Origin of the sequence: Paenibacillus nanchangensis, assembly GCF_046543445.1 — a bacterium.
Lineage (GTDB): Bacteria > Bacillota > Bacilli > Paenibacillales > Paenibacillaceae > Paenibacillus_AQ > Paenibacillus_AQ nanchangensis.
In genome coordinates, this window is sequence record NZ_JBHOFD010000015.1 from 1 (window position 1) to 57,671 (window position 57,671).

50 protein-coding genes, 1 pseudogene and 1 riboswitch (1 of these 52 running past the window's edge) are annotated in these 57,671 nt (G+C 55.0%); of the genes and pseudogenes, 18 read left to right on the forward strand and 33 right to left on the reverse strand.

The features are described from left to right. Positions 1 to 77: 77 nt before the first annotated feature. Together ACE6ED_RS13590 and ACE6ED_RS13595 are read right to left on the reverse strand one after the other, a co-directional pair. A complete protein-coding gene (locus tag ACE6ED_RS13590; RefSeq protein WP_410827715.1) occupies positions 78 to 2,075 on the reverse strand; it encodes a methyl-accepting chemotaxis protein in 1,998 nt (665 codons plus the stop codon). A gap of 500 nt (positions 2,076 to 2,575) precedes the next feature. Next, entirely contained in the window at positions 2,576 to 2,788 is a 213-nt protein-coding gene (locus tag ACE6ED_RS13595; protein ID WP_410827844.1) for a transposase, read from the reverse strand. A 274-nt stretch (positions 2,789 to 3,062) separates the two neighbouring features. Here ACE6ED_RS13595 and ACE6ED_RS13605 point away from each other — a divergent pair. Then, positions 3,063 to 4,240, forward strand: a pseudogene (locus ACE6ED_RS13605) (IS3 family transposase). A gap of 289 nt (positions 4,241 to 4,529) precedes the next feature. Here ACE6ED_RS13605 and ACE6ED_RS13610 read toward each other — a convergent pair. The 27 genes from ACE6ED_RS13610 to ACE6ED_RS13740 form a co-directional block, all read right to left on the reverse strand. Continuing rightward, entirely contained in the window at positions 4,530 to 5,414 is an 885-nt protein-coding gene (locus ACE6ED_RS13610; protein ID WP_410827717.1) for a carbohydrate ABC transporter permease, read from the reverse strand. A 34-nt stretch (positions 5,415 to 5,448) separates the two neighbouring features. Then, positions 5,449 to 6,330 (reverse strand): carbohydrate ABC transporter permease, encoded by an 882-nt coding sequence (locus tag ACE6ED_RS13615; RefSeq protein ID WP_410827718.1) that lies wholly within the window; start codon positions 6,328 to 6,330, stop codon positions 5,449 to 5,451. Positions 6,331 to 6,442: 112 nt separating this feature from the next. Next, on the reverse strand, positions 6,443 to 7,804 hold the full coding sequence (locus ACE6ED_RS13620; protein WP_410827719.1) for an extracellular solute-binding protein: 1,362 nt from the start codon (positions 7,802 to 7,804) through the stop codon (positions 6,443 to 6,445). A 143-nt stretch (positions 7,805 to 7,947) separates the two neighbouring features. Further along, entirely contained in the window at positions 7,948 to 8,751 is an 804-nt protein-coding gene (locus tag ACE6ED_RS13625) for a response regulator transcription factor (RefSeq protein ID WP_410827720.1), read from the reverse strand. Further along, positions 8,717 to 10,507: a sensor histidine kinase gene (locus tag ACE6ED_RS13630; RefSeq protein WP_410827721.1), complete on the reverse strand. Its 1,791-nt coding sequence runs from the start codon at positions 10,505 to 10,507 to the stop codon at positions 8,717 to 8,719. Before ACE6ED_RS13630 ends, ACE6ED_RS13625 begins: the two co-directional genes overlap by 35 nt. Before the next feature lie 186 nt (positions 10,508 to 10,693). Further along, on the reverse strand, positions 10,694 to 10,972 hold the full coding sequence (locus ACE6ED_RS13635) for a hypothetical protein (protein WP_410827722.1): 279 nt from the start codon (positions 10,970 to 10,972) through the stop codon (positions 10,694 to 10,696). A 50-nt stretch (positions 10,973 to 11,022) separates the two neighbouring features. After that, positions 11,023 to 12,123 carry an MBL fold metallo-hydrolase gene (locus tag ACE6ED_RS13640; protein WP_410827723.1) on the reverse strand — a complete coding sequence of 367 codons (1,101 nt, stop codon included), beginning with the start codon at positions 12,121 to 12,123 and terminating at the stop codon, positions 11,023 to 11,025. 175 nt (positions 12,124 to 12,298) lie between these two features. Further along, positions 12,299 to 13,651, reverse strand: a complete 1,353-nt coding sequence (locus ACE6ED_RS13645; protein ID WP_410827724.1) for a sodium-dependent transporter — start codon at positions 13,649 to 13,651, stop codon at positions 12,299 to 12,301. Between the two features lie 176 nt (positions 13,652 to 13,827). After that, positions 13,828 to 14,367 (reverse strand): YcxB family protein, encoded by a 540-nt coding sequence (locus tag ACE6ED_RS13650; protein WP_410827725.1) that lies wholly within the window; start codon positions 14,365 to 14,367, stop codon positions 13,828 to 13,830. A 215-nt stretch (positions 14,368 to 14,582) separates the two neighbouring features. Next, on the reverse strand, positions 14,583 to 16,097 hold the full coding sequence (locus ACE6ED_RS13655) for a stalk domain-containing protein (RefSeq protein WP_410827726.1): 1,515 nt from the start codon (positions 16,095 to 16,097) through the stop codon (positions 14,583 to 14,585). A gap of 697 nt (positions 16,098 to 16,794) precedes the next feature. Beyond that, positions 16,795 to 17,211 (reverse strand): organic hydroperoxide resistance protein, encoded by a 417-nt coding sequence (locus ACE6ED_RS13660; RefSeq protein ID WP_410827727.1) that lies wholly within the window; start codon positions 17,209 to 17,211, stop codon positions 16,795 to 16,797. A 94-nt stretch (positions 17,212 to 17,305) separates the two neighbouring features. Next, entirely contained in the window at positions 17,306 to 17,893 is a 588-nt protein-coding gene (locus ACE6ED_RS13665) for a GyrI-like domain-containing protein (RefSeq protein WP_410827728.1), read from the reverse strand. A gap of 357 nt (positions 17,894 to 18,250) precedes the next feature. Beyond that, positions 18,251 to 19,105 (reverse strand): GGDEF domain-containing protein, encoded by an 855-nt coding sequence (locus tag ACE6ED_RS13670; RefSeq protein ID WP_410827729.1) that lies wholly within the window; start codon positions 19,103 to 19,105, stop codon positions 18,251 to 18,253. Next, positions 19,095 to 21,185 carry a cellulose biosynthesis cyclic di-GMP-binding regulatory protein BcsB gene (locus ACE6ED_RS13675; protein WP_410827730.1) on the reverse strand — a complete coding sequence of 697 codons (2,091 nt, stop codon included), beginning with the start codon at positions 21,183 to 21,185 and terminating at the stop codon, positions 19,095 to 19,097. Before ACE6ED_RS13675 ends, ACE6ED_RS13670 begins: the two co-directional genes overlap by 11 nt. A gap of 55 nt (positions 21,186 to 21,240) precedes the next feature. Then, the gene (locus ACE6ED_RS13680) at positions 21,241 to 22,491 is read right to left on the reverse strand and encodes a glycosyltransferase family 2 protein (RefSeq protein ID WP_410827731.1); all 1,251 of its coding nucleotides are present in this window, start codon (positions 22,489 to 22,491) and stop codon (positions 21,241 to 21,243) included. A 27-nt stretch (positions 22,492 to 22,518) separates the two neighbouring features. Continuing rightward, positions 22,519 to 23,913 carry a hypothetical protein gene (locus ACE6ED_RS13685; protein WP_410827732.1) on the reverse strand — a complete coding sequence of 465 codons (1,395 nt, stop codon included), beginning with the start codon at positions 23,911 to 23,913 and terminating at the stop codon, positions 22,519 to 22,521. Beyond that, positions 23,910 to 25,457, reverse strand: a complete 1,548-nt coding sequence (wsfD, locus tag ACE6ED_RS13690; protein WP_410827733.1) for a glycan biosynthesis hexose transferase WsfD — start codon at positions 25,455 to 25,457, stop codon at positions 23,910 to 23,912. The genes ACE6ED_RS13685 and wsfD overlap by 4 nt, the downstream gene beginning before the upstream one ends. Before the next feature lie 21 nt (positions 25,458 to 25,478). Continuing rightward, positions 25,479 to 26,681: a hypothetical protein gene (locus ACE6ED_RS13695; protein ID WP_410827734.1), complete on the reverse strand. Its 1,203-nt coding sequence runs from the start codon at positions 26,679 to 26,681 to the stop codon at positions 25,479 to 25,481. A gap of 243 nt (positions 26,682 to 26,924) precedes the next feature. Continuing rightward, on the reverse strand, positions 26,925 to 27,941 hold the full coding sequence (locus ACE6ED_RS13700; RefSeq protein WP_410827735.1) for a potassium channel family protein: 1,017 nt from the start codon (positions 27,939 to 27,941) through the stop codon (positions 26,925 to 26,927). 21 nt (positions 27,942 to 27,962) lie between these two features. Continuing rightward, the gene (locus ACE6ED_RS13705; protein WP_410827736.1) at positions 27,963 to 28,355 is read right to left on the reverse strand and encodes a DUF350 domain-containing protein; all 393 of its coding nucleotides are present in this window, start codon (positions 28,353 to 28,355) and stop codon (positions 27,963 to 27,965) included. Further along, complete coding sequence (locus ACE6ED_RS13710; protein WP_410827737.1) at positions 28,352 to 29,041, reverse strand: signal peptide protein; 690 nt, start codon at positions 29,039 to 29,041, stop codon at positions 28,352 to 28,354. Before ACE6ED_RS13710 ends, ACE6ED_RS13705 begins: the two co-directional genes overlap by 4 nt. Beyond that, positions 29,042 to 30,238 (reverse strand): glutathionylspermidine synthase family protein, encoded by a 1,197-nt coding sequence (locus tag ACE6ED_RS13715; protein WP_410827738.1) that lies wholly within the window; start codon positions 30,236 to 30,238, stop codon positions 29,042 to 29,044. After that, a complete protein-coding gene (locus ACE6ED_RS13720) occupies positions 30,235 to 30,903 on the reverse strand; it encodes a hypothetical protein (RefSeq protein WP_410827846.1) in 669 nt (222 codons plus the stop codon). Before ACE6ED_RS13720 ends, ACE6ED_RS13715 begins: the two co-directional genes overlap by 4 nt. 69 nt (positions 30,904 to 30,972) lie before the next feature. Further along, the gene (locus ACE6ED_RS13725) at positions 30,973 to 31,176 is read right to left on the reverse strand and encodes a hypothetical protein (RefSeq protein WP_410827847.1); all 204 of its coding nucleotides are present in this window, start codon (positions 31,174 to 31,176) and stop codon (positions 30,973 to 30,975) included. A gap of 205 nt (positions 31,177 to 31,381) precedes the next feature. Next, positions 31,382 to 32,707, reverse strand: a complete 1,326-nt coding sequence (locus ACE6ED_RS13730) for an MFS transporter (protein ID WP_410827739.1) — start codon at positions 32,705 to 32,707, stop codon at positions 31,382 to 31,384. Between the two features lie 166 nt (positions 32,708 to 32,873). After that, positions 32,874 to 33,989, reverse strand: coding sequence for a response regulator (locus ACE6ED_RS13735; RefSeq protein ID WP_410827740.1), 1,116 nt, complete (start codon positions 33,987 to 33,989; stop codon positions 32,874 to 32,876). A 30-nt stretch (positions 33,990 to 34,019) separates the two neighbouring features. Further along, positions 34,020 to 37,244: a hybrid sensor histidine kinase/response regulator gene (locus ACE6ED_RS13740; protein WP_410827741.1), complete on the reverse strand. Its 3,225-nt coding sequence runs from the start codon at positions 37,242 to 37,244 to the stop codon at positions 34,020 to 34,022. Positions 37,245 to 37,398: 154 nt separating this feature from the next. On the opposite strand from ACE6ED_RS13740, the gene ACE6ED_RS13745 reads away from it, so the two are divergent. Continuing rightward, positions 37,399 to 39,705: a hypothetical protein gene (locus ACE6ED_RS13745; protein WP_410827742.1), complete on the forward strand. Its 2,307-nt coding sequence runs from the start codon at positions 37,399 to 37,401 to the stop codon at positions 39,703 to 39,705. 168 nt (positions 39,706 to 39,873) lie between these two features. On the opposite strand, the gene ACE6ED_RS13750 is transcribed toward ACE6ED_RS13745, so the two are convergent. The 3 genes from ACE6ED_RS13750 to ACE6ED_RS13760 all read right to left on the reverse strand — a co-directional run bounded on the left by ACE6ED_RS13750 (position 39,874) and on the right by ACE6ED_RS13760 (position 43,176). Next, positions 39,874 to 41,187 carry a nucleobase:cation symporter-2 family protein gene (locus ACE6ED_RS13750; RefSeq protein ID WP_410827743.1) on the reverse strand — a complete coding sequence of 438 codons (1,314 nt, stop codon included), beginning with the start codon at positions 41,185 to 41,187 and terminating at the stop codon, positions 39,874 to 39,876. After that, complete coding sequence (locus ACE6ED_RS13755; RefSeq protein WP_410827744.1) at positions 41,181 to 41,789, reverse strand: xanthine phosphoribosyltransferase; 609 nt, start codon at positions 41,787 to 41,789, stop codon at positions 41,181 to 41,183. The genes ACE6ED_RS13750 and ACE6ED_RS13755 overlap by 7 nt, the downstream gene beginning before the upstream one ends. A gap of 194 nt (positions 41,790 to 41,983) precedes the next feature. Beyond that, a riboswitch (purine riboswitch) is annotated at positions 41,984 to 42,087 on the reverse strand. Positions 42,088 to 42,252: 165 nt separating this feature from the next. Next, positions 42,253 to 43,176, reverse strand: a complete 924-nt coding sequence (locus ACE6ED_RS13760) for an AEC family transporter (RefSeq protein ID WP_410827848.1) — start codon at positions 43,174 to 43,176, stop codon at positions 42,253 to 42,255. Between the two features lie 188 nt (positions 43,177 to 43,364). Between ACE6ED_RS13760 and ACE6ED_RS13765 the strand changes: the two genes are divergently transcribed. Continuing rightward, on the forward strand, positions 43,365 to 44,831 hold the full coding sequence (locus tag ACE6ED_RS13765) for a sensor histidine kinase (protein WP_410827745.1): 1,467 nt from the start codon (positions 43,365 to 43,367) through the stop codon (positions 44,829 to 44,831). Here the strand turns inward: ACE6ED_RS13765 and ACE6ED_RS13770 are convergent. Continuing rightward, on the reverse strand, positions 44,818 to 45,405 hold the full coding sequence (locus ACE6ED_RS13770) for a response regulator transcription factor (RefSeq protein ID WP_410827746.1): 588 nt from the start codon (positions 45,403 to 45,405) through the stop codon (positions 44,818 to 44,820). The two genes, ACE6ED_RS13765 and ACE6ED_RS13770, sit on opposite strands and share 14 nt — an antisense overlap. 258 nt (positions 45,406 to 45,663) lie before the next feature. Here ACE6ED_RS13770 and ACE6ED_RS13775 point away from each other — a divergent pair, with 258 nt between their 5' ends. The 15 genes from ACE6ED_RS13775 to ACE6ED_RS13845 all read left to right on the forward strand — a co-directional run. Next, positions 45,664 to 46,107 carry a hypothetical protein gene (locus tag ACE6ED_RS13775; RefSeq protein ID WP_410827747.1) on the forward strand — a complete coding sequence of 148 codons (444 nt, stop codon included), beginning with the start codon at positions 45,664 to 45,666 and terminating at the stop codon, positions 46,105 to 46,107. A gap of 18 nt (positions 46,108 to 46,125) precedes the next feature. After that, on the forward strand, positions 46,126 to 47,190 hold the full coding sequence (locus ACE6ED_RS13780) for a phage tail sheath subtilisin-like domain-containing protein (RefSeq protein WP_410827748.1): 1,065 nt from the start codon (positions 46,126 to 46,128) through the stop codon (positions 47,188 to 47,190). Positions 47,191 to 47,226: 36 nt separating this feature from the next. After that, entirely contained in the window at positions 47,227 to 47,661 is a 435-nt protein-coding gene (locus ACE6ED_RS13785) for a phage tail tube protein (protein ID WP_410827749.1), read from the forward strand. A gap of 112 nt (positions 47,662 to 47,773) precedes the next feature. Next, a complete protein-coding gene (locus ACE6ED_RS13790; RefSeq protein ID WP_410827750.1) occupies positions 47,774 to 48,166 on the forward strand; it encodes a phage tail assembly chaperone in 393 nt (130 codons plus the stop codon). A 217-nt stretch (positions 48,167 to 48,383) separates the two neighbouring features. Continuing rightward, on the forward strand, positions 48,384 to 50,258 hold the full coding sequence (locus ACE6ED_RS13795) for a phage tail tape measure protein (protein ID WP_410827751.1): 1,875 nt from the start codon (positions 48,384 to 48,386) through the stop codon (positions 50,256 to 50,258). Continuing rightward, the gene (locus tag ACE6ED_RS13800) at positions 50,258 to 50,917 is read left to right on the forward strand and encodes a LysM peptidoglycan-binding domain-containing protein (RefSeq protein WP_410827752.1); all 660 of its coding nucleotides are present in this window, start codon (positions 50,258 to 50,260) and stop codon (positions 50,915 to 50,917) included. The genes ACE6ED_RS13795 and ACE6ED_RS13800 overlap by 1 nt, the downstream gene beginning before the upstream one ends. Beyond that, the gene (locus ACE6ED_RS13805) at positions 50,914 to 51,921 is read left to right on the forward strand and encodes an XkdQ/YqbQ family protein (protein WP_410827753.1); all 1,008 of its coding nucleotides are present in this window, start codon (positions 50,914 to 50,916) and stop codon (positions 51,919 to 51,921) included. Before ACE6ED_RS13800 ends, ACE6ED_RS13805 begins: the two co-directional genes overlap by 4 nt. Positions 51,922 to 51,925: 4 nt before the next feature. Next, positions 51,926 to 52,375, forward strand: coding sequence for a DUF2577 family protein (locus tag ACE6ED_RS13810; protein WP_410827754.1), 450 nt, complete (start codon positions 51,926 to 51,928; stop codon positions 52,373 to 52,375). Continuing rightward, complete coding sequence (locus ACE6ED_RS13815) at positions 52,375 to 52,788, forward strand: DUF2634 domain-containing protein (RefSeq protein WP_410827755.1); 414 nt, start codon at positions 52,375 to 52,377, stop codon at positions 52,786 to 52,788. The genes ACE6ED_RS13810 and ACE6ED_RS13815 overlap by 1 nt, the downstream gene beginning before the upstream one ends. Before the next feature lie 2 nt (positions 52,789 to 52,790). Next, complete coding sequence (locus ACE6ED_RS13820; protein WP_410827756.1) at positions 52,791 to 53,864, forward strand: baseplate J/gp47 family protein; 1,074 nt, start codon at positions 52,791 to 52,793, stop codon at positions 53,862 to 53,864. After that, complete coding sequence (locus ACE6ED_RS13825) at positions 53,851 to 54,438, forward strand: putative phage tail protein (RefSeq protein ID WP_410827757.1); 588 nt, start codon at positions 53,851 to 53,853, stop codon at positions 54,436 to 54,438. Before ACE6ED_RS13820 ends, ACE6ED_RS13825 begins: the two co-directional genes overlap by 14 nt. Before the next feature lie 3 nt (positions 54,439 to 54,441). Beyond that, positions 54,442 to 55,791: a discoidin domain-containing protein gene (locus tag ACE6ED_RS13830; RefSeq protein ID WP_410827758.1), complete on the forward strand. Its 1,350-nt coding sequence runs from the start codon at positions 54,442 to 54,444 to the stop codon at positions 55,789 to 55,791. Next, positions 55,784 to 56,239, forward strand: a complete 456-nt coding sequence (locus ACE6ED_RS13835) for an Ig-like domain-containing protein (protein ID WP_410827759.1) — start codon at positions 55,784 to 55,786, stop codon at positions 56,237 to 56,239. The genes ACE6ED_RS13830 and ACE6ED_RS13835 overlap by 8 nt, the downstream gene beginning before the upstream one ends. Continuing rightward, positions 56,214 to 56,432 carry a hypothetical protein gene (locus ACE6ED_RS13840; RefSeq protein ID WP_410827760.1) on the forward strand — a complete coding sequence of 73 codons (219 nt, stop codon included), beginning with the start codon at positions 56,214 to 56,216 and terminating at the stop codon, positions 56,430 to 56,432. The genes ACE6ED_RS13835 and ACE6ED_RS13840 overlap by 26 nt, the downstream gene beginning before the upstream one ends. Before the next feature lie 169 nt (positions 56,433 to 56,601). Next, positions 56,602 to 57,671, forward strand: partial view of a DUF2252 domain-containing protein gene (locus ACE6ED_RS13845; RefSeq protein ID WP_410827761.1) — the 5' portion only. Its footprint extends 331 nt past the window's final position; the window shows 1,070 of its 1,401 coding nt (coding positions 1-1,070); it begins with the start codon at positions 56,602 to 56,604; its stop codon lies off the right edge, out of view.

The following is a 57,671-nucleotide window of genomic DNA, read 5'->3' on the forward strand; positions in this document are numbered from 1 at the left end:
CGCTAGGAAAAGGCGCGTCCCGCCAGGGGACGCGCCTTTTTTTTTCGTGCTGCGCTTTATATCGCGTTTTTCCTTGGTTACACTTTGAAGACGTCGATTGTCTGTTTGAGCTCCAGCATCATTTCATTCAGCTGTCGGGTGGACAACGAGATTTCATCCATCAGCGCATTTTGCTGATGGGCGGATGCCGACACTGACTCGGCATGAGATGACGATTCTTTGGCGACGGTGAACATTTCTTCCACTGAGGCGGTGATTTCCTCCGCTCCGGCGGACAGCTGCTGGGTCGTGGCGGATACATCCTGCATCTGCGTCGACACCTCCCGGATCAAAGTGCGCAGCTGCTGGAACGACATGCCGACGCTCTCCATCCGCGAAATACCTTTGCCGATTTCCGCGATGCTGTTCTGCATCGAGTCCGAAGTGCTGGCCGTTGATTCCTGAATGAAGCCGATGATTTCCTTGATGTTATTAGCCAGTTCATCGGTGTGGGCAGCCAGCTTCTTCACTTCGCTCGCCACAACGGAGAAGCCGCGTCCGTGCTCGCCAGCCCGGGCCGCTTCAATCGACGCGTTCAGGGACAGCAGCGACGTCTGGTTAGCCATATCCGAAATAAGCGCGACAATTTCGCCGATCTCATCCGAACGGCCCGCCAGCTCCGTCACCCGCTCTGCCGTCACATTGGCGGCAGAAGCAATTACGTTCATCTGCTCGATTGCGGATTCGATTTCCCGGTTCCCGTTTTCAACCTCGCTGGCTGCCCCCTCCGACTGGTCGGATACATTGGCGGCCGACTCGGAAATCCGCTGCACGCCGACGGCCATCTCCTCGGTCGCCCGGGAGGACTGCTCCGCGCCCTGAGCCTGCACCTTCGCTCCTGCGGCCACGCCAGTAATCGCAGCGGCAATCGCCCCCGATGCCTGGGCCGATTCGCCGGCGGCGCCCAGCAGCTCGGCGGAGGCGTCCGATACGCGGCTGACCGTACGTTCGATCTTCTGGATAATGTCTGCAAACGAACCCAGCATTGTGTTGATGTCGTGGCTCATTTGTCCGATCTCGTCGCGGGACCGGGTCTGAATCCGCTGCGTCAAATCACCCGCCGCCGCCAGGTTCATGGTATGGGATACCGCGATCAGCGGTTTGGAGACCATCCGTGTCAGGAAAACGGAGACGGCAGCCACCAGCACAACGACCACGCCTACAATGATCATGGAAAAAAGCATCGCCTGATCGACCGTAGCGGTAATTTCGCTTTCCGGCACGGAGATGACCAGCTTCCAGCCCGTATTCGGTACGGTCTGATAGTAGTTCACGATATTCTGTCCATTTTCCCGGTAGGTGACCGACCCGCTGTCGTTAGCCAGCATTTTGTCAAAAGCCTTGGTCATCTCCGGAGTAGAAGCGAAGTCCTTCATGTTTTTTCCGATACGCTCCGGATCGCTGGAGGTGTAATAGGTCCCGTCGGCAGACACCAAATAGCCGTACCCGGTGTCCTGCAGCTTGATCGTCTTGGCCATTTCACCAAGCACATCCGGCGTCAGGGAGAAGGCAATGCCCCCGGCAAATTTTCCGCTGTCATCCTGTACCGGAACAATGATGGGGATGATGTATTTCTTGAGCGGCTCCAGATACGACATGGATGAAATCGAGAAGGCGTTTGTCTCTTTGGCCTTCAAAAAATAATCCGCTTTGCTCATATCCGCCGTCATCTTCATCATGTTCAGCAGCTGCCCTTTTTTGTCAATCAAGCTGTAGCCTTCGGATTGGCTATCGCTGTCGTCCAAAATTTGCAGCACCGGGAAAAGCGTCTCCGGTTTCAGCGCAGCCAGTTCCTTATGGGTGGCAACGAGACCTGCTACGGCGCCAGCCTTCTGCTGCACCCACTCCTCGATTCTGTCCACATTCATTTGCAGGGTTTGCCCGGCGATTTGTTCATTATCATCGCGGATGACATCCCCCAGATACTGGGTAAGAAAGAGGGTAGAGCCGAGTAAAGGCACAATGCACAGGAGCAGCAGCACTATTGTCCACTTTACTCTGATGGAATTAAATCGCGAGTTCTTAGATCTCATCATGATTCCCCCATATGTACTATATATTGGAACACCTCATTGTTATCGGATTTGTGAACGCATTCACTTTGTCGAAATTTGGTAACGTTCTATGAACATTTCTTGCACAAACACACCAGGTCAGCTTCTCACAGACATAAATGCCGGGGAGATATCTTCCCCGGCTGGTTAAAGAAAATGAAGTAGTAGACTAAAAATCAAGCGTTAGAATGCCTATACTTAATTAAGTTAACTGGCAGATTACGGTATTAATTGATTATGATAAAATTTACTAAAGTCTGTACACAAACTTATTTCAGCCATAACCTCATCCGAAATCAACGCAAAAAAAGCCTTGGACATGCTCGCTGTCTTGTCATAGCGGGTTGCCAAGCGCCGATAACTTTTCATTTTATTAAAAAGCATTCGATTAAAGGCCGTTCCTTATAAGCATCCTTGTCGTAAGCTCGTTTCTTTCGCCAGTTTCGCTTGCTCGGAATGACGGGGGGTTGCGTTTCGTCCCTTTAACAAGCAAGGCAATAATTGCACTGGTATCGTGTATCGTAAGCCCGATCGGCCAACACTTCTCGATTCTGTAGATCCAGGGTTGAAAGCATTTCGTGACCTATCACGGAATCGTTTGACTGTCCAGGTGTGAATGCATAGCGTAGCGGGTTTCCCAGTGCGTCGACTACGGCATGAATCTGGGTCGGTAATCCGCCCCGGGAACGTCCGATCGCTTACTTACTTGCTTGCTCGCTTGCCTGCTTGCTTTGCCCCTTTTTGCGCCGGCCCCATGCTGATGGACTTGGACTATGGTGGTATCCATCATCATCTGCTCAAAGTCGGGTTCAATGGTAACATGCTTCAGGATCATCCCAGATTCCCGCCTTTTGTAGCCGCCAGAGAAAGTATGGGTACAAGTTTGCGGACTCAGTGAATTAGACTAGTAAGTAGACACGGTAAATCTAACCCATGATAATAGAATAAAATCTAGAAGAGGTGGTAACCGTGGCAGAACGAAAGCGATACAACAAAGAGTTCAAAGAAGAAACGGTGAAGTATATTCAAGAACAACGGAAGTCAATGGATGAGATTGCTCTGGAACTTGACATACCCAAGGGAACACTCAAGAATTGGATGATGACTTACCGGCAGTTCCCAGATGAACCGTTTGTGGGAAGTGGCAAGTTGCGCTCACAAGAACAGCAGATTGTAGAACTAGAGCAAAAAAATAGAGATTTGGAAGAGGAAGTTGCCATCCTAAAAAAGGCAATGCACATCTTCAGCAAAGACCGGAGCTAAAGTTTCAGTTTATTGAGCAGCACCGCTCAACATTCCGGATTGAGAAGATGTGCAGCGTACTTGGTGTATCCCGAAGTGGGTATTACAAATGGCGAAGCACCCCTCCCAGTGACCGAAAAAAGCGCCGGGAGCAGCTGGTAGAGCGTATTGAATACCACTTTCATGACAATGATTCGATCTATGGCAGTCCTAAGATCACTAAAAAATTGCATGAAGAAGGGTTTACCGTGGGTGAAAAAACGGTAGGCCGACTCATGCGGGCACGGAATCTTCGCTCGCAAGCAATGGGGAAATTTAAAGTCCAAACGACGGATTCGAACCATGACTTCCCGATTGCACCAAATTGGTTAAACCAACACTTCGATATCTGCACAAAGCCAAACCAAGTCTGGGTCACCGATATTACCTACATTCGTACACGTCAAGGCACGGTTTATTTAGCGAGCGTTCTCGATTTATTCACGCGCAAGATTGTCGGCTGGCAGTTGGGAAACCGGATGAAAGTAGAGTTAATTTCTGACGCTCTAGACAAGGCTTATGAGGCCCAGAAGCCGGACAAGGGAGTCATCCACCATTCGGACCGGGGAAGTCAGTATGCCTCTGTAGAGTACCGTAAGAAGTTAAAAGAGTACCATATGATTCGCAGCATGAGCCGCCGGGGAAACTGCTACGATAATGCGTGCATTGAATCGTTCCATAGCATCCTCAAGCGAGAACTAATCCACCGTAGACCTCGCTTCCAGACTCAGAAGGAGGCTGAAAGCCATCTGTTCCGGTATATTGAGTTCTTTTACAACCGGAAACGAATACACAGTAAGCTAGGCTATCTCTCACCGGATCGCTTTGAGTCACAGTATTATAACAAGCTTAAACGTGCAAATTGACCTTTTTATCGTGTCCACTCTATTGACTTAAGCACATTGAGTCCGCAAAGGCATACCAAAGCCCAAGAATCTCAGAAATAACGTCCTCTGGGTCCGCAAAGACCTCTGTATCGCGTTCTGTGATAACCCGCTGGCGGATGTGCAGTCTAACGCAAACCGATATTTCCATAAAACAGCGGCAGTCAGGGACTTTACTTCTTATCCTTGGCTGCCGCTGTTTCAAACCTTATTTTTACTGAAAGCGCCCCTGCTTGCTTCCATCGCTTCTAAATCCAGCACAGCCCGCCGCTCACCCTTTAACCGACCCGGCCGCAATGCCTTCCACAATCCGGTCGCTCATTACCAGGAACACCAATAGAATCGGCAGAATGCTGATCATCAGGGTAGCGCCGATGGCGCCCCAGTCGGTCGTGTACTGCCCGATAAAGTTCTGTACGCCTACCGTCAGCGTCTTATACCGGTCCGAGCTGATGAACGTGTTCACGAAGATGAATTCATTCCAGTTATAAATCATGTTAATAATCGCTGTGGTCGCCATCACCGACGAAGTCATCGGCAGAACAATCCGGAAAAACATCGTATTCACCGAACAGCCGTCAATAACCGCCGCTTCTTCCACTTCCTTCGGCAGCGCATAATAAAACCCGAGCAAAATCATAATGGTCGTTGGCAGATTAAAAGCAATATAAGAAATAATGATCGAGACCGGATTGTCAGTCAAACCCAGCTTCAGGAACATGCTGAACAGCGGAATCAGTGTGGAATGCACCGGAATCATCAGCCCAACCATGAACAGCCCCAGCACAAAAGAGCTGCCCTTCCACCGCATCCGGGTAACCGCAAAGGTAACAAAACTCGCGAGCAGCACCGTCAGCGCCAATGCCGAAGCGGTCATCCAGACGCTGTTGAAGAAATACTGTCCGATATTGCCGTTCGTCCATACGTTAACATAGTTTTCCCAATGCAGTTTGGACGGCAGTGCAAACGGAGGCAGGTTAAATACTTCCTGGTTATTCTTCAGGGAAAAAATCAGCAGCCACACCAGCGGCAGCACCTGCACCGCCGCCAGAATGGCGAGCAGCGCATACATTAAGGCGTAACCTGCTCCGCGCCATCTTGAACGGCCGCCCGTCAGCGTGTGGGGCGGATAGCCTCTTACAGCTTCGGCTCTCATCGTTTATCCTCCTTCGCTATCCACTTTGCGTAATTTACGAGTATTGAATCGTGTCTTTGGTCGCCGTCGCTTTTCGGATCAGATAAGTAACGACAAGACAGATCAGCAGCAGGAAAAAACCGACGGCGCTGCCGTACCCGAAATCAAAGCTGCGGAAAGCTTTGTGATACATGTAGGAGGCCATCACTTCGCTTGCGCCGTTGGGCCCTCCGTCCGTCATGACGTAGATCAGATCGAAATACTTCAGCGACCCGACCACAGCGAGCACCACAGTTACTTTAATCACTTCGCTGATAAGCGGAAGCTTGATGCGAAGTGCGATTTGCCAGGCGTTTGCACCGTCAATCCGCGCCGCTTCGGTCAGGGACTCCGGTACGTTTTTGAGCGCGGCATAGTATATCAGGATATAGAATCCGGCGTACTGCCAAATAATCGGGATAAACAGCGCCCCCAGCACAATCGCCGGATCAGCCAGCCAGGAAGGCGGATTTTCCACCCCAAGCGTATGCAAAAAGCTGTTCAGCATGCCGTTTGTCGGATGGTAAATTTTCAGCCACAGCTGGGCAATCGCCACCGAAGACAGCAGCATCGGAATCAGGTAGATTTTGCGGAGCAGGTTGGCTCCTTTGATCTTGCCGGCCAGCACCATTGCGACCGCCAGATACCCGATCAGGCTGATCCCTGAAAATGCCGCAAGCAGCAGCGAATGCAGCGCACTCTGCCAGAACGCGGAGTCCTTCACCAGCGCCGAATAGTTGTCCAGCCCGATAAACTGCAGGGCTCCAATGCCGTCCCACTGATTCAAACCGTAATATCCCGTCATGACGATCGGAACATAAATTACCCCCAGAATCAGCAGCAGCGACGGCAGCACATAGCCGGCAATCACCCATTTGTTGGACATGACCTTGTCCATGGTCGCTTTCCTCCTTTCACACTCCAGGCCCGAAGGGAGAAGAGCAGGTGTCCCGCGGCTGCGAAAGACGAACCTGCTCTTCCTTTAACCGGACTTCGTTCGTTAACCGGATCTAGTTCCCCTGTTCGACCGCTTCTTTATGCTTGGCTGCGAACTCTTCGGGTGTAGCCGCATCGCCAAACAACGCCTGGATCATGTTCAAGTGGGTTTGTGCGGCATTTGGTTTCATCTGAACGTCAGCGAACAGCGTGATGCTGCTGGCATTATTCAGTTCGTTGAGCAGATCAATGTACAGCTGCGGAAGATTGCCGGAGGAAGTATCGACCTTCGTCGCCGGAATAACACCCGCCGTTGTAACCGACTCCTCGCCCCATTTGGCAACAAAATATTCGACAAACGCTTTGGCTTCCTCTTTCACTTTGGAGTTTTCAGCCACGAACAGACCGACGCCCGGACCGCCAACCCAGCTGTCGATACTGCCTTTGCCGCCTTCAACCGTCGGGAATTTAAAGAAACCAACCTCATCCTTAAAATCCTGCGGGATATCCGGGTTCGTTGTAAAGTTCGGCAATTCCCATGTTCCCATCAGATACATCGCCGCTTTGCGGTTCATGAATTCCGATTTGCCTTCGTCATTGGACAAGCCGTTAAATCCTTTATTAAAAGCGTTCATCTTCACAAGATTCTGCACTTCCGCCGCCGCCTGGATCAGGCCGGGGTCTTCAAACGATCCCGCGCCGCTGACCGCCTGCTTCAGCGTATCGCTGCCAGCGATGCGGTCGGCAAGGTACATATACCACAGCGAGCCGGTCCAGCGGTCTTTGTTGCCAAGCGCAATGGGAGCCACTCCGTTATCGGCCAGCGTCTTCACCACCTGTTTGAACTCCTCGTAGGTCTTTGGCACTTCGAGGTTGTATTGCTTGAAAATCGCCTTGTTATAATAAATCGGCGAGATATTCAGCTCAATCGGGAGCGCATACGTCTTGCCGTCCACCGCATAAGCTTCGGTCGTTCCCGCAACAAATTTGTCCTTCAGCTGCTCGCCGCCCAGAATGTCGTCCAGCGGAGCGAACAAACCGCCCTTGACGTAAGGCTCCATAAATCCCGCCGCCCAAGTGATGCCGACGTCCGGCAGCTCGTTTGAAGCGGACAGCACCTTCAGTTTGTTTTTATACTGCTCATTCTCCAGCACCTCTTGTTTGATCGTTACGTTCGGGTGCTCTTTCTGGTATTGATCAACGATCTGGGAGACCAGCTTGTTCTGCTGCGCCGACACGCCTGCCGGCCACAGATGCATCATATTCAGGGTAACCTTCTGTCCGCCCGCGCTGGCGGCTGCCCCGTTTGACCCGCTTCCGGCTGAAGCGTCAGCCTCCCCTCCGTTATTTCCTCCGTTCGATCCGCCGCAGCCTGCAAGCGCTAACATGAATGACAAAAGAAGCAGGAAACCGGAAGCTTTTGTTCTCTTACGCATCGTCTTTCCCCCTGACAGATTTTTGTCTTCGCGGCTGTGTAACCGCTCACAACGTAATTGTAGCACCGCTTCCGGCGGCCTATAAGATCACGCTCATTGGCTAAAATTCCACTTTTTTTGGTAAATGAGGAGGGCGATTCCGGTTACTCCCAATCTCCTTCCGCTACGTTTTGGAGCCGCTGGCGGTAGCGGCTGGGGCTGATTCCTTCCTGCTCCTTAAACACTTTGATAAAATATTTGTCCGTCCGGTACCCCACCCGCTCGCCAATTTCGCCAACAGATAGCGACGTTGCCGACAAAAGCTGCTTGGCCCGCTGTACCCGCAATCGCGTCACGTATTCACTGAACGGCATGCCGGTCTTTTCCTTAAACAGCACGCTGAAATAACTGGCGTTCAGATGCAGCTGTGCAGCCACCTCAGCCATGGTCAAGGGTTCTTCGAGCCGTTCCTCCACCAGCCGCTGCGCAACCTTCACCGGTTCGCTCCGCTCTTCCTCCTCCGGCTCCAGGTTCAGCAGCCGCGGATCAACCAGCTTCTCCAGCTTGGCGCGGCGCAGCCGCTCCTCTTCCAGCGCCAGCGCTTCGCCTGCCGTCTGGATCAGCTCCTGCTTATCGAGCGGCTTCAACAAGTAATTAACTGCTCCAAGCCGCAGCGCCTGCTGGACGTATTCAAATTCGGCGTAACCTGAAATGACGATAATCGCCGGCTTCCGTTCCGCTCCGGCCAGCGAGCGGATCAGGTCCAGTCCGCTGACCTCGGGCATACGCACGTCAGTAATCAGCAGATGCACCGGCTCCCTGCGCAGCGTCTCCAGCGCTTCAATCCCATTATCCGCCGTTTCAATCCGGTATTTGCCGGCGGACCAGGCTTCCAGCGTCTGCTTGATGCCCTGCCGTGTTCTCGGTTCATCGTCAACGACCAGAATGGTTCGTGTAATGAGTCCCATCTATTTCGCCCCCATGCTCATTCGGAATGTCAAACGTTACCGTTGTGCCCTTTTGCGGAAGGCTGTCTACTTGAAGGCCCAAAACCAAATCGCTGCGCCCGCTGTAATACAAGCGAAGCCTCCGCTGCACATTGACCAGGCCTACGCCGGTTCCTTTGGAGGAAGCAGCCGGCGCCCCATCCTCCAGGGTTTGCCGCAGAGCGGCAAGGGTGCTTTCGTCCATGCCGGGCCCGCTGTCCTCCACGGTGATCCGCGTCCAGCCCGGCCGGGGAGCGGGTTTTGCCGTTACGGCAATTGTCCCTTTGCCGATCACACTTTCAACGCCGTGCAGGATGGCATTCTCGACCACAGGCTGAATCATCAGCTTCGGAACCGGGACAGCCGCCGTCTCGGCATCCAGGTCGATCCGCCATTCCAGCCGTTCGCCAAGGCGCATTTCCATGATTTGCAGATACCGGCGCACCTGCCCCATTTCTTCGCCGACGGTCACCCATTCGTCCCGGCCGGGACTGCCGATGATATAGCGGAACAGCTTGGAGAGGGACACCATCAGCGCCGCCAGCTCCTCCTCCCCTTTTTCCTCAAGCGACCAGTTAAATGCCTCCAGCGTGTTGAATAAAAAATGCGGGTTGATTTGAGCCTGCAGTGCCTTTAGCTCCGTCCGGCTCTGCAGCACTTCCTTTTCGTATACGACGCGGATCAGGTCATTGATGTTTTTGACCATGGCGTTGTATGTATTATTTAATTCCCTCAGCTCCATGGTGGAGGCCGTCTCGGGGTTTGGCGTCAAGGTCCCCAGCCTTGATCTGCGCATCGCCCGGATCAGATTGATGATCGGGCGTGTAATCATGGTGGACAGCAGGAAGGACATGACAAGAAACAGCATCGTGCCAATCGCGCCGGAAAGCAGCAGCACCGTCCGCAGCACCGACAGCCCTTCGGTGACGTAGCTTACCGGAGTCAGCACCAGGAGTGTCCAGCCCGTCCTGCCGGAATACTGTTTGACCTGGACATACTCCTGTCCCTCAAACGTTACCGTCTGACTGGCGCTGCCCAGCAGGCGGGTGACGTCGGCGAGCCCCTCGCCGCTGCCCAGCTGTCTGCCGTCCTGGCCGGCCAAAAGGATCCGCTCTCCGTTCCTGTCTCCGGACGGGTCGTTCAGCTGGAAGTAGCTGCGCTGGATTTTGGCCATGACATAACCGCCTTTTGAGAACCAGCGGTCCATCAGGCTGACCTGGCGGATCGCTAGCAGCGACTGCTCATCACTCGGATCAATGCCGATCCATACCAGCCGTCCCTTTTGTCTCCCTGCCTCCTGAATGTACCGGGTGTCGATCCGGGACCGCAGACTGCCTTCCTTAATCGGAAACAGCAGCCGGTCATCCGACGTATAAACTTCCAATGAGCCCACACTGGGCATGTAAGCCTGATAGCTGGAAACTACCTGGAGCAGCGACTGGCGCTGATTAAAGGTAACCGGATGCCCGTTCAGCTCCTCCAGCAGCAGCTGCTGAACAGTAGGATGGTTCGCCACCTGGCCCATCAGACTGTCAATTTGCGCGATCAGCGCGTCAAGCCGTCCGCTCGCCTGCACTGCTGTCTGCTGGATATGGCGCTCCGAGTTGTTTTTCAGCTGGACGGACATGTTCTTGTAGATAAACAGCCCGGCTACGCCGATAATGACCAGCATAACCAGCAAAAAACCGACAAAAATTTGATTCCGCAGCGTATTCAGTTCCTTGATTCTGCTCAGCATCCGTTTTGTCCCTCCGGCGGCTTCGATTTTGTCAGCGTTTGCAATCAGTTTTCTCCGAGAACCGGTGTTTTGTCAAGAAGGAACTGATGGGAGCCTGGATTCCTCCAGCGCAAAAACACCCTGCCAGCCGCGGTTATACCGCTGTGACAGGGTGCTGCCGAACGCCTTATTTCAAAGGAAGCGGGGTTAGTCCACGTAACCGGCAAGCCCTTTTTCCATCAGTACATCCATTTCCGCTTCCAGGATCGTTTCCACCGTCAGCTCATCCAGCTTGACGTCGCGGCGTCCGACGATGTAGTCAACCAGGTCATCGCTGTCGATTTCCACCTCGCCCTTGGCGCCCGCTTTGGCATTATCCAAAAACGTCTGCTCATGCTTCAGCACCAGACGGATATGCTGGGGATCGGCCTTCGTCTTGGCAGCAATCGCCTGCACCAGCTCCTGCGAATTTATCGTTTCGGCCATGTTTTTTCCCTCCTTTACGTTAGTTTTAGAGTTCTCTTTCGTTCCCTGGTTTACTCCCACCAGCGCCCGGCGGGATAGGCAGTATTCGTCAACCGTACCGGTTCGCCAGTCCGGGGCGTCGTTACGCGGACTCCCTGCTCCAACGCCGCCTTCAGCACCCGGGTCACCGGATCGGTCCAATCATGGAACGCCAGTGTGAAAGCGCCCCAATGGATCGGGAGCAGCCAGCCGCCCCCTACCTCCCGGTGGGCCTGCACCGTCTGTTCAGGCGTCATATGAATGTCCGCCCATCTGTCGTCATATTGCCCGCACTCCATCATCGTCAGATCAAAGGGGCCAAACTTCTGCCCGATTGCCCGGAAGTGGGGCCCATAGCCGCTGTCCCCGCTAAAAAATAGCTTGCGGCTTCCTTGGATAACCCAAGAACACCAGAGCGTGGCATCGCGGTCCAGCAGGCTGCGCCCCGAAAAATGTCTTGCCGGCGTGCAGGCCAGCTCCAGCCCCTTAAAACTAAACGTATCCCACCAGTCATGCTCCTCAATCCTGTTGGGTTCGACGCCCCACCGCAGCAGATGGCCACCTACGCCAAGCGGCACGATAAACCGTCCCACCTTGGATTTAAGCCTGCGGATTGTATCGTAGTCCAGATGGTCGTAATGATCATGCGACAGCAGTACGGCATCAATTTCGGGAAGGTCTTCGGGCGCGGACGGCAGCTCCTTGCTGTACCTCCGCCCGCCGATCCAGGGAAACGGTGATGGCGCAGGGCCCAACATCGGGTCCAGCAGCAGGGTCACCCCGTCGATCCGCAGCAGAAGCGCCGAGTGGCCAAACCAGACGATCCAGGATTCATCAGCTTTGGACGACAACCACGGAAGATCGCTCCGTTCGGGCACAAGAGGAACGGCAGGACGGGCGTTCGGGTTTCTTTTCAAAAAATCCCTGGCCATAGACAGTCCGCCTTTCAGACTGCTATCCATCGACGCGGGAATTTCATTCACGAATTTCCCTTTGATATAACGCGGCGAGCGGCGTATATCGGACAATATGCCGGCAGGCGCCCGGCCTCCGAACGGGCGGTAGCTTTTCATAACCGCCACTGCGGCGGCGGCCAGGCCTGCGGCACCGGCAACAATCGGAATCAGAATCATAGTTATGCCTTCTTTCCAGCCTGGAATGACGTTTGCCTCTATTATAATTCATTGGATGCTGTAAACTCTAATGTCTCTGACCCGGGTCCACTCCCGTTTTGCCGCTGCCGCCTGCAAAGAAAAATCCCCAAGCCTGCTATAGGCTTGAGGATGCGGGGACGGTACAAAAAACCGTCTAAAATTTGAGGATACCCGCCGAATGCAGGAACACGAGCAGCACCAGAATCGGTGCCACAAAGCGAAGAGCAAACAGCCATACCTTGAACCAGCCTGCCTTCAGCCCAACCTCGTCCGCAACCTTTTTCCAGAAGTAGCCGGCAAACAAGGTAGCAAGCAAACCGCTCAGCGGCAGCAGCACGTTGGAGGCTAGGAAGTCCAGCCAGTCAAAAAAGGCTTTCCCGCCAAAGGTCAGCGATGATACGTTACCCAGCGACAATGCGGACGGCACGCCCAGGATGAAGCACAGCACCGTAAGCACCCATACCGCCCGGGTACGCGACCAGCCCCAGCGTTCCATAACGAAGGCCACCGGAACTTCCAGCAGCGACACCGCAGAGGTCAACGCGGCGATTGCCAGCAGCACAAAAAACAATCCCCCGAACAGCGAGCCGAGCGGCATAGCCGAGAAAGCAGCCGGCAGCGCAACAAAGACAAGTCCCGGACCTTGTGCCTGGTCAATCCCAAACGAAAACGTTGTCGGGAAGATAATGAGGCCCGCAATCAAAGCGTAGAGAAGGTCTCCTCCTCCAATCGCCAGCGTGGCGGCCCCAAGCGACTGGCTCTTGTCCACATACGCGCCATAAGTAATCATGGTGCCCATGCCAAGCGAAAGCGAGAAAAACGCATGCCCCAGTGCAACCAGCGTTGATTCCGGCGTCAGCTTTGAGAAATCCGGATTCAGGAAAAAGGAAACCCCTTCTCCCGCTCCCTGCAGCGTCAGCGCACGGACCATCAAAACGATCAGCAGCACCAGCAGGCCGGGAATCAGCACTTTGTTGAATTTTTCAATCCCGCCCGAAATGCCTCTGGCGACAATCCAGCCGGTAATCAGCAGAACAATAACCTGCCATACGATCGGCATGTAACCCGACATAAATCCGTTAAATTGTCCGGCAAAATCCGTATTTACAAACAGCTGTCCGGAAAATGCTTTGACCGCGTAATGCAGAGTCCAGCCTGCTACAATCGCATAAAACGACAGAATCATAAACGGCCCGATTACAGGCAGCATTCCCATACGGCCCCAGGCCCGGCCGCCGCCCAGCTTGACAAACGAACTGGATGCGCTGCCCCGGCCGCCTCTTCCTATAGCAAGCTCTGCCAGCAGCACAGGCAGCCCCACCGCAACAAGACAGACGACGAACAGCAGGAAAAATGCCGCTCCGCCATACTGTCCGGTGATATACGGAAACTTCCACATATTCCCGAGTCCGACCGCACTGCCGATAGCCGCCAGAATAAACCCGTTGTTGGAGAACTGGTCCTTATTGGGACTCAATTTGCTCCCTTGTGTTGATTTTGAACTCACGTTCTGTCCCCCTATTTCTGTCTTTGCTTAGTCTTCATTCAGAGGACGATATTCGCTCTGTGAAATGACTGTTCCTAGTATATAACCCCGGCCCGAGTTCGCCTAGCAAAAAATCATCATTTTACAGCATAAAAGCGTTAATGTAACGGATTTGTTACATTCACGTCAGAAAAACGCTAAATTTTGGAGGGTTCACGCAGCTTGACCCGGCCCTGGTCCATGTGCTCGCGCACGAGCTGCCGGAAGCGGACTTCCTCCGCGCCAAAAACCCGCTTGGGCAGGATTAACGCCTGATTGGATGAGATGAAAAAAAGAAACAGATTGGGGCTCTCCGCAATCTTTTGAATCTCCGCCCACTGCACTTTGCCTTCCCCGCCTTCGGACCGGTGTTCGATCCCCTCTTCCGTCAGACGGTACGTCTGGACCTGCCGGGCGGCCGGGTCACTCTGAAACGCGCTTTTGGACTTGCGCAAAATACCCGACCGGGTCGTATACCACAAAATCACGGTAATCAAGGCGCTGCCGCCCGCGATTAACGCCAGCCTTCCTGCACTGCGGTCATCCGACACCGCATACAGCACGGCGAACAACAGAACGAAACTGACCGCCGACAGCAGCAGCCGGCTGCCGCGGCTGAACCATACGTTGAACTCCTGGAAATCGCCCGCTTCCAAAGCAACCTCCAACCGAATTTCCTTTGCTTCGTTGCCCGTCATCTTATCCTCCCCAGCTCAATATGATTTATTGCAGTGTTACCGCCAGTTGATCCCATTGTAACATAACCGCTGCTTCGTCTAGCGGGGCCTGCCGAGGGGCACAGGGGCACGAGGCCGGACCTCCCCGGGAATGGGCACCCATCGTCCGTCATGCTTGCCAAACAAACGAAACAGCGGCTTGCCTGGGGCAAACCGCTGCTGGTATTTGGTGCTTTTTATTTCATCGTAATCTCAATCGTCTGCGTGTCCGGCTGCCAAACCACTTGAGCTCCAAGCTTCTCGCTGATAAAGCGCAGCGGCAGGTACATCGTGCCGTTCAAGTTAAACGGGTTGTTCGGCAGCTTCACCTCTTGGCCGTTTATGGTAGTTGCTCCTGTTTTTGCGCTGACCCCGATGTTGATTGCAGGTTTGCCTTCCGCTGCCCCGCGTGTGATGGCGATCATTTTGTTGGCGCTCTTCTCTTCATAAGTAATTTTGGCGCCCAATTTCTCGAAGACCGAACGCAGCGGCACAAAGTTCTGTCCATCCTTTGTGACGACTCCGGTGTTCATCGCGATGTTTTCCCCGTTAAGGGACACGGAAATCGGCTTCTGCATCGGAACCGGCGTTTTTTCCATAAATTCATATTCGCCGTTGCCAAGACTGCCGTCTTTATTTACGCCCCAGCCCCAAAGCGAGCCGTCGTTTTTCTGCATAATCAAATGACGCGGGCCGCTCTTCACGGTTTTAACGTCCGAGGCAAGCAGCGAAAACGATGCATTGGCCGGCAGCTTTTCCCGGAACAGTGAAGTGCTGTACAGCTGTCCGGAGGACGTTAACGCAAACAGGGTTTTCTCCGCCACAAAAGCTTCTTTAACGTTTTTGACCCCGGTTAACAGGATCGGGCGCTCCTGAGTATGCGTAACTGCACTGTCGGAGTAACCGGTGAGCGTGTTCCCCCAGAACCACAGTCTGGATTGGCTGTCTACGGCAAGGTAGGTATTACCCTCGAATTTTACGGACTGGATGCCGGACAGTTCCTTGATTTGCTTGGCGGTCAGGGGCTGAGATGCTTTATTAGAGCTCTGCACAAGTTCCCACACCGTGCCATCGTTCTTCAAAGCGATATCTCCGGAGATATCCTTCACACCGGTGAGACCGGGCACCTGATGAAATGCCGCCAGATTATCCGTACTGCTCCAGACCGTACCGTCTGATTTCAGGAACAAATAAACCGGGGTTGCGCCCTGCTGCCAATATTTAGAGTAGCCATCGATATCCTTTACTTCTCCTATGCCGGATAAAAGGGTAAACCGGGTGGTGTCCAGTGTCCCGTTTTCCCGTGCGGCCTTATACACCTTGCCGGATGTATCCAGTGCAAGCTCTTCCGCTGTATATGAAAATGCGGCCGGGTTCGTAATCCCTTCGACCTTTTCGGCCTTAAGGGAGGTCATTAAATTGTCGGGCTGGAGGCGTCTTACGCTTCCGTCCTCCAGAACCACCATCCGGTCATCGCCGGGAACGGTCTTCGCCCCCTTCAGCTCGGGGATTTGGGTAGGAACGGACTGCAGTCTTGTAAGGCCCCAGGTCCAGAAGCTGCCGTCACTTTTCAGCAGTGTATTGGGACTGTACGAGGTGATGGCTCCTGCGGACGCACTGCCGCCGCCCTCAGCGGCGAAAGCGCCAGCCTGCGGGGTAAACGCAATTGCAGCGGCGAGGCCAAATGCTCCGATTGTTTTTTTGAAGTTCATGGTGTACTCCTCCTATTCAGCGAAAGTCTAGTCTCCCAGCGTATCAGCCATGGGAATATATTCATAATTTGTACAATGTATATAGACGCCGAAAATTCGAGAAGGTTGCAGTCCGCGGAAATAGCCATGCTTGTTCTCAAAGCAATACAAAAAAGAGACTGTCCCATAAGTGATTTATGTAAGTAAGAATGCATCCAAGTTACACGAATTGCTAATAAAGAAAGCCGCACCGTAGAGGAGGAGGGGGAGGTTCCTCGTACGGTCCGGCTATTTTTTATGGTGGAACCATCGTATTATAACATTCAAAGGGTGATGATCCGGCAGAAGGGTCTCAAGCGCATAAAGGACAATCCACCCGATCGCTGCTGTACCGGCTGGTTTGTACGAAAAATCGTACAAAATTCCCACGTTCGCCGCTTCACCGGGCCACTTTGTACGAAAACTCGTACAAAATCGACCTGATCACCGGCACGGGGCTGCTACTGACCTACAGTGTCAATTATTCACACTAAGCAGCTCTGGATCACACATACAGCCTGAATAGATACTGGATAGATACGTAAGCGTAGACTCCAATGAAGTGAGCCAGATATATTACGATTACGAAGCAAGGGCTGTCACCCGTCATACTGCGACTTAGGGGACAGCCCCTTGGCTGTGAACTTTTATATAATGTGTCTGTCTTCGGTTTGGAGCACTAGAGCATGTTCAGTTCAACAGGAATATTACCTTCAACCGCTTTGGAGTAGGGGCAGGTTTCATGGGCCGCACCGATCAGCTCCCGGGCCTGTGCCTCGTCAACGCCTTTCAGCAGCACGTCGAGCTTCACTTCCAGCCCATAACCTCCGTCCGCTTCCTTGCCGATTGTGACATGGGCAGTTACCTCCGTGCCTTCCCAGGACACATTTTTCATCCGGCACACCATATTCAGCGCGCTTTCGAAGCAGGCCGCATAACCCGCCGCAAACAGCTGCTCCGGATTCGTTGCGGCTCCGCCCTGTCCTCCCAATTCTTTGGGCATCACCGTCGTCAGATTTAATACATTATCGCTGGAGACAAGCCGGCCTTCTCTCCCCCCGGTCGCTTTGACCGAGGCCGTGTACAGCCTTTCCATCCTCTGATTCCTCCGTTCGCTCTCAAACTTTGCGGTGTTTCCGCTTTGAGTATGCCTCGGAGGCGCAGGTTTGATACCAAAAACAAAGGGCGGTCTACCGGATGCCGATATAAACCTCCACTTCGGCCGCTTCCGGCCGGAAGCCTTCCATCGTGTAGCGTTCAAAGTCCGCTTTGTAGGTTCTGATCAGCTCCGAATCCGCAAAAAAGGCCCAGATTTCCCGCCATACCTCGGCGACCACCTCAAACACGGGGCCCTTCCGGCTCTTGAACACCAGGTAGGTTCCAGCTGGAATAACCGAATGGCCGGTTTCTGCTCCGGTTTCTGCTCCGGTTTCTGCTCCGATTCCTGTTCCGGTTCCTAATCCGTTTCCGTTTCCTTCCCCGGCTTCAGCACCAGCTCCTACTTCCGGCCCTTCCCCGGCTTCTTTCCCGTCCTGTTCCGCCCGGTTCGGGGTTTCGGTCCCGATGCGCAGCGTGTAGGCTCCATTCACATCGCTTTCGTAATCGCAGTAAACAGCGTACAAGTACGCTGAAGAGGCTGCACGGCTCATAGCGCCGGACTGCATAAAGCTCTGCCACAGTCCGGGAATCCGGCCCTCCGGCCCGCCTTCTCTTTCGTTGGTTGTTGTCACGCCCATCCCTTCAATCCGGATCGGCTGCGTCAGCTGTTCTTTCCGCATATTCTTCCACTCCCTGTCCTGTTTGCGTTAAGTGTAGCAAGAGGAAGTGGACAACTGCATGTCAGGATTAAGCGGTGTTTATATATTTTGTTCTACATAGACTGAACTAAAGAAGGACAGAGGAGCGGAGCTGCCGCTGCGGCCAATTTGGGACTTCCGGTTGCTGTTATTTTCGGAGTTCTTGAATGAATCTCTCAGATAGCGGTAGAACTCCGAAAATAAAGCAAGAAAACTGAAACATAAGGAGGGAGGCAATCGCGTTCGCTCCTCCATCTCCAAATTGCCTCCGTGACATCTCCTTTTCCTGTCATTTAATCATTCAGTCTATATAATCGGGCAGATTCCGGCTCTAAACAACTAAACATCGTATTCCAATTGTTTTTTGGCCTGCACAATAAAATCCAGCGGCGATTCAATCTGCTCGGGATGATATTGGACCGCGCCGATTTTAAGGCCCAGATTCACTTTGTATTTGGCGGAAATTTCGCCTGTATTAAACTCCGCCAGCTTCAGCTTGATCCGTTCAATGACGATCCTGGAGCCTTCCTTGTCCGTAAACAGCAGCAAGCCCCAGGTCGCGTCCTCCTTGTCGAGCAGATACAAAGCGTCGTTCGTCCGGATGCTGGACTGGCTGATTTTCGAAATGTCGTAGATCGCTTCGGCCAGCTGTTCCGCGGGAATCAGCCGCTGGATCTCCTTCCAGTACTTAACCTTAACGACCAGCAGCGTCAGCGGAATGTCGTACCGCATGGAAATGCCGGTGAACAGCAGCGCGTCCTTTTGAAAAGCGACACTGTTTTTGAGATCCGTATTTTCATCCAGCGTCGCCAGGTTCGCCGTCTGTTTCCGCAGCTGCTCATTTTCAGTCTGCAGCCGGCGGTTCGACTGGGTGAACAAGGTCATCGCCGTCGTCAGAAGCGGCGTCATAAGCAGCCAGAAATACGTGCCGAGCGAAATCGTTTCCCCTTGCGTCACAGCGTTGACCATTACATAGAACCCATAACCGAAGATAAACAGAAGGTTCAAAACAAGGCCGGCCGTTAACGTTGTAAAATACGTAATGATTGCAAACAGTACCGCACAGTTCAGCAGGATCAGATTCTGCACGTATTCGTCGGGGCGGCCGGCAATAAACACGATGCAAATATAACTCAGCAGGATAAACGCCAGAAAGGCAATATCCGAAATCAGGTTGCTGCGGTTACGTTTCACGCTTGCCACCCCGTTTCTTCATATGTTTGCGGATCAGCAGGAACAGGGAAAGCAGCACGGTCACCATTACAAGCACAGCCGCGGTTGTAAAAGCGAGCACATCGGGGCGTCTCAGGGCTTCTTCCAGCACAGAGGCCTGTTCCGGAGCTGCATCCTTTTTGAAGCGGTAAGCAAACACATTGCCGTCTTTGTCTGCCGCAACGCCGTCTCCGTACACCTTCCATTTGGTCTGCTCGGTTGCCACGAGCTTCGAGGCCAGATAGTAATACTCCGATCCTGCCCCTGTTACAGCCAGCAGACCGCCTCCTTCACGGTAAGGCGACTCGATCAGTTGGAGGGTGCCAAGCTTCGCCCCGTACTGTTCGTCGATGCTCATTTTCTCATTGGGCATAAACCGGCTGCCGCTGTCGTCATAGCGGAAATACAGCTTGTCGTTAACGTCACGGATCACGCCGTTGGTCTTGTAGGTACCGAAGGCGATCACATTCCGGTCCTTCAATTCGTCAGCTGAGGCATTCCCCAGAAAAAATTTAACTTCGCCCATGTTGCTCTGCGCATATTTCCCCATCAAATTTAGCACATTGGATAGGCTCATATAGGTATAGTCGTCAAGCTGATCCGGCAGCACCACGGCCACTTTGTTGTAAGCTCCGTCCCGCAGAAACGGATACGGGTAGTTGTCGAGCAGCAGCTCCGTCCGGTCCTTCGTGTTGATCTGCAGCTGGGAGCCAGGGTCAATGTAAGCCCATGGCGTCTGCCCCTGATTAGGCGTACACAGCAGGCTTTCAATCTCAAGATCGAAGGCGACAGTCACAGAGAAGTTCCCTGATACACGAACGGATTTCGGGATGGAAAAGGTGGCTTTGTCCCCGCCCGCCAGCTCCGCGCTCAGCCGTTTGCTTCCAATCGGCGTATCGTTAATCCGCACCGTTACAAGCGAACGGTTAAAATCAAGATTTTCCGCATAGCGGAAGTTCAAGCTGATTTTGCCGGCATCTGCGATCGCCCGTCCCGCGGGAAGCGGGATAAAATACGTACGCTCCTGATGATACGGACCTGTGATCTGCTCCCCTGTCTCGGTCAGCGGCATAATGGACCGGTAATCCACAGCCGGCGTCGCGACGTTAGTCTCGGCGTCCACCGTTTTGGACGGCTGGCTGAGCTGGGCGGTCAGCTCCGGATTCGCCAGCAGGCGCCCGGCCTGGACCAGCAGATCGTCGCTGTTTGAGGTAACGACCAGCAGCGGCTGCGTCTCCGGGTGGAGCACCTGCAGCAGCGCTTTTTGATCCAGCCCCGCCCCGTCCACCTCCGACTTGACCGATTCGGGCAGCCGGTCGTAGCGGGAAATCAGCACGATGGCGTCTCTGCCTTCCAGATTGCCGGGCAGATAAGCCAGCATGGGAATGCTGCCCGTAGCCGAAGCATTCATCCGGGACAGCCCGGTCATGGCTTGCGCGGCGGCTTCCAGCTCCGCCGGCACAGCCTCGGAAGGAACGGTAACCGCGCTGTCTCCTGCTTCTACCAGATCCATGCCTGTCATCCGTTCCAGAAAGGCATCAATCGTTCCCGGATGCTCTTTGAACCGGTAATTGACGTCGATGCTCGAAGTATTGTACAGATGCAGCCAGTTGTCCGGGGTGACGTCAACCGAGCACTCCACCTTCCGGTCTTCGGTTGTACGGATATGGCCTCGAACCTCCAGCAGGTTGGCTCCTTCTTTGAGCCAGGCTTTAGGGGCGGAGATCGTCAGCCGTTGGTGCCCGTTGTTCGCGGCCGACGGTCTGAAGGTATGGAAAGGGTTGCCGTTCAAAGCCAGCGTAATGCTGGAGGATTGCTCCCGCGTCAGCTGGGAAACTTGGAAATCAAGCCGGATTACCACCGAACCGACGTTCCAATAGTCCGGCACCTGAAAATATTCCTGGCGCACCGGCTCCGCGCCGGACATGGGCTCGGTCTGCGCGAAGGGTGTACGGTACACCCTGCCGTCCGCGCCGGTCGTAACCGCCGCTTGCGCCGGGAGCGCCGGGAGGACAAGGAGGGTGAATACCACCAGATACAGTATCAATTTCTTACGAATCATATAAGCAGCTCCCGTTGTTCAAATTGGACTTTTGCCTCAGCGGAGGCGGGCGGGTTTAATAACGTTCGGTCTTGTACCATTTGACCTCCCGTTTAAAGATCAGGTCTTTGATATAGTTGTACAGCCCGTAAGCGGCGACGACCATCCACATCTGGCAGTACGAAACGTACATCAGCAAAATGATCCACAGGTTGGAGAGACTCATCTCCCCTTTTTCCGTCGTCAGCGTGATGAAGGTCCCCACCACAAATAATATAACGGCCAGCGCCCACAAAAACGTGCTTAATCCCGCAATCGTCGTATGCACATACCCCAGCGCGTGCAGGATCAGCAGAACATCCGAGGTCACCAGGGAGGTCAGCAGCAGAAAATAGATCGACAGGAAATACAGAATATCAAACCGGATTCTCCGGGCCGACCGTTGGAACAGCAGCGGCACATTTTTTACAATGACATAGATGTTCCCTTTGGCCCATCGTGTTCTTTGCTTAAACCATACCTTCACCGTCTGCGGCTCCTGCTCCCAGGTGACCGCTTTGGGTTGAAATTTGATCCGGTAGCCCATCATATAAATGCGGAAGCTGATTTCGGTATCCTCGGCAATGGCCTTCACATCCCAACCGCCAATCGCCTCCACAATACTGCGCCGCATAATAAAATTGGTGCCCGGAATCGTGCAGAGCTTGAACAGCTTCCATCTTCCCGCCTGAGCCATCCACTGGAACGACAGCGTTTCGATATTAATGAAGCGGGTGAGCAGTCCGGCGTCCCGGTTGCGGGTGCGGAATTTCCCGATTACGGCGCCAAGCGAAGGATCGTTAGTAATCTCGGCGACCAGAAGCCGAAGCGCGCCGCGTTCAGGCGTATTATCGGCATCGTAAATCGCGATGAGCTCGCCCCTGCTGCGGGTGAATCCGATGTTGAGGGCATTGGATTTTCCTTTGCCGCCGGTGATTTTGTCCGTGTTGATGACCGTCAGGTTCCGCCCCGGGTAACGTTCCTGAACCCCCGCCAGCAGCGAAGCGCTGTTATCGGAGGAGTTATCGTTAATGACAATAATTTCGTACCGGTCATGAGGATAATCAAAAGCCAGCAGCGATTCCACCGTCTGGGTAATCACTTTGCCTTCGTTGTGCGCCGGCACCATTATCGTTACAAACGGATAATCCCCTTTAATCTCCGGCACCGGTTCATTCTCAATCCGGATATAATACAGATAACCCGCCACAATCAGCGCCACATTCACCAGCAGCAGCGACCAGATGCAGATTACCGCGATCACCATTAAAATATCCGCAGCCGTCATACCGTTCCCCCAATGTCGTCCCCGAGTTTATTTCAAATATTTTTTTCGATACAGCCGGTAGCCTATAATCATCAGCCCGCCGAACACAACCAGCGAAACTGCGATCACGATGATAAAAAACTGGTTTTGGGCCTTGAACAAATGCGCAAAGCTCTTCTGAACCTCCGCCTCGTAAGCAAAATCGGTGTCCGGCACTTTGGAGACATAACCGGGGTTCTGCGGTTCTCCGTCCAGGTACAGAAGACCGGCCGACGAACCAGCCGTTCGTCCGCCCGCGCGGACTTCATGCGCCGACTGTTTGTAATCGGCATAGTCAAGCCAATAGGAATGAATACGTTCCAGTACCGCATCCAGCTGGCTTTCATCCTGCACAAAATCCAGCGTAACTGCGGTATCCATCGGAAACTCCAGCAGCCTGTCCCCGCCGCCGGGCAGCTCGTCCAGCTCATCCGGCGTGATGCTGTAGAGAGAGGAACGAAAAACCGCGGAGACATCCACCGGCTGCATCGGCATCGGCTTTTCGTCCGGAAACAGCACGGCCGAGTCGAAGTACTGCAGGCCAGGCCCGGCGTAGTGGGCGTCATACGTCCAGTACATCTCGGCCCCAACCCCTAACGGAATAATCCCCTCCTGCTCCAGCAGCAAAGTGAACTGCTCCATCTTCGGTCCCAGCGACTGGTCCTGCGAATTGATGGACGGCATAACAACAGGCACGTTAACCAAAATGGAGCCGTTTCGGGACTGCACATACGCCAGCGCGTCCAGATAACGCTGCATCGCCGGAAAATCGGTATTGGTAAACACCGGCCGGATGCTGACGAGAAACGGGGTGCCCGAATCGTACAGCCTGTCCGCAAGTTTTTTCAGCAGCTCCAGATCGGAGAACGGATAAACCTCTTTGAACAGCAGGTAGGCCTCTCCGCGCCGATCGATGCCAAGCCACTCCCGGAGCGTCTCGCCTGCTGCCAATGCGGATGCCGGGTCCAAGGGGAGCCCGGCGAGACGCGTGACGCCCGCTTCTGTCCCCGCATCCGCTTTAGTTCCCCTGGCCGCTGGGGAACCGCCTATCTCCAGCATCGAACCCCGGTATTCCTTTGCATCGGTCTCGTAAGCCGGATGATCTGTCTGCAGCTCCGGCAGATTGGTCACATGGATGACCCGGGTATACTGGTCCAGCATTCCCGGTTCATACGCGTCCAGCGAACGCCGGGTGACGCTGGCGCCGTAAGCGGCCAGCAGCCGCTCCAGGGCCGCCAGTCCGCCCTCATTCGCCGTACCGATGCCTTTGCTGTCGTACAGCAGCAGCACTTGCGGTGGCCCGGTCCGGTCCGCAGTCTCCGCCTGTACGGATGTAAGCGGCAGCAGCAGGAGAAGGAAGACCAGGGAAGCTAATACACATAAACGCTGACTGTGCCTGTTCACGCGCTCATCCCCTTTTGGCTCTCCGCTACTTCAGGCGCTGTAAATATCTGCGGGACCGGATTCGCTTTCGTCCGGAAGCTGACCGTCCGGCCGATCAGCTGGCCTGCCGTCATAAAGGTCACCAAATCGAACGCCAAGGTGAACAAAAATTCGTGTTTGGCCAGGTCGGCATCGCCCGCTCCGATAATCGAAACGAAGATGCCCGAAAGTCCAATCAATATGGCCGCAAGCAGCAGCACCATCCGCTGCATTTCGCGCGCATTCCGCGCTTTTACCGCCTGGAGGAAGGAAGGGGCGTGCAGCCCGAGAATCACGACCGCCCACAGCACGATAAATCCGAATGTTTTTGGCGCAAGCGTCCGTTTTAACAGACTGTATAATGTGAAAAACCCGGTATGCGCCCCGTCCGGCTTGCCGGCTGACGGCTCATAGTTGCCCATGGCGTTTGGCCGGATGCTGAACGCGTCTTTGGCCGCGACATTCAGAATCGACGTCAGCTGATCGGGGTGCGTAACATAGTAGCGCAGGATTGAGCCAAAACCGTATTTACTGTAGAAGTTCTCTTCCAGGATTTTTGAGTCCACGTCCACCGGTCCATACTGCTCGTAATAAATCGTCTCCCGCAAAATCGCGTACTGCTTGTCAATGCCAAACGACTTCAGCGCCGCTTCAGGATCGGCAGACTCCTTTAATACCCCGCGCGTCATCGCATGGTACTGGTTGATATTGACGAACTCCTTCGGGATAAGCACATACGTGGCGATCCCTGCCGCCGCCAGCAGCGCAAGCGTCCCCGCCGCCAGCACACGGAACAGCTTGTCCCGGCGGACAAACAGCAGTGCCGCCCCCAATACGGCGAGTACAATGCCCACAGGCGCATTTTGCTGCTTGGAGGTCGTCAGCAGAATTCCGCTCACCGCAAACACCGCAAGCATCACATGATCGTTGTAGCGGTGCCGGTAGATCAGCAGCCAGGAGGCGAATACCAGCATCATCATAATCAGAACGATACTTTCACTGTAAAAGGAGTTGAAGTAGGCGGTGTACCCCGTATCACCAAAAATAAACACCGCAAGCACCGACACAATCAGTCCTTGTCTGCGGGTCAGCTTCCAGGTAATCGCCTCGACCAGCAAGTACACGGCTGCAACATACAGAACCGTAAAGATCGCTCCCTGGAACCGGATGTCAAACACCTCTCCGCTGTAAAGGAGCTGATTCACCGCCATGGCGATCCGGATAAACAGGGACTGCGAGGACATCATCGTTGTGCCGTTTTCGTTGTAATACTGCAGGATGCCATAATGCTTGATAAAATGGTCAAAATAATGGCTGTCATAATCCGGGCCCAGGAAATAAAGCCCGTTGCTGTAGGCGACCCGGAAATAATCCCCGTTGTCGGCCATGCCAATGTAAGGTTTGGTGAACAGGGCGATCACCGTAATCAGGAGGACGCCAAAGGCGCTGATGGCCGCGGGTGTGAACCAATGCGGCAGCCCTGTGTGAAGACGGCTCTCCGGCCGTTTGATGCTGGTTTCGATCATGTGTAACCTTCTCCTCCGCAATTAGCTCTTCAAGGGATACGCATACGCCAACAGAGCCATCAAATTGTCAAAGGAGTAAGCTTGACCCGACCCCGTATCGCCAAAGCCGCCATACAGCGGGCTTGAGGGATCGTTAATCCGGTAGGCATTCATTCTGCCGATACTGTCCTTATACAATTTTTTGTCTCCCACTTCCGCGCCGATCATGGCCGCTATCGCATAGATAGCGGTAGACTGAATATCGTTCAGCGGCTTTCCCTCCATGCTGTATTCCCCATACAGCGCGCCGCCTTCTATCTGCTGCTTGAGATAATCAATACTGCTCTGCTTCTCCTTCCCCGCCTCGGCAAGGGACAAAATACTGAGCAGCGACTCCACGGTATAGATATGCTCCGAGGCATAAGCGCCGGTCTCATAGTTGTATCTGGCCTGATAAAACGGAAAGGTGTCGCTGATATATCCGTTCTGCAGGAGGTCTTCCATATTTTTTGCCATTTTATTATATGAAACGTCAACACTCGACAATTTTTGCAACATCGTCAAATCAATATAACACAAGGTCACGAATTTATTGGTGAGCTTCAGCTGATCGTCATAAAAATCGTACAGCCGCTCCCCGTCCGTGTTGTGTTCCAAAAACCGCCGCCCAAAACCGTCCGCCTCCCGTGTGTAGCTGTCGTCACTGAACGCTTCCCCCGCTTCATACAGCGCGCGGATCATCCGCAGGTCGTCCACTGCCGCATTCACCGGATAACGCCGGTCCTGTTTGGGGCTGTAGCGGTAACTGAAGCCGCCCTGCTGGTCGAATACCGCCTTCGCCCGGCTCCATTCGGCGTCGAACAGCTCCCTTTGGCCGGTGAACACCGCATAACGCATCAGGAGCGAAGCCGACTCGCTCAGCACTTCGTGGCCCGTGGCCGCGGTTCCCGCCTGATCGGTGTCGATTAGGTTTGTGTAGACGCCGTACGGTCCCGACAGCTTGCCGTCGACAAACCGGTACAAGGCTTCCCGCATATCGGCTTCAGTTTGACCGCCGGATGCCGGTGCCGGGGCTGCCGAAGCGGGTACGCCATCGGCGGACGTTCCGTCCGGCTGGCCGGATACATTCCCGCCGGTTGAAGCTCCTTGATTGGCGGCTTGTCCCGCCGGATCGCCGCCAAAACATCCCGTACACAGGAGCAGGAGTACCACCGCGGTTCCTCCCCAAGCAATTCGTTTGTCCACTTCATCACTTCCCCAACACATTTCGTCAAACCTAATCATACACTCTTTATTATGTATAACGGTAACAATTCCTTTTTAATTTACCTTTTTACAGGAAAAAAAGGGCAAAAAATGTGCAGCTGCGCAGGACTTCGATCCCAAATAAAAGAAAGCGGCTCCAAAGGAGCATCCTCCTCTGGAACCGCTTTTCCGTTTATTCGGGTACGTCCGTGCAAATTCGCCCGCGACGTTTGGCCCGCGGCGTCATTTCCCGGCAATCCGCCGGTACGTCTCCTCATCGGAGACGATATACAATCTGGCGCCCTGCGGGATGGGCTGGTTCAGCTTCCGGTTGATGCCGAGATCGCTGTGATCGGCCAGCAGCGTCGCCCCTTGGCGCAGCAAATCCTGAAAGGCATCCCCGTATGTCCGCCATGACGGCTGGACCGGAACCTCGTAGATATCGTCGCCGTGGCGGCGGCTGAGCAGCTGGCTGATCAGGTCGGGGTTCCCTTCCTGCAGAGCGGAGCGGACAGCCAGCCTGGAAATGGCGTCGTGCGACAGCACGAAATCATTGACCTGGACATGCTTGAAGTTCTGAATGTTTTTCTCAAGCATAATTTCCACCGTCGTATGCACTTCGGGAGCAAGACGCTCAATGCTGGACACAATCAGCAGCGATTTGCCGTCTATAAGCGACGATTCATCGATTCGCGTATCCGCGAAGATAATAGCCGCCCGCGCCCCCTTTAGACCGGCCTTGATCAGCACTTCATCCGAAGTGGGGTCCCCGCTGACAAAATGCACATGGTCGAGGTCCGCTGCCGGATGCCGGTCCGACTCGTCGATAATGACGATTTGGCCGTCCGGCAGATAACTTATGATTTCATCCAGCGCCGAACGCGCTTTTTTGCCCCAGTTAATCAGAATCACGTGGTCTCTGCCGCGAAAATCCAACTTGCCCGCCCCTCTCTTGCGCTGTATCTCCGCAAACGAATCAATGACCTTGCCGATGACGAGGCTGAGCAGCCCGATCCCGAAGATATAAAGAAAAATCGTAAATACCTTGCCGGCAGCGGTATGCGCAAAATAATCGCCGTAACCGACCGTCGCCATGGTCGTCAGCACCCAATAAAACGCGGTAAACCAGGTGCCGAAGGTAGCGGGCTCCAGCAAATAGGCGATTGTCGCGCTTACCGTAACAAAAACCAGAATCAGCAGTCCGATTTTGCGTTTGCTGAACCGCATCAGCCTGTTCGACAACCGGATGATAAAATGCATGGAGTCCGCTCCTTCCCCTGATCAGACAATCAGGCTGCTTACCGCAAATGCCGTACCGATAAACACCATGCACAGCATCGTTCCCACCGCTACATTTCCCTGCCGCAGCTGTTCCGAAATCCGGAAGCCGGGCGTCACCAGCTCAAAAATCCAGTAAGCGGCTATCAGACACACATACCCGACGGCAAACCACAGCATCATAAACCAGATGGACGTATTGGTGTAAGCCGCTACGCCAAGCACAATCGCCGTGGCCAGAAACTTGCCGCCCATGGCCAGCGCCGCGGCGGTGTTGCCTTTCTTGATTTCTTCCATGTCCTTATACGGCGTCATCCAGCTGAACACAACCATGCCAAGCAGTTGAAGCACGATGATGACGATCACGCTTACGACCAAATTTACTACTAACGTCAATTAGCCCACCCCCGAAATTTAGCATAGGCCGAATCGTAGTCGGCAAAATCATGCACTTCCTCCAGAACCACCGAAGCGGTCTTGGCTTTCTCCAGTTCCTTGTAGCGGGCATCGTCGATCGGCTGCTTCACCCGGTTGCCCGAAGGCAGCTCCAGAACGGCAAAATTTCTTGTTTTGTCCTTGTACTTGGTCTTGTAAACCCCGACCAGATCCAGGTCGGTGGTGACCGTCACTTTCAGATTGGCCAAATCGTCTTTGGCCGTTTTTTCGTCCGGATAGGATTTGATCGCCGTCCAGGAGGACAGGCGGATATCGTTCCGCTGATTTTCATCGGTGACCAGCTCGGCGTCCATGTACTGCAGCGTCCAAACCTTGTCGCCCGTTGCATAGTTGCCGTCATTCGGCAGCAGCTCATTGTCCGGTAAAATCGTCATATCGCTGCCGATCAGGTCGCCGACCGTACCCTCCACGATCCGGTAATCCCACGGAACCCGGGCCACATCGGCCGTCGTTTCCGTGCCGGTATGAAACACGCTGTTCTGATTGGAAGAGCAGGCGGCCAGCGCCAGCATCAGCATTCCCAGCATGACAAGCAGGCCTGCCCGCTTCCGTATGCCGGCCGCCGCTGCAGTCCCTGCTGCTCCTGCCGCACCTGCGCCGCGTAAGCTTTTTTGCTTCCTAGGCATTTAGTTCACTCCCATCGGAATAAAATGACTGGTATTGCCCGTAATCGGCCCGCCGGCCCGGCCCAGCAGCCCGCACGGAACGCCGTTTATGACAAACAACCCCGTCAGCAGGTGGAACTCGCCTTCCGCCGTCTCCACCTTGGCCAGCTCGGCCCGTTTTTGATAGACGCTTGGAAACAGCTCGCTGCTGTCGTAGCCGTCTTCGTCTTCAATCTCCAGCGACCCGTCGGAACCAAACATGCGAACCGAACCGCCCTCGCGCCCGAACATCGACTTCGAGACGAAGCTGCCGGAGAAAACCGGTTTGTTGTAGGTTGGCAGCATGTACTTCCAGATCGCCTCGCGTTCCTGCTCATTAAACAGCAGGCCCAGTTCGTACATTCCCCATACGGCCGCCATCAGGCCTTTCGACTGCAGCAGAATGCTGTGCGGGGAATTAAACAGCGTCAGACGGCCCGTTTCGATCGCATACGCCAAGGCCTCCCCGCCTTCGTCCACCGCCATCCACTCTTTGGGATAAAGCGCAAACAGCCGCTCAATGACCCGGCCTTTCCCATCCTTCAGGTAGCCTTCGTCTACCCAAAGCTCCAGGCAGTCAACGCAGTCCATCTCTCTGCCACTGTGGCGCACAAGCGCTTCAATCGTGCCCGAATCCTCCATGTGGGTTCCGTAATCAACGCAGGCCGCCGTGTCCGGCTGTTCCTCGCTCCAGGCCGCGGCAAGCAGCTCCGCCATCCTGCTGTTTGGACTGTCCACTCCCGCTTCCTGGCACAGCCAGGGCGTCGCAATTGACGCCTCCACATAACCCGTCGGGGTATCTGCATTAAGCTCCAGCAGCTTGATCGTTCCGTCTTCAGCCACCGCAAAATCAAACCGGGCGTACCGGCTGATCCGCTCCTCCGGAGGGATCGGGCACGTCTCCAGCATCTCCCACAGCACGGGGGGAATCCCCGTGAGCTCGTAGAGATCCGGACGGCCATGGATATACCGGGCGGCTTTGTCGAGCACCTTCCACAGCATGCCTGCCGCGGTCTCCAGCTCCTCATAGACGTCGCGCCGCATCACCGCAATCTGATCCAGCCAGTAGGCCTCGTCTTCAAGATCGGCCCAGCCGAACCCGAGGCTGTTCAGCTTGGCTACGCGGGCCGCGCGGTCGGGATGCGGCCGGCCTTTGATTTCAAATGCCGGTCCGCTCATCCGCCGAATCCGCTCCGGCCGCTTGAACGCGAGCCCGAGCTTGACTTCGATTTGCCCAGGCCGCTTGATGTGCCGCCGATTCCGCCGGATTTGGAAGAAGTGGTGCGGCGGGTGATCGACCCTTTGTTGGTCGTCGATGTTTTGGGCGGCACAACCGATCCGGGAACCGGCTTGTTCTGGAACGTCGTGCTTGGATAGGTCCGGGGTTTGTATGTGCTCCGGGTCCCGGTGTAATACGCTTTGCGGTTATCGTACCAGCGGCTGGAAGAATAATGTCCTCCGCTGTTAAAAAGCATGTGATACAGCAGCACATCATCCCAGCCGAATCCGGAATTATAGCCGCCATAGTTGTTGATTACGGTCGTTCCGCCCGTACCGCCGGAGGTTCCGCCGCTGCCCTGCTGCTCCGCCGGCTCCTCTTCGGGATACGGAATGTTCCAGTCCACATTTTTGTCGAAGTAGGCTTTCACTTCCTCGGTTGACCAGGACACCAGCACCGGTTCATCTGCCGAGCTGCTGGCCGCCGCAGGGGCGGGAATATACATGGCGTTGGCGAGCAGCGCAAGCCCCAGCGTGGTCGAGAGGACGCGGATCGGTTTGCCGTCCGGGGTGAACCATTTTGAGTTCTGCGGTTCTTTGGGACCTTGGGATTCTTTAGGCTCTATGGGTTCTATCGGTGCTTTCGAATGTTCTTCGTTATTCAAGAGTGCTCCTCCTTTCGCAGGCTGTCACTGTTATTCGCCGCGCATCGGAACGACCAGCAGTTCCAGCTTGCCTTCGTCCACGTTAAGTCTTCCTTCCACCGTTTCATATTCCTTGCCGCCAACCACGATATAATTGACATGCTCCAGCGCGGCCACCATATGAGGGCTCCAGTTGCGCTCTTCGATCTCCCGGAGCTCGCCGTCCGGCAGTTTCTCAAACAATACCACGTTCATTCCATTCAATTGTATTCGCATCCTTTCCAGAGTAAGCGTTATGACCATGAATACGGCTGCATTCACCGTACGTTTCATTTCAATCTGGCGCCTGGGAGGACTTCCCATGATTCAGAATAAGTCTTGACCGGGCGAAACGCAACCTGTGACGGAAGAAAAAAACAGGCTTCCGCCCGGAAGCCTGTACTCTCAAGAACAGGAAGGTTTAGGCACGCGACACATTCCGCCGTCCCGAGCGCAGGTAGGCAACAACCACGGCGAGCGAGCAGGCGCTCACCAGCAGCAGCACAAGGTAGACATGCTGGTAGGACTGCGCCGGGCCCATACGGGAATACGTATGCAGGAGCATCCCGCACACCGCCACGGATACGGAGCCTCCAAAGAACTGGATCAGCTGCAGGAGCCCCATGCCCGAACCGATTCTCGCGCCGGGCAGGATCATTGTCGCCTCATTATTAAGCGAAGCCATCGTTGCTGAAAAAGCGGGCGAAAACAGCAGGTACCCGATCATAATCACAACCGGCGACGCGGACAGATCCAGCGCGAACAGCGCCAGCACCGCGGCCAGCAGCACATGGCCTGCCAAGAGAAACCGCAAATTCCCGTGCCGGTCGATCCAGCGTCCTACAAACCGGGTCATAAATGCAGACAAAAGCGCGCCCGGAGCAATCATCATGCCGATCTTGAGCGGCGACTGATGAAACAGGTTCGAGAGGGCCAGCGGCATCAGGAACAGGTTGCCCAGATTCAGCACCAAAATGCAGAAGCCGACGGCGACAAGCTTGCGGTATGCCGGCATACGCAGCATGTCCGCGTGAATAAATGTCGTGTCGGCCCGCTTCAGGTGCCAGAGGTGCAGCGCAAGCGACAGCACCCCGACTGCCAGCCACGGCAGCGATTTGGCCGTGATCGCCACCAGCAGCGCAGCCGCGTTCACCACCGTGAGGACGGCGCCGAACGTATCGAACCGTCCCGGGCGGACGGGTTCGGCCGGCAGCAGCCGGAATAGCACGGGCAGCACGGCGAGCACCAGGCAGGTAATGGCGAACAGCCCGTTCCAGCCGAAGTATTCGCTGATGAGGCCGCCGACAATCGGCCCGAGGCCAAACGCCATGGCGCTGCCCGCGGAAATCATGGCGATCGCCTGTCCGCGCCGCTCGGCTGGGATGTACCGGCTCGCCATGACAAGGCCAAGCCCGGCCATGACGCCGGCTCCGGCGGACTGCAGAATCCGGGTGGCAAGCAGCATCCGGAAGTCATGGGCAAACAGGCCGAAGACCGAGGCCAGCCCCAAGGTGATCAGCCCGACGCACAGCAGCCGGCGGAGCGGCAGCAGGTCCGACAGCCGGCTGTAAATTACGGTCGACAGCGCATAACCGATGGAATAACTTGAGATGATCCAGGAGCCCAGGTCGGCGGATATCGATAAATCGCCGATAATGCTTGGCAGCGATACGTTAAACATCGTGGTGTTCATTACAACAATAAAGAGACAGGAGGTCCAGAGCGGCATCACAATTTTATCATTCAAAGCGTTTCACCCTATCCGTAGTCTTGATGTTCGGCCGGCTGCATCCTTCTGTTCCATTCGCCTCCCGCGGATGGATGCAGCATACCGGTTGCAGAAGCAATAGTAATGATTGTATTCCTATCGGATTGGGTTGGCAACTCCTGATTAAATCTGCCGCAGGTCTGCTTCAGCCTGACAAGTGCGCCAGCAGACGGTCCAGATGCACAGCCGGCTCCACCCCCAGCTCCTCGCGCATCAGCTTCCGGTACAGCTCATAATGCAGTCTCATCGCGGTCTTGTCTCCAAGATTGGCATAAGCCTGGAGGATGGCGGCGCAAAGATCTTCGGAGTACGGGTCGATATCCTGCATACGCAGCAGACGTTCGACGGCTTGGCGCTCTTTTGCCGAACGCTGCTCGTATTCCGCGGACCGCAGCCCCATCCGGATATACTGCAGCTGCAGCTGCTTCCGCCGGTTGTCGGCCCAATCATAGTCATGCTCCGCCAGATAGTCGCCCCGGTACAGCTGGAGGATGTCCTCGCTCCGCCGCCACTCCTCGTCGTCCTGAATCGGCTCCAGGGACAGGCCCTGTATAAACCGCTCCACATCGGTAAGCAGCTCCCCCTTAACCAGACGGTAGCGTTCCTGAGAAAATTCTACCGCACCCGTAAATCCCCAGCTTTTCAGCAGCTTGCGGATATGATATACCGTGGTATGCAGATTGGCGACTGCCTTATCCGGGCCAAAATCGGGCCAGATCAGATCAAGGATCCGGTCCTTCATCATCCACTGCCCCTGCTGATGCAGCAGCAGCGCAAACAGCTCCTGCGACTTGTTTGTCCGCCATTTCAGCTTCTGGCCCGGCGCGGACGGATCGAACAACTCCAGTCTTCTGAAGCACAATATGGATAAACGCTTTTCGGTTACAGGCGCTTGCTCCTCGTCCTTGGACGCAATCCGGTCAACTGTCTTTGCCAGCCGCTGGGCGGTAACCGGTTTGAGCAGATAATCCAGCGCGTTCAGTTCAAAAGCCTCAATCGCGTATTCGGAAAATGCCGTCACATAAACGATCCGGATGCCGCCGTCCAGCGACTGGATATGCTCGGCCGCTTCCAGCCCGTTGATCTCGGGCATGCCGATATCCAGGAATACAATATCTGCCCACTCGCGCCGCAGATGCTCCAGTCCCGCACGCACCGAGGTGTATTTCCCTTCGACCCGGATACGCCCGTCCTTGACGATCTGGCGTTCCAGCTGCTGCAGCGCCGGTTTTTCATCGTCGATTAATATCGCCTTTTTCACCTGAACCCATCGCCTCCCGCATCCTGCAAATTAAACGTCATTCAGCACCAGCCTAGGCAGGCGGAACGACACGTGCGTCCCGGCACCCGGCTCGCTTTCGATCATGAGCCCTTCCCCGTACATTTTCATAAGCCTGCGGCGGATGTTTTTTAACCCGATGCCGCCCCGGTGCTCGTCCGACAAAACATGCCGGATTTGCTCTTCGGTCATACCAATGCCGTTGTCCGATACCGTAACCAGCAGATGAGCCGGCAGCAGACGGATGGTCAAGCGGACGATGCCGCCGCTCTCACGGCGCAAAATCCCGTGGTTGATCGCATTTTCCACCAGCGGCTGAATGACCAGCGGGGGCAGGAATTCGTACAACTCCCCGGGCAAATCCCATTCCATTTCCAGCCTGTCGTCAAAGCGGGCTTTTTCCAGCGCCAGGTAGGAACGGACGAGCTCCAGCTCCTTCTGAATCGGAACCGTCTCATTCCGGTTCTGGAAGTCAAAGCTGCTGCGGAGATATTGGCTGAGCTCCAGCAGCAGCTCCGTCGCCTTGTCGGGATCGTCCGGACATACGGCGATAATTGCGTTCAGCGCATTATACAGAAAATGCGGTTTGATCTGCGCCTGCAGATAGGCGATCTCCGCTCTCAGCGAGGCCCGGGCCGATTTGCGCATATCAAGCAGGGTGCGCACACGCGCCGTGAACTCGCGAAGGTCAACCGGTTTGCTGAGGAAATCGTTGACCCCCGCCCCAAAAGCGGCCTGTAAATCCTCGGGTCGGCTGCGGGTTGTCAGCAGCAGAACCGGCAGCTCCGACAGCACAAACCGTTCGCGGATCGCCTTCAGGAGCGACAGGCCGGACATGTCGGGCATCAACCAGTCCAGGATGACAAGGTCCAGGTTCGGGTTATGCTGCACCTGCTGCAGCGCGGCCGGTCCGCTATCCACCGCGATCACCTGATGGTTCTCCAGCCGCAGCGCCCCCAGCAGCACTTCCGTATTGACCGGGTCGTCGTCGACGATCAAAATCCGGCAGCACTGCCCGCCTTCGTTCACGGAAGGCCGGAAAGAAGGATCCCTCTCAGCCGGAGAAGACAATTCCGCCGCTGAGTGCGATTCCGCACCGGACTGCGGGTTCATCCCGGATTGTGCGCCTGCACCGGCCAACGAATTTTCGCAAAGAGGGAATGAATCGCCCGCGGGCGGACCGGCAGCAGGCTCAGCAGACGAATACGCTGCAGGCGAATACGCGGCGGCTGTTTCAGCCGCGGTTTCATGCTCCGTCTGCAGCGGCAGGCTTTCGCTCAGCGCAGGCAGCGTGAAGGTGAAGCGGGAGCCTTCCCCGGGCTTTGATTCGGCTGCCATTCGTCCGCCGTACAGTTCGACCAGCTTAAGTGTAATATTCAGGCCAAGCCCGGCGTTCCGGTATTCCCGCACGCCTTCATCCGCCTCGATAAACGGTTCAAAAAGCGTCACCAGCCTCTCCTCCGGGATCCCTTCTCCAGTATCCGAGACGGTGACAGCAACCTCTCTGCCTCGCACCTCAGCCGTCACTTCGATCACGCCGCGGGGCGTATGCTTAACCGCATTCCCGAGCAGGGTGAACAAAATCTGGCTGAGGCGGTCGTTGTCCGCTTCGACAAGCGGCAGGGAATGCGGCAGATCCATCCGGAATTCCAGCTGCGAAGTGCCGGTAATCTCACGCATCACTTCCACAACGGAGACCACGATCATCCGGAGATCGACGGCCTGTGGGCGCGGCGCCAGATCGCCGTGATTCAGCTTGGCGAAGTCCGACATATCGCCGATCAGCGCGGTCAGCCGGGCACCAGTGGAGACGATCATCGAGAGCTCCCGCCGCTGGATATCCGTCAAGGGTCCCGCCGCCCCGTCGCCCATCGTATGGGCCAGATTGACGATGTCGGCAAGCGGCATTTTCAGTTCGTGTGAGGTCTTAGCCATGAATTCATCCTTAAGCGCATCCAGCACCAGCAGCCGCCGGGACAAGGATTCGATTTCCCTGAACGAAGCCGCGTAACGCTTCGTCATCATGACCGACTGCACAAGGATAAATAGCACGATTTCATACGGAATGAGCAGCCGGCTCAGCTCCAGTCCCGCAAGGCTGAAAATGTTGACGACAATGGCGGCCAATATGCTTTGTATGCTGACAACGTTCAGGAAAATATTTTCTCTGTTCCGGATCAATCCCATAAGCATTACATACACCGCAAAACCGATGGTGGACGCGGCGTACAGCAGCAAAAACGGCTCAAGCCGGCTGAAGATCAGCGGGTGCAGCAGCGAAGCGATGAGAATCTGCGCGATCGTCAGGCCCAAATAAATGTTCCACACCCGTCTGGAAATGGAGTGCTGAACCGACAGCGATACATATTTCAGCAGGAAGTAGTAGATTAACGTGGCGGAGATCAGCTGAATTTTCATTACAAATACATAGTTCAGTCCCGGAATCAGAAAATCAATCAGCTTCTCGCCATGGGTCAGCACGTATACGGAAGCGGATACACACAGCAGGCCGAGATGCAGCACGGAGCCTTCCCGGTCTCTGACTCTGGAGAGCATCAGCAGGAAACCCGAAAGAACGATCAGACAGATAAACGTCGTCCAGTCCAGCGTGAGCGAACGCTCCTGGTGGGTCAAAATCGCTTCGGCATCCCCCAGCAGGACCGGAGCTACAATTCCGCCGGAATGGTAGCTGAAGTTAGAGGCCTGGATGATAATTTCGGCGGTCCCGCCTGTATGGGAAGCAAAACCGAAGTAGGGGATATTGCTTTGCCTGCCCTCGGCAACGGCCGCCGCCGGAGTTCCGCTGCTGCCGATTTCCTCTCCGTTCATAAAGACGCGGCTCGACGAGCGGATATTCAACACCCGCACGCCGTACAGCCTGTCGCCTTGCTGCGGAATATCGACAAGCAGCCGGTAAGTGCCATAGCCTACCGCCCGGTTCCAAGCTTTCTCGGGCATAGCCGGCCTCCAATTGCCCGGTACTTGGGCAAGGTGCGGCCCGGCTTCCGGCGTTCCCCCCTGAAAGTCGGCGGGTGCCAGCAGCCTTCCCGGATAAAACTCCCACTCGCCGCTGAGCGGGACGGGCCCTTTGTCGAAATTCCAGCCGGACAAATCCATCCGGCCTCCGGACGCCAGCGGCCGCTCCGAATGGTTGGAAAAACGGTCGATAACCGTGATAACCGGCACAATAATCACCAGCAGTGTGCCGAGCAGGATGCTTAACCAGAACTTTTTCACAGAACTGCTCCTTTTGCGGGAATAGTTTAATAGTAAGACAATCCGCCCGCCGGGGTCACGCATATTTTCCAATTCTTCGACAAAAATCGTTTAGAGCCTGCGCCGCCGGTTGAAAGATGGGTAAGGAACTAAACTAGAGCGGAGGGAGAAGCCTTTGAAAAAAGCGGGGGCCGGTCTGTTGGCTGTGGTGTTCATCGCGTTGGCGTCTTGGTTCATATGGAGGGAAAGGGAAACCGCTGGTCCGGCGGACAAGCCCGCGCCTTCCGGTGTTCCGGCCGCCTCCTTCGCGCCGTACGGCGGTGAAGGGCTGAGCTACGCGTCCAGAGTGAACGCGGACACATTCCAGGTATACGAGAACGGGAGCTGGCGCGATCTGAAGGTGAAAGGCGTAAACATGGGCATGGCCAAACCTGGCGCCTGGCCGGGCGAAGCCGCGATTACGGAGGAGGAATACAGCCGGTGGCTGGAGTATATCTCCGAGATGAACGCAAACGTCATCCGCGTCTATACGCTGCATCCTCCGGGTTTCTATAAGGCGCTGGAGGAATTTAACCGGACGCACGAACGCAAGCTGTACCTTTTGCAGGGTGTCTGGGCCAACGAGGAAAAACTGCTGGAGACGATGGATGCGAGGCATAATGACAACACCGGACCGTTCAAGGACGAAATCCGGCGGCTGGTCGATGTTATCCACGGCAGTGCGGAGGTTCCGGCGCAGCCTGGACACGCATCGGGAAGCTACACCGCAGATGTCTCGCCTTACGTTCTCGGCTGGGTTCTCGGGATCGAATGGGACCCGAATATGGTGCAGCAGACCAATAAAGCCCATGCCGGAACCGGAGAATTTAAAGGCGAATATGCGGCGACAGACGGCACGGCTCCATTTGAAACGTGGCTGGCCGAAATGTTTGATTACACCCTGGCTTACGAGCGGAAGCAGTACGGCTGGACCCGGCCGGTCAGCTTCACCAACTGGGTGACGACCGATCTGCTGGATCATCCGTCCGAGCCTTCGGCGCAGGAGGACCTGGTCTCGGTCAACCCGAATGTCATCTCGCTGACGGATAAAGCGCCGGCGGGCCAGTTCGCTTCCTATCACGTGTATCCGTATTATCCGGACTTTATGAACTATGAGCCTTCTTACCTGGCGTACAAGGACTGGCGCGGGGAGCCAAATACTTACGCTGCTTATCTGGCTGAGTTAAAGGCTGCCCATAAGCTCCCTGTCCTGATTGCGGAGTTTGGCGTCCCTTCTTCCCGCGGTCTGACGCACGAGAATCCATTGGGCTGGAACCAAGGGTTCCTTAGCGAGCAGGAACAAGGCCGGATTGACGCGCGGCTGTATGAGGATATTGTCAAAGCAGGCATGCTGGGCGGTCTGGTGTTTACCTGGCAGGATGAATGGTTCAAGCGCACCTGGAATACGATGGACCTGGATGATCCCGAGCGGCGTCCCTATTGGTCCAACGCGCAGACCAACGAGCAGCAGTTCGGCCTCCTGTCATTTGACCGCCACAAAATCCGGGTGGACGGCAGCGGAGACGACTGGGATACCCATGTAAACGAGCCGCTGTACGCCAAGGAGACCGGTCCGCTCCAGCCGGCCGGCGACAGCGGCGACGGACGGCGGACGCTGGCCGCCATACATGCCGATCATGACGAGCGTTACCTGTATCTCCGGCTGGATTATGCGGAGATGGACCCGGACCGGCCGTTTGCGGATATGAACACGCTGATCGCCCTCGATACGGTACCCGGGCAGGGCAATACGAGTCTGCCGTTTGGAACCGGAGTCCGGAGCGCGGAGGGAATCGACTTTGTGATCCGGTTATCGGGGACCGATACGTCGGAGATTCTGGTCGACAGCTACTACGACGTGTTTCAATACCAATACGGGAAGCTGACACCAATGCTGCCCCCGCTGGCTTACCCCATTACGCCGGACAGCGGTCGTTTTCACAAAATCCGGCTGGCGCTTAACAAAAGCCTAACCATCCCGTCGACAGGTGAAAAAAAGCCGTTTACCTCATACGAGACCGGACGGCTGCGGCATGGCAACGGTAACCCGGAAGCGGACAACTACGATTCCCTGGCCGACTTCTATGTCAATCCGGACCAGCGCATGATTGAGCTGCGCATTCCGTGGCAGCTGCTGAACATCAAAGATCCCAGCGGCAAGCTGGCTACGGGCGATGTGTGGAAAAACGGACTGGAGGCGGTCCAGCCGATTGAAGGCATCCGGCTGGCTGCGCTGACCTACAAGCCGGGGGAGAACGGAACGGCTGCGGCGCTGCCGGGCAGCACAGGCGGCATCCGCGCGGCGGACACCTTTCCCGCGCCGGAAGCCGGAGAGCTGCGAAACCTGGCCGAATACCGGTGGGAAGGCTGGACTCTACCCGAATATAAGGAACGGCTGAAGCAATCCTACTATATTTTGCAGGAGCTGTACGGGAAGTATTGATGGCTGGCCTGGCCTGCGGCTGCCCCACTGCAACAAAAAACTCGCCCCACGTTCAGTGGCGGCGAGTTTTGGCGTTAAGCCGAGGTATTGGTTAAACCAGCTGGCTCCTATAGTATTTGTACGCCGGCCTCTCTTCCTCTGCCGCCTTCTGCAGGCAGCTCAGCGGGCTTATGAAGCTTCGCTTGTAACGCCCGGTGCCGGGGCTTCGGCTGGTACGGCCGTCTCTTTGCTTTTGGTCAACACCAGATTCAGCACGATTGCCGTCAGCGAACCGGATACGATCCCGTTCTGGAGCAGCATCCGCGCGAACTCGGGCAGCTGATCAAAGATTTGCGGCAGCGTGGCGGAGCCAAGCCCAACTGCGATGCTGCAGGCCGCAATCAGCAGGTTGCCGTCCTTGCGCAGATCGACCTCGGACAAAATCGACATGCCCGACGCAGCGACCGAACCAAACATCACGATCATAGCACCGCCCAGGACCGCATTCGGGACAACGGTGGTCAAAGCGGCCAGCTTCGGCAGCAGGCCAAGTCCAACCATAATGACGCCTGCCGCAATGATGACGTTGCGTGTTTTCACTTTGGTAAGCGAAATAAGTCCGACGTTCTGCGAAAATGCCGTATACGGAAACGCGTTGAAAATTCCGCCCAGCATAATAGCCAGACCTTCCGAACGGAGACCGTTCACTACTTGCTTCGGCTCTACCTTCTGATCCGTTGCCCGTCCAACTGCAAAATACACGCCGGACGACTCCACCATACTGACGATGTTTACAATAATCATGGTGAGTACGGCTGTAAGGCTGAATTCCGGCATACCGAAGTAGAACGGCCGGGCAACACTGACCCAGGACGCTTCACCGACAGAGGCGAAGCTCACGATGCCCATGGCGTAAGCTGCGGCCGTTCCGGCAACCAGTCCAACCAGGACGGAGACGGCTTTCAAAAAGCCTTTGGCCAGACGGTTGACGGCCAAAATGACCAGCAGCGTAATTAGCGCAAGCAGCAGGTTGCGGGGCTGGCCGAAATCGGCGCTGCCCTGTCCCCCGGCTACGTTGTTCATCGCTACAGGGATTAGCGACAGTCCGATGATCGTAACGACCGAACCCGTAACGATGGTCGGGAAAAACCGCAGCAGCCGGCCATACAGCGGAGCCGCAAGACAGACAAACAGGCCCGACAAGATAATTGCCCCATAAGCCGTAGCCAGATTGGACGCCGACGCGATGGCGATAAGCGGCCCTACGGCGGTAAACGTACAGCCCAGCACGACCGGCAGCCCGCTGCCGAAATATTTCGTGCCCATCACCTGCAGCAGCGTCGCCAGACCGCAGGTGAAGAGATCGGCGGCGATCAGGTACGCCATCTGGGTCGCGTTCAGCCCAAGCGCTCCGCCCACGATGAGCGGTACGGCGACTGCCCCCGCATACATCGCCAGCACATGCTGGAGACCCAGCGCAAATATTTTTTGTTTGCTCAGCACGATAATTCCTCCTTCAGCTTCTCTTCCGTTTCCTCTATAAAGTGAACTTCGCCCGGAGACATGGACACGATCCGGGCCAATGAACGAATGGGGACGCCCCGCTGTTCCAGCAAACTCCGTCCCTCCTGGAAGCTTTTTTCAATGACACAGCCTACCCCGACAAGCTCGGCGCCCGCTTCCTCCACGATGTCGACCAGTCCAAGCAGCGCAGCGCCCGTTGCCAGGAAATCGTCAACAATCAGCACACTGTCGTCCGCGCTTAAGTAGTTTTTGCTGATGCTGATCCGGTACGTTTCGCCCCGGGTAAAAGAATGAACCTCGGAGGAATAGGTGCTCTCAGCCAAAGTAACGGCCTTCTTCTTTTTGGCGTACACAAACGGCACACCCAGCGCAATGCCGGCAGCCATGGCGAACTGAATCCCGCTCGCTTCCACTGTCAGCACCTTCGTTATGCGGCGTCCCGCGAACAGCCGCTTGAATTCACGGCCGATCGCAAGCGCAAGCTCCGTATCGACCTGGTGGTTTAAGAAAGAGTCTACCTTGAGTACCGTGTCCGAGAGGATTTGTCCTTCTCGTCTGATCCGTTCTTCCAATGCTTTCATTTGTTTGTCGCGCTCCTCTTCCTGCGGATTTCCCAAGCACAAAAAAAGGACAGATTCCTTGAGCGGTTTCTCCTCAAGTGAATCTGTCCTTCCGGGCTTTTGTCCCTAAATGGTGTAACACATACGTGTCCGCAACGCTTGGACCAGGCTCTCCGCCGTCTCTGACAGACAGAGACAAGCGGAAACGGAACCCTAGTTGCGCTATATTCACTCATAGTCGGACAATTGCGGTGGTCGTCCGGTAGAAACTTATGGGCCATATTCCCATGATTATATGAGTTGTTTGTATAGAAGTTTGGGGCTGCTTGGTTGAATACTTTGTTATCTTACACGGGATATACAAGCGTTTCAACAGGAATTTTCAATTTCCAGAAACATTCAAGTCTTTCTTTCACACATTGTTTGCATTTAAATCCAGCCGAATCTTTAGATCCTTATGTACGCGCATAACCGCAGCTGCCCGCTACGTCAGCCATACAATCCATATAGGCAATACGACAAACGAGGCCAGGGTCGTCCACAAAATGCAGCGGGACACCAGCTCCGGCGAAGCGCCAAACCGCTCCGCCAGTACAACCGCGTTTACCGCAACCGGCATGGACGCCAGGATGAACAGCACGGAGAACAGCGTGCCGGTAATGCCCAGCATCCACAGCGCCGCCGCGGCAGCCAGCGGCGCGAGCAGCAGCCGGACCGCCATCCCGGTCCAGAACGCAGGATCCGCAGCGGCCTCCCCCTTCCGCTGCCCCACCTTCACCATCTGCGCGCCAAGCACGGCCAGTACCACCGGCGAATAGGCGTCCGCGGCCATCGAGACGCCGAGGGCTACATCCTCCGGCAGCGCCCAGCCGCCCATGCGCAGACCGATCGCAAGCAGCGCCGCGTAAACCGCCGGCAGCGCAAATACCGATTTTACCGCGGACTTGACCGAAAACTGCGAACGCGCGGCAAAATACACGCCGACCGTATTTACGATTACCATCTGCCCCACCACATAAACGGAGGCCTTGTCCAGCCCAAGCTGGCCAAACGCAAGCAGCACAAGCGGCAGCCCGTAATTGACGCTGTTCGTGAAGGTGGAGATCAGCGTCAGTCCCGCCCGCCGGGGCGCATCCAGCTTCAGCAGCCTGCCCAGCAGCTGAGCCAGCCCCCACAGCAGAAACAGATTCAGCAGCGAAAACGCCAGCGTGCGGTACACTTCCTCATACGACAGCTCCGCATGGGCAAGGGTGTCCAGAATAATGGCCGGGCTCAGAAAATATAGATACAGGGTGAGCAGCGGACGGGTATCCCAGCTGCGGAATTTTCCGAGCAGCGCCCCAGCCCCCACCGGAATGGAAAGCGGCACAATGACATGGTACAGCGTTGATAACACGGTCTGGAACAGTTGGAACTCCCCCCTCTAGTTCGATCTATATCTACTATATAGCCGGGGAAGTTTTGCGTCTAAGACTCAAGAATGATCACCTTTATAGGTAATAAGTATTTAATCGGAAAAGGTCTCTTGACTTGAATGGGGAAATCATACATTAATGGAATAAGACACGAGGAATGAACGAGAAGGAGCCGTCTGACATGAAAGTTGTTTATATCGTCATGTTTCTGTCCCTGTGGGCGCTGGGCCTCTTCTTCCTGCGGCATCGAACGCGCAGTAATGTGTGGACCGGCCTGACCATTCTGCTGGGCGGAACGGCGAGTTATACGTTTGCGATGCACTTGTCCATTATGCCGCATCTGCTGGACCAACCCTGGATGATCCCCTCTCTCAGCCGCACCCTTTACCTGTCTACCGTCGTCTCTATCCACATCTATTTTTTTCTGCTTCCGTATCTGTTCTTCATGGGCGGATTGTGGCTGAACGAACAGCTGGGCTCCCGCCTCAAAACCTGGATTTCGCTCCTGGCGCTTGCGGGTCCCCTCCTGCTGCTTGCGGGTCATTTGCGGGCCGAGCCCTGGAATGAATTCGACCTCAGCCGCTTCCGGTGGTGGGACGGACTGTATTTCCTGGCCGGGGCGGTTCTGTATTACACCGCCTATTTCACCGAGCGGCACGAACACAGACGCAGAAGCAAACGCCGGGCAGCCGCGCTGGTGCCGACGGCGGTGCTGTGGGCATTCGTCTCCGATTATATCGGCTTCCAGTCGCTCAAGCTTGGGATGTGGTCGTTTGATCTGAAGAGCAACGGAATGTGGGAAGCGAACTTTATCATTATTTTAGGCACCATTGCGTTAATTCTTGTTTATATTGTCCGTTACGGCTTTCTCGGCATCAAGCTGCGGATTGAGCGGGAACGGCTCGACTACTCCATCCGGGCTTTAACGATGGGCGTGTCGATTCTGAACCACTCGATTAAAAACGAAGTGCAGAAAATCGATTATCTCGCCGAAAAATGCAGCGCACTGCTGCAGTCGGGGCAGACCGCCAAGGCCTCCCAGACGATTGAACAGGTACACGGAATGACCTCGCATCTGCTGATGATGGTGAACCGGATCAAGGAAAAAGCGGACGATATCACGCTCCAGGAAGAGCTGCATGATATCCGCGAGTTCATCGACGGGATTGTCGCCTCTTCCGCCACCCTGGTGGCTGGGCGTAATGTGCGCGTAACGGCGGCTTATGACGCCTTCGGCCAGCTGCTGTGCGACGCCGTTCATGTCCGGGAGACGCTGTATAATCTGCTCCGCAATTCGCTGGAGGTCATTCCCGAATCAGGCGGCAGCATTTGGCTGTACGCGGCCGCCACAAGGAGAGAGCTCCGGATTGAGATTACGGACAGCGGGCCGGGCATTCCCAAGGAACATGCGGCCAAGATTTTTGAACCCTTTTTCACCACCAAAAAGAATACGCTTAATCACGGTCTCGGCTTATCCTACTGCGCCAGCGTCATGTCCAAGCATGGAGGCAAAATTTCGGTTGCGGACCGCAAGGAGGGCGAAGGCGCCAAAATCATTTTGCATTTCCCCCGCTCGCGCTTCCGCTCCGCAAGGCCGAAACTCAGCGTGCTGGAGCACTCGCAGACCGACTCCGTTAATCCTCTTTGAACCGGATCAGTTTGTTTTTGATGCTGCGCAGCTGGCTTTTGATCGTATTGGTCGATTTGTGCAGCTGCTCTGAAATTTCGCGTTTACTCATCCCGTTGCGCCGGAGATCGAACACTTCCCGTTCCATCGGCGTCAGCTCCATCAGTTGAATCTCATCCCGCAGCATACGGGCGGCATCCGCATGGATTGCCGCCTTTCCCGCGTGCGCGTCCCGGATCGCCTGCACCATATCCCGGAAGCTTGATTTGTTCAGGTAGTTGAGCGCCCCCAAACGAAAAGACTTCATAATCACTTCGGCTTCCGTTATGGAGGTCAGCATGATCACCTTGACCTGCTCCCTGCCGGGCAGACGCAAAATCTGCTCCGCCGCCTCCAGCCCGTCCAGCTGGTTCCCCGTCAAGTTAATATCCATCAGGATGACGTCCAACTCGGTATGCTTCGCCGTCTCCACCGCTTCCTCTTTGGTCGCCACGCTTGCCGCCACCTCCATATCGGGCTCCTCCGCCAGATCCGAAGCGATATTTTCTCTCCAGAACGGATCGTCTTCCACAAGCATAATCCGGATTTGCCCCACCTTCACTCCTCCTTCTTCCCAACCTATTCCAATAACCAATTAATAAAAGTATAGCAAACGCCTTCCTGTTTACAACAGGGTGAAATGATTTCACCCCAGGTGATAAAAGTTCATCCTGTTCGGCTGGCGTAAACGGCCTTTATAATGCAAATTGCGGCTGAGAAAAACCCAGTCTTTGGTAAATCCAATTCACAAAAGGAGGGCGACCAGAACCCGCGTACAGCATGCTAACAGTGTTCTAAAAAGGAGTGGTGCGGCTTGTCTCTTACCGAAGAGATCAACGCCTTGGCAGATTTAATCCGTACGGCGGTCCCGGGAGCAGCGGTTTATCTTTTTCAGGAGCCTGCGCTGCTGGCCAAAGGGGATTTCGTCATTCAATTGAAGCAGGAAAACCGCAGTCTGGAGAGCCGGAGCCATACGATGGTCCAGCGGCAGTACACGATTACGCTGTTCGGGGAACAGATGCAGGACGCCGTACTGACAATGGAGCAGGTCAGTCTTCATGCAATGAACTCCGCTCCCGCAGCCGGCTCCCCGTCCGTCCCGCCCTCGTTCGCATCCTTTATGTATGAACCGGCCGGGCGCACGGAGAACGGGCTCGAGAAATGCGCCGCAACCGTGCAGACGGAGGCCAGAGAGGCCTTAGCGGCAGTAACTTATGAAAAAATCAAAAAAATGTCCATTCGAACAACTCTAAATTAACGGAAGGTGGCAATGTAAATGGGTGGAAGATGGGATTCGACGTCTTTGCCGGTTCGTCCCGGCCTGTATATGAATTTTGTGGAGGCTGCCGCTGCGCAAATCCAGGGGGGCGCACGGGGGATTGTAGGCCTCCCGCTGCTGAAATACGGCACCGCCGCGGCGGGCAAGTTCTACACAGTGGAAAAAGTAAATGAAGCGAAAGAGCTGTTCGGGGAAGAAAACCTGGGGCCAATCCGCCTGATCCTCTCGGGCGGGGCTAAAGAAGTGCTCGTCTACACCGTCCCCGCTCCGCCGAAAGCAGAACCAAAAGCCGAAGCGGCGGCGCTGGCTTACGACGCGGTCCGCGACGCTTTTGAAGCGCGCAGCTTTAACGTTTTTGTCTTCCCGGGCGAGATCAGCGCAGAAGAAGCGGCAGCCACCAAAGATTGGTGTGTACGCAACCGGAACGAAGGCAAACACTTTTTGACCGTTCTCGGCGGCACGGCAGCCGATGATGATAATCCGGCGGCAGGCAACACGCGCTCCAGCAATTTGAAGGATGATTATATCGTCAACCTGATCACCGGAGCTGATGTAAACGGCACAGCCTACAGCTCGGCCCAATATGCGCCTTATATCGCCGGTCTTATCGCCGGTACAGGGATCAATAAGTCGATCACTTACACCCAAGTATCCGCAACGGACGCCAAGAAACGGCTGAAAAACAGCGAGATCGAAGCAGCGCTTAAAGCAGGCTCGCTTGTGCTCGTACACGACGGCGAAAAAGTCAAAGTAGAACAGGGGCTTGTAACCAGCGGCAAAAAAATCCGCGCCATCCGCGCCCGCCAGGCCATCGCTACAGATATCCCCAAAACGGCAGCGGATTCCTACATAGGAAGACTGGACAACAACGCGGACGGGCAAGCGGCGCTGATTGCCGCCGTCAAAGCTTATCTGGAACGGCTTGAAGTGAACAATGTGCTGACGGATATCGCCGTAGGTTTGGACCCCGAGCTGAAGTCCGAAGGCGACACGGTGTATCTGCTGATTTCCTTTACGGAGATTGACAGCATGGAACGTATTTTCCTTACGATCAAGGTCTAATTATAGTTTTTTACATTTAATCAGGAGGGATTTCTCATGTTGGATTCGACACGGGTAATTAACGGGACGTACGGCTACGTCTATCATAACGGCCAATGGCTGACCAATATCAAATCGGCCGAAGCAAATGTGGAAATTACGAAAGAAGAAATTAAACGGGCCGGTTCCCGGTGGACGGCGCACAAAGTAACGGGCCTGAACGGCACCGGCACGATTTCCGGCTACAAAGTGACCTCCGAATTTGTGGAGCGCATCGGTCAAATTGCCGACGACAAGGCCGGCACCTTCATCACCGAGCTGATTCTGAAGCTGGAAGACCCTGAATCCTACGGTGCGTACCGCGTCCGTCTGAAAGGCGTGACCTTCGACAAAATCCCGCTGATGCAGTTTGAACTGGGCACCCTGGTGGAGGAAGAACTGCCGTTCACTTTCACCGGTTACGAACTGATGGACGCACTGAAAGCCGAGTAAGCTCGCGCAGAAGCAACAACAGTATAGGAAGGGATGCGGCAGCCGCGGGTTTACAGCAGCCCCGGTGCCGCCTTCCTTTTTCCCCATTTTATTATAGAAAAGAGGCATTTACATGATGGATAGCAGACAAAGCAGCGTGCTCCAGGCCCTGCTCAGCATTGATAACAAACCGGAAAAGGACGTCCCGATGAAGCGGCTTGGCGTCGATTTCCGCATTCAGGCGCTCGACGGCAAAACGATCAATAAAATTCAGGAGCAGTGTACCCACTATACCGGCAAAGGCGCAAAACGCGAAAAGGTGCTTGATGAAGAGCAGTTCGGCGCGCTCGTTATTCAAAAAGCCTGCGTTGTCCCCGATTGGTCGGCACGTGAGCTGATCGAGAAATACGGAACACCGACCGAAGCCATTCTCGGCTTGCTGCTGGCGGGCGAAATCGCCAAGCTGTCGGCGGAAATCCTGGAGATCAGCGGCTTCGACAGCGACGAGGATGACGTAAAAAACTGATCAAAGCGGGCGGCGAAGCGTTCCTGATCCACCTGATTTTCCAGCGGCACCACATTCCGCCCGACGAGCTGTATAACAAGCCCGAGGGCGTAAAGCAGTTTATGTACGCTTCGATGATGCTGCAGCTGGAAGAGGAAGAAAAGGCGCGCAAACAGGAACGGCAGGCCGCCCGCCGCATGAAGCCGTAAGGCTTTGAGCCGCAAGGAGGCGAGAGGAATTGGCCAGTTCAACCGGCAAAGCCGCTGATGCAATCAAGGAGCTAGTGAGGCTTACAAAGCAGCTCCAGAAAGCCGGAAATATAACCAAAAGGATTCAGAACATAACCGATCAGGTGTCAAAAATCGCGGAAGCGACTGGCGAAGTAGCGGCTGCGACAGGAAATAAAATCCTTGAAGGATTAAAAACCGCTGGAGATAGTGTGATCAAAGCAGCCGGTTCGCAGGCGCAGACGGCACAAGTTGGTTTATCCATAGCGAAAACAGACCTGAAAGCAGCTGCTTTGGCGAAGGCCGGAGAATGGGGTACGGCGATTAAGGCGCGGCTTAACAGGAACAAGGTAGCCTCGATGGCGCATTATGCATACGGCACGCCCATGACCAAAGCTAAACCGCCAGGTTTATTTAAACGGGCAAGGACTGTGGCAGGCAACGAGAAGCATAGCGAGCAGCTTAACGGAGCGATTGGCGCCGGAGTAGGAGCCCTGACCGCGGTCTTAACCCAATCGCTGACTGCAGCCAAAACCTTCAGTACCGCCGCCGGTACGCTCCGCGCATCGGTATCGGCTACGCCGGAATCCATGAAAGAGCTGCTCGAATCGTTCCGCGCCGTGAGTACGCAAGTGCCCCAGGATATGAACGATATCGCAGCTGCAATGGGCACGCTTAGCAAGGAGACCAAACTGACAGGACAGCCGCTGCAGGCGTTGTCCGTTACGCTGCTGAATGCCTCCAGATTAACCGGGATGAGCGGTGCAGAAGCCGCCGCGTCGGCTGCCAAAGCAATGACTGCTTGGGGAATCACCGGTGACCAAGGTGTATCCACCCTCGAAAAGTTCTATGCTGCAAGCAAAGCCGGCGGAGTAGGCATGGGAGATCTGATGAAGAAAACAGCCGCCCTAGCCGATCCGATGCGCGCTTTAGGTTTAGATCTGGGAGGATCGTTAGCTCTGCTCTCCAAATGGGAGAAGGCGGGACTTACCCCCTTGGACGATCTTTCAAAGCTGAAGCAAGCTCTTCCTGCCGGAGGCCTCGCGTCCATTGCCGCGAAGATGCAAAAGGCGAAAACCGAAGCGAAGGCGGCGGCAATCGCCTCTAAATATTTTGGCGATGCGGTGGGAGCAGACCTTGCTAATGCGCTTAAAGGCGGAGGCACCGGTTTCAAGGATATCACGGACGCCATGGGAAACTACGGAAATTTAATCGCAAATCAGTCCCAAGCTTTGATGAACTTCGGAGACCAGTGGGGGATTCTGCAGAACCGGATCACCACGGCACTAGCCCCGGTCGGAGAAATGCTGCTTCCAGTAGCCACTATGCTTGTTTCCATGCTTGAGGCCGTTGCTGCCCACGCAGATATTGTAGGGGCGGGAATCATTGGTGTAGCCGCCGCGCTTCTTTACACACTTTTCCCCGCTTTGATCGCAGTAGCCGCTCCGTTTGCTCCAATCATTTTGGCGGCGCTCGCGGTTGGTGCCGCGTTTGCAGGATTGTACTACATCTTTACAAAGATTGCAGAGGTTTGGCCCAAAATAATGGCCTTTATTTCAGAGGGATTGGAGGGACTTGGCATATCCGGTCTGTTCGGCTCCAAATCGGACTCCGGAACCGCGGTTGCCGCTTCGGCACCGGGTGCGAAACAGCTCCCGGCCGCTTACCACGGCCTCGACTACGTTCCTTACGACGGCATGGTGGCCCGTCTGCATAAAGGCGAACGGGTCATGACCGCAAGCGAAAACCGGGCCTTCGGCCAAAGCGGCGCAGCCTCCATCTCGATCACAGGAAATACCTTCAACGTGCGCCAGGACTCCGACATTGACGCAATTGCAAGAGCCTTGGCCCGTGAAATTAAAGCGGCAGGAGGGCTGATGGCCTGATGGCAACCCTTGAATTTTGGCTGTCGACTCTGGACTTTCAGGAGCGCTTTTGGCTCCCCGTAAACCCTGAACAGCTGACGGTCAAAAGCTCGCACGGCTACGAAGACGTCCAGGTGACTCAGCTTGGCGAGTTTACGATTGTTGGGGATTCGGCGCTGCGGGAATACAGCTTCTCTTCGTTTTTCCCGAAGCACTACGACCCCGGGTATTGCGAATATACCGGGATTCCCGAACCGTGGAACGCCGTGAAGACTATCGAGGACTGGATGAAAAGCCGCAGTCCGCTCCGGCTCGATATTACAGGCACCTCAATCGATAAAGTGATGGTTACCGTCCGTTCGTTTCAATACAGCGAACGCGCGGGAAGCCCGGGCGATGTGTACTACGATCTGGAGCTGAAAGAATATGTACCGGTAACCTTTCGTCAGGTTGACCATTCCAAAGATGGCGCCTCGGCCGGCGGAACCGGCCCGAGGCCCGATACTCGCACTCCTCCTGCCGCATACATCGTGATTCCGGGCGACACGCTGTGGAAAATCGCCCAGCGGACACTGGGCAACGGCGACCGCTGGCGGGAAGTGTATGCTGCGAACCGGGAGACCATCGGCAAGAACCCGGACCGTATTCAGCCCGGGCAAAAGCTGGTGATTCCTTCATGAGCTGGAGCGTCATTTACAAAGACGACCAGGACGAAGTGTATCTGGATTCGATCGTAAAATCCATCAAGTGGTCCGGCGACATCAAGCAGGCTTCGCGAAAGCTGACCGTAGAGCTGACCAACACGGATGACCGGCGGGAACGGCTGATCCATCTGGAAAAAGGCGCAGAGCTGCGCCTGGTCAACAACGACAAGGAGCTGTTCCGCGGCGTTTTGTTCGCCGATTCCATCCAGGCTGGCGGCCAGATGAGCGTGACGGCTTACGACGAAAACATCTACTTGACCAAAAATAAAGACACCCGCATATTCCGCAATCAAACGGCTTCGGCCATCGTGAAAAAGCTGTGCGGCGATTTTTCGGTTGCAGCAGGCACCATCGACGATACGGGATATGTCATTCCGAAGCTGGTCTTCCGTGATAAAACGCTGTTCGAGATGATGGTCACCGCGCTAACCGTCTCGCAGAACCAGAACGGCAAGCGGTTTTATCTGACCTCCAGCGAAGGAAAGCTGCATCTGCTTGCCCGCAAGGATCAAAAGGTGCAGTGGGTGCTGGAGAACGGCGTAAACATTCTGGACGCCAGCTATTCGCAGTCGATTGAGGAGACCAAAACCCAGGTCAAAGTCATCGGCAGCGACAGCAAAAAAAAGGAACTCTCTGCCACAGCCAAAGACGGAGAGCTGGCCCGCCGTTTCGGGGTCATGCAGCTTCTGGAGAAACCCGAGCAGACCATGACCTCCTCTCAGATGCAGCAGCTCGCCAACCAGCTGCTAAAGGATCATGGAACCATTGACGACGAGGCCCGCATCGAGTGTCTCGGCATTGATGAAGTGATCTCGGGAGCGGCCGTCTATGTTAAGGAATCGATGACTCAAATCCTTGGGGGGTACTACATTTCGGCGGACGAACACTCCTTTGAGAACGGCCGCCATACGATGAGCTTGACCCTGTCGGCTACCGACGACCTGCCCAAGATGGAATATAAAGAACCGAAGGAGGGCTGACGGCATGGAACGAATCGAAGGCTCCGGGGCCAGCCAGCTGGTCCAGCTTATCCGGAAAATCGGGCATAACACCGACGTCTCCATCGAGCTGGCCACCGTGACCTCCGCCCCGCCCGAGCTGAAGATTAAAGTCGATCATATGAACGTGGAGCTGGAAAAAGATGATTTGATCGTCGTCCAGTCGCTGACGAAGCATAAGCGGACGGTTACGCTGATAAGTGAAGGCGGAGCGTCAGGCGAGGCAGGCAACATGACGTCCTCCGCAACAGGCACCGTATCAGGAAATCCCGCGGAACTCCAACTTAAGGGCCTAACCTTTTCCTCTGCAGACTTTACCGCCAAAGAAGCCGAGCTGGAATTCCTCGACGAGCTCAAAAAGGATGACCGTGTCCTGGTGGCCGGCATCCAGCAGGGGCAAATGTATGTCATTTTGGATCGGGTGGTGAAAGATTGATGGCATTGTCACCGCTGAAGCCTAGAGAAGACCGTTATGTTGAGGTGTTGTCTCCCCCGCTCCCTTCCCGCACGTATATGCTGGACCTGGAGAACGGAGAGGTAATCGACCGGATGATCGACGGCAAGGACGCGCTGCGCCAGTTCATCAGGAAAGCGATCGTGACCGCACGTTACCGGTTCCTGATCTACGACGGCCAGTACGGCTGCGAGCTGGACGCGCTTTTAGGCCAGGACATCTCCCCCAGCCTGCTGAAAAGCGAAATTACGCGGATCATTACCGAGGCTTTGATCTATGACGACCGCGTGGATAAAGTCACCGATTTTGAAGTAATCAACGACCACGGGAAGCTGTTCGTCAGCTTTACCGTGCACAGCGTACAGGAAACGATCCCGATGGAGGTGACAATCTGACCGTGTACGAACAGGAAACCAAAGAAGCGCTTCTGGAGCGCATGAAAAAACAATCGCCCGAGGACATTGATACGCGGCAAGGGTCGATTACATACGATCTGCTCTCCCCCGCCGCCATTGAACTGGCGGAGGCTTACATTCAGCTCGACAATGTGCTGAAGTTTGGTTTTGCCGGACCAGAGCAGCCTTCGGAATATCTGGACGCCAGAGCCGCCGAGCTTGGCCTCGAACGTAAGCCAAGTGTAAAAGCCGTAGGCGAAGTCACGTTTACCGGCCCCAAAGATACGGTGATCCCGGCGGGAACCCTCGTCACGACGGGCGAAGAGAACCCGATTGCTTTTGTTACCACCAAAGCAGGGAAAATTGAGACCGGATCAGTCACCCTTCCTGCAGAAGCACAAAACGGCGGGAAAAGCGGCAACATCGCCGCCGGGCGCATCCGCTTACTTTTGGGCAACCTGACCGGTATCGTTACTTCAGTGACGAACAACAAAGCGTTTGATAACGGCGCCGATGTGGAATCCGACGAATTGTTCCTGCAGCGTTATTACGACCGCGTGAGAAGACCCGCCACAAGCGGAAACGCCTGGCATTACCGCCAATGGGCGCTTGAAGTGAAGGGCATCGGCGATGTGAAGGTGTTTCCGACCTGGAAAGGCAACGGCACCGTCAGGCTGGTGCTGCTCTCCTCCGATAAACGCCCGCCCAAAGCCGAAACACTTAAAGAGGTCAAAGAGGCGGTAGAAGCACGCCGGCCCATCGGCGCGGATGTAACCGTTGATCCGGCCGAGCAGACGTTTATTAACGTCAGCGCCAAGCTGAAACTGGATCCGGGCACCGACCTTGAAGCGGTGAAAGCCGAGTTCACGGCGAAACTGAGTGAGTTTCTTTCCAAGATTGCCTTCAAAGACGAGAAAACGGTCGTGCAGTATAACCGTGTCTTGGGCCTGCTGCTCGCGATCGAAACCGTTGACGATTTTGACGAGCTTAAGGTGAACGGCAAGGAAGAAAACCTCTCTATTGCTAACGATCATGTGGCCGTGCCCGGCGAGGTGACTTTCCATGTCTGGGTCTGACCGGCAGTCCGTGCGCCTAATGCTGGATGCCCTGCCGAAGTATTATGGCGAGTCCAAAATCGTCGTAAACCTGATGGAGCAAGAAGGCGCTGAGATCGACCTGCTCCACGGACGGATTCAGGATGTGCTGAATCAGTTTTTTATCGACAAAGCTACTTGGGGCCTTGACTTCTGGGAGACCGTGTGCGGGATTCCCGTCAACCGGAACAAACCCGACGATCAACGCATTTCCGTAATCAAGTCAAAGCTTAGAGGAGCCGGTACGGTCACCCTTGCGACGATTAAAAACGTAGTGGATTCGTTCGAAAACGGAGAAATCAGCGTTCAGGAGAACTTCGGGAATTACGAGGTTATCATTACCTTTATCGGAAAACGTGGCGTACCGCCAAACCTGAAAGATGTGGAGCGGGCAGTTCGCGAGATCATGCCGGCCCACCTGGGCATTTTGTTTAAATTCACCTACCTGACCTGGAATGAGCTTGATGCGGCCAATTTGACATGGGATGCGCTTGAGGCACTGGGGATGGACTGGGATCACCTGGAAATATGGAACCCTGCGGAAAGGAGTGTGTAACCGATGCCGAAAAAACTGCCGAGCGGGCTGTCCACGTTTGAGCCCACCGATACGGTCAGACGGATTGCACAAAATGACAATATTGAAGCCACGGACAAATTGTTCCGCGGCGGTGCCGGCCACGGCCATACCGGCAAGGATGGAGACGGACCGAAAATCGGAGGAGACGGAATCGCGTTTGGGGCTTTGGAGCGGAGACATCTTCACAATGGCCGCATGAGCGTAAATGTGGCAAAGTTTAGGCCTATAACGATCACTGCTGGAACTTTGCATGGGTTACCTACGAACCCATATGATAGATTGTCGGATGATGCCTGGCCCGCCCATCGTTGGGTATTATCCGGGCAGTTCCACCCTGCCCCTCAATCTCTGACGGTGAGTCTTGGTAAAACCTATACTGAAATTCACGGCATATCCTTTGACCCGACTGGCGAACAATATAGTCCGGCATCTTTTCAAATTCTAACCAGTTCGGATAATCAAAATTGGCAAACCGTCTATTCATACAACCAAAAACCTTTTGTTACTCATCATTGGTTTGATCAGCCTGTTTCGGCCAGTTATATCCGGCTTACGATCACTGGGCTCAGCCCGGACAATGATTCTACTATAGTAAGTTGCTTCAGCGTTTATGCGTACGACAAGCAGGACTATGATGCGCTGGAAGACTTGAGGCCGTGGGGACTGACATCACGCCTGCAGGGATTGATGATTATGCCTGGCGGAACCGTTACCGATAACCGGAATGGTTCGCTCACGTTTTCCGAACCTCTGTATGTGATGAATCCGGCGGCGGGAAGTTACTTTACGGTGAAAAAAGGAACCTATACCTTAAATGACCGGGAGTACTTGTATGCGGATATCGATCCGACAACCCAAGAAATAACTCCCAAGATCGGGGGGTGGACGAATTCTCCGCGGCATTACGACGCAATGAACCGTATTGTGCTGGCTCAGCGGCTTGGCAACCGTATTTATTTAAACTCATCGCTTGGAGCCAATACAGCCAGTGTTGACCTCCAAGTAAAAGATGGCAGATTGCAATTTCACAATGGAACGGGGTGGAAAGGTGTGGGGATCAAGGCGGTTCAGCGGGGATTTTCAACGATTCGATTTCCTGAAGGTGGTACGCGAGTTGAAAATATTGTTATAACCCCCGTTGACCGAACCAAGACTTTTGTTCAAATTCATGCCTGCGGCTGGAGTTTTAGTTCAAGCGACATGAATTTTAACACCTATGGCGGTTTAACCGCTAACTTGATTGAAGACAATATTCTTAGCGTAGGGGCTGTCCTAGGTAGTTTCAATGCCGGCTATTATCATTATATCTGGGAGGTGATTGAATTTGCCTAATTTTTATGCCCAAATAAACGAAGAAAAACGTGTTGTAAGTCTGAGCCAGCTTTCCGGCGAAGTACAATCCGAGCGCCTGATTCCGATCGACGAGGAGTTGTACAACAACCAAAATCTGCTTCTCATGCGTTATATTGACGACGAATTCGTCGGCACAGTGGCCTTGATGGAAGCCGATAAACCGGCGATTGCGGCAGACGGGGAAGATACCTTGACCGTGCAGATTACCGTGACTGATTGGAAGGGCAAGGTAGCGAAGGATTTTGATGATGAAATCGCCCTGGAGATGAACGGCATGAGCCAATCCGTCAAAGCAAGCAAGGGGACAGCGGAGATCACCATAAGCAGCGAAGAGCCTGGTGAATACACCCTCCGTACAACCAATCTCGACCGCAATGCGGAATGGAAGGTGGTGGTGCAGCATGGCATCGAAAAAACCGTTGACTAAAGCCGGGCATTTTCATATCCCCGCCGATCCGCTTCGCACGCGGCTGGAAGAAATCCGGAGCAAGCATTCCGACCGCCGGATCAGCAGCCTGAAGGCCGCCGAAGTGACCAACGAAATGCTGTATGAACTGCTTACGGATATTCTGGAGCACCAGGTTATGCTTGAAGCCAAACTTCAGACCCGATTCAAATAAATAGTGCTAGCGGCCGGTCTAAGCCATGTTGGCGGCACCGGTCCTTTTCATATGATTAGGTCAGCCGGAAAACTTCTGGCTGGCCTATTTAGGTTAATTGTGGAGGCACAAATCCGGTTATGATAGACTCATAGAAACACCCATGCACCCAAAAAAGGAGATTTTACCCATGATAGATGAATCGATTACCTCGGGCGTCCTGCGCACCCGGGCCAAGCTGCGCAGGGAAATGCTGATTTCGATATTCGATGAATTTGACGGCACCATCATGTCCCTGGATGCTGGCAAACGCACCGAAAAATACCGCAAAATGTCGCTCAGCCCCTTCTCCTTTTACCGGGGAAGCGCTTATTTGTTTTATTTTGACGTGACCCGCCAGTATTTCCCCTATCACACCTCACCCGAACGGCCGACCTGGATTCAAGGCGACCTGCATTTCGAGAACTTCGGCGCATTTACCGACGAAACGGGTTCGATTGTCTACGATGTAAACGACTTTGACGAGGGGTATGTCGGCTCTTACCTGTATGACGTTTTGCGCATGAGTGTCAGCGTTGCGCTGGTTTGCCGCCAGCTCGGTTACAGTGCGGCGGAGCAGCATGCTTTCATTCAGGGCTACCTGCGGACATACGCCAAGCAAATCCGCCGCTTCGCCAGCGGGCGGGAGGATGCCGGTACCTTTGTTGTGGACGAGACAACGGCCAAGGGTCCGGTCAAAAAGCTGCTGCGCAAGCTGAAAAAACGCAAACAAGGCCACTTTCTGGAAAAAGTGACTTCGCAAATGCAGCAGGACCGCGTTTTTCTGGAGAACAGCGAGCTGGCGGTGCCCTCCGCGGAAGAACAGGCCCGGCTGGAAGAGGCTTGGGGCTCGTACATCGAGACTGTAGCAAATCATGGGAAAGCTCCGGAGCACTACCGGATCAAAGACATCGCCGTCAAACACGGCTCCGGTACCGCCTCCATCGGCCTCGACCGCTATTATGTGCTGACCGAAGGCGGCGCCGAAGAGAACGGGCTCGACGATTTTGTGCTGGAAGCGAAGGAAGTACGCGTTCCCGTACCGGCTTATTTTTTGCCGTATTCGGCTTCCTTCTGGCACACCTTCAGCCACCAGGGCAAACGGGTGACGGCCACGCAGCAGGCTATGCACCATAAGGCCGATCCGTATCTCGGATTCTTTACCATGGACGACCGGCATTTCTATGTCCGCGAGCGCTCCCCTTACAAAAAAAGACTGAA

Bases quoted from the DNA above. Each gene is read 5' to 3' on its own strand.
- ACE6ED_RS13810 (WP_410827754.1), top strand. From the start codon at position 51,926: ATGGAACGAATCGAAGGCTCCGGGGCCAGCCAGCTGGTCCAGCTTATC.
- ACE6ED_RS13755 (WP_410827744.1), bottom strand. From the start codon at position 41,789: ATGAAAGCATTGGAAGAACGGATCAGACGAGAAGGACAAATCCTCTCG.
- ACE6ED_RS13655 (WP_410827726.1), bottom strand. From the start codon at position 16,097: ATGAACTTCAAAAAAACAATCGGAGCATTTGGCCTCGCCGCTGCAATT.
- ACE6ED_RS13710 (WP_410827737.1), bottom strand. From the start codon at position 29,041: ATGCCTAGGAAGCAAAAAAGCTTACGCGGCGCAGGTGCGGCAGGAGCA.
- ACE6ED_RS13805 (WP_410827753.1), top strand. From the start codon at position 50,914: ATGAGCTGGAGCGTCATTTACAAAGACGACCAGGACGAAGTGTATCTG.
- ACE6ED_RS13715 (WP_410827738.1), bottom strand. From the start codon at position 30,238: ATGAGCGGACCGGCATTTGAAATCAAAGGCCGGCCGCATCCCGACCGC.
- ACE6ED_RS13650 (WP_410827725.1), bottom strand. From the start codon at position 14,367: ATGACGGGCAACGAAGCAAAGGAAATTCGGTTGGAGGTTGCTTTGGAA.
- ACE6ED_RS13610 (WP_410827717.1), bottom strand. From the start codon at position 5,414: ATGAGAGCCGAAGCTGTAAGAGGCTATCCGCCCCACACGCTGACGGGC.
- ACE6ED_RS13640 (WP_410827723.1), bottom strand. From the start codon at position 12,123: ATGATTCTGATTCCGATTGTTGCCGGTGCCGCAGGCCTGGCCGCCGCC.
- ACE6ED_RS13635 (WP_410827722.1), bottom strand. From the start codon at position 10,972: ATGGCCGAAACGATAAATTCGCAGGAGCTGGTGCAGGCGATTGCTGCC.
- ACE6ED_RS13615 (WP_410827718.1), bottom strand. From the start codon at position 6,330: ATGGACAAGGTCATGTCCAACAAATGGGTGATTGCCGGCTATGTGCTG.
- ACE6ED_RS13825 (WP_410827757.1), top strand. From the start codon at position 53,851: ATGTCTGGGTCTGACCGGCAGTCCGTGCGCCTAATGCTGGATGCCCTG.
- ACE6ED_RS13815 (WP_410827755.1), top strand. From the start codon at position 52,375: ATGGCATTGTCACCGCTGAAGCCTAGAGAAGACCGTTATGTTGAGGTG.
- ACE6ED_RS13830 (WP_410827758.1), top strand. From the start codon at position 54,442: ATGCCGAAAAAACTGCCGAGCGGGCTGTCCACGTTTGAGCCCACCGAT.
- ACE6ED_RS13675 (WP_410827730.1), bottom strand. From the start codon at position 21,185: ATGATTCGTAAGAAATTGATACTGTATCTGGTGGTATTCACCCTCCTT.
- ACE6ED_RS13625 (WP_410827720.1), bottom strand. From the start codon at position 8,751: ATGGGACTCATTACACGAACCATTCTGGTCGTTGACGATGAACCGAGA.
- ACE6ED_RS13800 (WP_410827752.1), top strand. From the start codon at position 50,258: ATGGCAACCCTTGAATTTTGGCTGTCGACTCTGGACTTTCAGGAGCGC.
- ACE6ED_RS13780 (WP_410827748.1), top strand. From the start codon at position 46,126: ATGGGTGGAAGATGGGATTCGACGTCTTTGCCGGTTCGTCCCGGCCTG.
- ACE6ED_RS13680 (WP_410827731.1), bottom strand. From the start codon at position 22,491: ATGACGGCTGCGGATATTTTAATGGTGATCGCGGTAATCTGCATCTGG.
- ACE6ED_RS13785 (WP_410827749.1), top strand. From the start codon at position 47,227: ATGTTGGATTCGACACGGGTAATTAACGGGACGTACGGCTACGTCTAT.
- ACE6ED_RS13840 (WP_410827760.1), top strand. From the start codon at position 56,214: ATGGCATCGAAAAAACCGTTGACTAAAGCCGGGCATTTTCATATCCCC.
- ACE6ED_RS13630 (WP_410827721.1), bottom strand. From the start codon at position 10,507: ATGCTGAGCAGAATCAAGGAACTGAATACGCTGCGGAATCAAATTTTT.
- ACE6ED_RS13765 (WP_410827745.1), top strand. From the start codon at position 43,365: ATGAAAGTTGTTTATATCGTCATGTTTCTGTCCCTGTGGGCGCTGGGC.
- ACE6ED_RS13590 (WP_410827715.1), bottom strand. From the start codon at position 2,075: ATGATGAGATCTAAGAACTCGCGATTTAATTCCATCAGAGTAAAGTGG.
- ACE6ED_RS13660 (WP_410827727.1), bottom strand. From the start codon at position 17,211: ATGGAAAGGCTGTACACGGCCTCGGTCAAAGCGACCGGGGGGAGAGAA.
- ACE6ED_RS13700 (WP_410827735.1), bottom strand. From the start codon at position 27,941: ATGCATTTTATCATCCGGTTGTCGAACAGGCTGATGCGGTTCAGCAAA.
- wsfD (WP_410827733.1), bottom strand. From the start codon at position 25,457: ATGATCGAAACCAGCATCAAACGGCCGGAGAGCCGTCTTCACACAGGG.
- ACE6ED_RS13725 (WP_410827847.1), bottom strand. From the start codon at position 31,176: ATGAACGTGGTATTGTTTGAGAAACTGCCGGACGGCGAGCTCCGGGAG.
- ACE6ED_RS13620 (WP_410827719.1), bottom strand. From the start codon at position 7,804: ATGCGTAAGAGAACAAAAGCTTCCGGTTTCCTGCTTCTTTTGTCATTC.
- ACE6ED_RS13790 (WP_410827750.1), top strand. From the start codon at position 47,774: ATGATGGATAGCAGACAAAGCAGCGTGCTCCAGGCCCTGCTCAGCATT.
- ACE6ED_RS13665 (WP_410827728.1), bottom strand. From the start codon at position 17,893: ATGCGGAAAGAACAGCTGACGCAGCCGATCCGGATTGAAGGGATGGGC.